Here is a 54495-nt window from a genome sequence, read left to right as displayed (position 1 = left end):
ATACTATCCATAATAATATATGTAAATCGGCAAATTTAAATATATTATTAAATCAATTTATGTAAACAGCATTTTGCTGGGATTTCTATAACGTCCTTTTAGTTGAGGGCTATTTTTATTTTTTGTACATGTTTCCATGATATTCCTTAACATCCATTGAAGGAAGCCTCCTTTTTCTTTTTATCATTTCTTTTTTTATTACTTCTAATTCTGGAAAATCTTTCAATTTATTTTCATAAGCATTACAAAGAACTTCCATTGTTGTTATATTTTTTATCTCATCTTGTTGTACAAAATATGCAATATCACTTAAGTTATTACTGGCAGTATTTACAGTGAAAATAGCTTTTTGATGAATTGCTAATGCTACCATTTGTAATTCTCCTTCACCTATTTCTTTTCTAAATTGCCCTCTAAAATCTTTCCTTATTTTTTCCATTAATTTAGCTTCTTCTGAATCAACATTTATTGTAAGAATTTTTAAATGACCATTATCAATCATTTCATTGAATTTGTTATATACGTGATTTCCTAGTCTTGTTCCTTTTAATGCTTCAAATTCTACTCTTACTGCATCGGGTACATGCATTCTTTTTCCATACATTGCTACCAATAACTGTTCTTCCCCCACCCATAGAAAAGAAGATAAAAAATCATTATCACATATAATCTTCGATTCTTCCATCAACTACCACCCCATAATCATTTTCATCTAAACCAAAAACAACATCTTCAAATCCTCCTTCTAAAAGTAAAGCCTCATATTTCCCAACTGTTATTTTTTCATTTTCTAATGCTTTTTTTACCTCTTCAACATAATCTGTTTTTGCACTAAATTCTTCTTCTGTAACATCATATAAATCAGTAAATATTCCATTAGAAACGGCTAACTCTTTTGCATTTAATCCTATATATTCATTAGCTTTTTCTTTTGATAGCAATTTTTCATTTTTTTCTAGACGTACAATTGTAGCCAAATAACTCATTTTAAAATGTGCAGAAATTTCTATCACATCATCTGGAGTTAAACTATCTTTTTTTCTAGATATTTTCTTTTTTTCTAAATAATAATCAAGCGCTGCTTCAGGCATTATAAAGTATGATGCGAATGTATTAGCTCTAGCTTCTTTTTCTTTTTCATATTTATCCAAATCTTTGTCGTACATCAAGTGATAGTATTCATGAGCTATTGTAAAATTTTGTCTTCCTATACTAAAGCTTGTATTTACCAAAATCGCCATAATTCCATCTGAAATTCTACTACAAATTCCAGATATATCGACTGGAATTCTTTTTTTTATAATTGAAATTCCAGTTTTTTTAAAAATTAAGTTCTCTATACTTTCTATCGGATCCAATAAACCTATTCCAAGATTTATTCTAGCTTCAACAGCTAGAAGTTTTTCATTTCTATTCATCATTACCTCCTCTTCATTCATTTATCTTTTTTATTTCTGAAAGATTCATAACAAATCTATTTAGCCAAATTACCTGATTGAAATTTTCTTCTGAAATATTATGCTTTCTATAAGCTACTTGAATTTTTCTTTCATAGCTACCTTTTTTTAAATCCTCTGACTTGATTCCTAAAAAATTAAGTAACTTTTGTAAATTTGTTACAGGAATTTCTCTTGTATTTGATTCATAGTATGATACCATCTCTCTTTTTACACCCATAATTTTTGCTACCTTTTCCTGTGTTAATCCATTACTTTCTCTTATTTTTTTTACACTGTTCATTACTGTTCTCCTCCTAGTTAACAATATTATTAACATATTATTATTATACTTCCCTGTTACTAAAAAATCAAGTTTTTTTTATTTTTAAACATTTTTACGTAACATTTTAATAATATATGTGAGTCTTTCTTTTAAATTATTCTCAAAAATATACTTTTTAAAATTAAAATATCTAAAGTGTCATCTTTTATATAAAAAAAAGCTCTTTAGCCATAGACTAAAAAACTTCTGAAATATAGATAATAAAAAAATTATAAATCAATGTTTATTTTACTGACTTTTTAACCAATCCTTTTTCTGCTTTAAATTTAACTCCTTTTTTCTCAACCTCTTCTGTTTTTAGATTTCTATAAGTTCTTGTTGCTTGAATTACAACTTCAAGTTCTCCAAATCCTCTTATTGACAATTCTTCTCCCGTTTCTAAAATATCTTCTAATGTTGAGAATAGTTCACTCATTAATTTTTCAAATTCTTTCTTTCTATCTATCCCCATGTTCTCTTGATGTAAATTAATAAATTCTTGTTTTGTCATTTTACATCACTCCCATTTTTAAGGCTATTTTACATTTTCTGTAGCCAAATAATTTATATATCTACCTTTTTATTTTTTCAATATTATTATTGGTGAATTCTTTTTAATCAACTCCATATAATTTACTGACTTTTTTTCATATCTTTTAATTTTTTCTCAAAATCTAATAAATCTTTATTTTCCTTAATATTAAAATCAATTCCATCAATACATTTATTATAAATCATTTCTTTTATTCCAGTCATATCATTACTTTCGTAGAACTTTACCAGTTCATTTCTAAAATTCTTTTGCTCTTCAAGAGGGATAGAAATAATTCCTGCTCCATTATGTATCATTACTTGATTTGCTGCTAACATAGCAGTTCTTTTATTTCCATCATAGAAAATTTGACTTCTCATAAGGTAAAGCATTAAGGTAATAGCTTGATCTGTTGCATTTTCTATTTTTTTTATTTCTTCTAAATCTTGTTTAATCTTAACTTCATTTGGTATTTCTGGAATCCACTCTGTTCCACCCATCTTCACTTCAGATGTTCTCATATATCCTGGATAGGGAGTAACATTATCAGATCCTACAATTTTATTAATCATACAAATATATCCAAAGTCTATCGGATAATCTGCATAATCTATTATAAACTCCCATGCTTTCTTTAAATTAATAATTACATTAACATCTTTTATAATCATATCTTTTGCTACTAAACCATCAAAAATCATTTCTGTTTCTGGAAAAGTAACTGCTATTCCTTCCAAATTTGCACTTTTCCATATTGAATCAACAATATTTCTTTTAGCTAACATAATATTATCTTTTCTTGACATAATATATTTATTTTTCATTTTTTCTCCTCTGAGTCTAATCTTTTTCTAATATTTTTTCTCCAATTTCTATATCACTAGATACTTTTAACAATCAAATTTATTTATCTTCGTATAATAAATATCCATTTTCTAATATTTCACTCTCTATCGTATAATTTTTCTTAGAATTTTCTATAAATTCTAACTCATTATTTATAATTACATCTTTAGGAAATCTAATTCCTCTTAGGGCTTTTAATCCTCTTCTTATTTCACTCATTTTGTTATTATACTTATCTAAAATGACCATAATATCCAAGTCACTATCTTCGTTTGGAACTCCCCAAGCATAGGATCCAAAGATATATATTTTTTTAGGATGAAATTCTGCAACTAATCTATTTTTTACTTCTTCTATTTCCTTTAGATTTATCATGGAATTCCTCCTAATTAATTTCAACTTAAATATATATAACACTCGCCATTATTTTTTTTTGAATTATTTCATTATGTTTTTTTGCTAATTCTGTTTTGTAATTTCTTCTAAAATGGCTCGTTGTTAACAAATCAACTTTTTTATTATACAGTTCTTCTAAGAAATATTTTACGTTACAATAATTTCCATAAATATCTCCTTCTGGATTTAATTCTAAAAGTATATCTATGTCGCTATCCTCTGTTGCCGTTCCTTTAGCATAGCTTCCAAAAATGCCTATTTTAAAGGCTCCTAACATTTCTAATTTTTCTTTATTATCTTTTAAACTTTTTAAAAGTTCTTCTCTTGTTAACATTAGCCCTCCTTATTCTAACCTACCAAATAATTTCATTAATTTTATCCTTTAGGTGAAACACCGTTAATAGTTTTTGTTACTAAATCATAAATTTTATTTAATTTTCCATCTACTTTATAATATTCAATTAAACACAGTTTATTTTTAAAAAAGATGAATGAAGGATTTGGTTTTTCTGTATTATAGATTTCATATCCAGAATATTTTTTCTTAAACTTTCCGTTAAAAATTGCAGCCCTTTCTTCAGGAGATCTTTGTATATGATTTGCATACATGGGCTTAATTATTATTTTATCCTTAGACAATTCATTTGTTATCCTAATTCCCTCTTCTTCAGTATCTCTATCATAGAATAAAGTTGATTTATTTTCTAATTCATTTGTTATTTTGTATTTAATATTAAAATTTTTGTTATCTACTTTACTTCTCCACTTAAAAACTTTTTCTTTATCGTTTAAAGTATTTTTACTTACTTCCGTTATTTCTATTCTTTCAACTTCTTTATTTTCACTTTTATTTGATACCATTAAAGCTATAGATATACAAATAATAGCAGTCGAAATAATTTTGCTGATAGCTTCTAACTTTCCCATTTTTCTCTCCCAAAAATTATGATTTAAAAACAACCTAATTCAATATTTTATCTATTTTATCCAAATATTTCTGTAGATCTCTTTTTTTCTTTTCATCTAAAGTTTCTATTTTTCTATTTATCTCTTTTGAAAAATTTAAATACTTAGGAATATGATTAAATATCTCATCTCTTTCCTCTATTAAATTAACTGTTTTGAGTTCAACAATACCTTGTGAATCTATATACTCTATAATTTCTTTTGATGTCGCACCTTTTTCAATCAGCTCTATATATTTAGTTTTATCTTCTTCAGAATAAAGTATATCTATATATTTTTGTGGCATTATTGCTATTGTTTCTTTATTATTAATCATTGAATATAATTCATATCTTTTTCTATATCTTAAAGCCGTCTTTTTATTTATATCATTCAACTGAAGCCATTTTTCATATAACCCCTCATATTTACTTCCAGATTTAGATAGTTTATCAAAAACAGATGTAAAAATCTCTCCTAACGAAATGGCATTTTTTATTTGTAAGTTAATTAAAGATTTAGTCTTATCTACCAATAATTTACTTATTTCATTATCATCTGACAATTCTCTAATTAAATCTAAATTTATAATAGAGTCTACTTCATAAGTATATTCTTCTTCTTTTTTTACGTTAGGCTTATCAATGGAATTTTGAAGCATATTTTTTATATCTAATCTAACTTTACTCACCGAATTTCACTCTCCCCAAAAGCAAGGGACAAGTTGTCCCTTGCTTTTAAATTTTCATTAAATTACTTTAAGTATTTCTAAAAATATCTTTTGCACTTTAGTCGCAAAAGTATTATTATATTCCCAAATAGTTTTTTTATTTTGAATCATCAATTCTATAAAAGATAAGTTTTCAATAGGATCAGTAAACAATATAGAACTCCCTTCTAAATCACTTTTTAAAGCTGTATAATTAGCCTTCTGAACCGCTGATGTTGATTTATACCTATTAGTTACTATTGCTTTAACTTTACTTACGTCTATAGTCTTTAGAAGCTCTAAAATACTTTCTGTTGTTAGTTCGTCAGCATAACTTGGGATTATAATATAATCAGATAAATTAAGGAATATTTCATCAATTTTTAATGTTGGAATACTATCTATCAATATATAGTCAAATTCATTTTTTATTCTTTTTATAAACTCCACCACTTCTTTTAAAAACTGATTAGAGAATTTAACATCTTCTAAGGGAAGAAAATATAAATTACTTCTCAATCTAAAATATTCTCCATCTTTTTTTAAAACCTCTGCTTTAAGTCCTTTCTTAAAAGTTTTATCTCCTTTAAATAAAAAATTGAATACATTATTTTGTGGATCAGATGTTAGTATCAGAACTCTTTTGTCTGCATAAGCTAATCCCGCCGCTAATTGGGTAGTAATAAAAGTTTTTCCAACTCCACCTTTATTATTTTTTATGGATATTATTTTCAAAATTATTCACTCTCCCTAATTACTTTTAATATTAATTTTTTTTCAGAAGCACTAAAAAACTTTTCATACATAGAATTCATTTTATCTGCTCCAATTTCTTTTAAAAATAAATCTTTAGCTTTCTCCATTATTGAAGTTTTAATCTCATCTGGCATATTTAAAAACATTTTATATATTAAATCTGATTCTTGTTCTTCAGACTTTAGCGTTTCTACTACATTTTCAAGTTTATCTTCAATTTTTAATATTTCAATCTCTTCTTTATTTATTTTTATTTTTATTTGAGTTTCTTTTGTCCCTGATTCAATTATTTTTAAAAAATAACTGAAATTTGGCACTTCTTGTTTTACTGTTTTATAGGCGTAATGTAAAGCTTTAATTAAATTATCTTCTTTAAATTTTTCTGATAATTTATGGATGTTTTTTTCTGTAAAAATATCTTTTAAATACCTATTCTGTTTAGCTTTATCTATGGCTTTATTTAGTTTAGAAGATATTTCAATTTCTACAATCTCCGCTATTTCTTTTTCTTTATTTCTCTCCCAACTAAAATTTATATTAGTTATTTTTCTGCCCGTTCTAATTTTTTCTATTTTTAAGTTTTTAAAACAGTGTGGTAACTCTTCTTCCAAAGGTTTTAAAACTCTTTTATTAAAATTATCCATATTATAACTTATTGGAACTCCTAGAATTTCTCTTAAGTTTTCTATTTGAAAATCTATGCTTTTAGTTCCTTCCCATTGTTTCAATAATTTAAAAGTATTTTTTGAATAAACACTTTTTAAATTTACAAAATCTAATAAATCAAACTTTGTATACATTTTGGTCAAATCATTTAATATATTTTTAAAATCTTCATTTACTTTTACAGATACAACTTTATTTTTTTTATTTATTTCATATCTATTAAATAAAACAAATCTAATAATTTTTTCATCATCTTCATATTTAAAATTCAATTCAATTAACTTTCTATAAACTTGATCTAAATCTTTATAAAACCTTTCTAATCCTCTATGTTGATAATTAGAAAGCTCTCTTAATTCATCAAATTCTAATGTTAATTCATCTGTTCCATATTCTTTTAATTTAAAGCAAATACTAAAAAAAAGATCTAATTCTTTTTCTTTAAATCCTGCAAAAGAAACATTATTCATTACATTACTATACTTAACTTCTAAGCTTTTCATCAACACTCCTTTTCTAAATTTTCATATTCAATATTAAATATACCACAGTGAAACGTACTTGTAAATATATCGGTACGCTTTAATTGTTACAAAATGTACGTACATTTTGTATAGTGAAAACTTAAAATACAAATTAATGCCTGAAAACATTATGTTTATTAACTTATTTTTAATTCAACTATATAATTATTTCTATTTAAAGATATTTGTTACAAGACGTACGCTATATGTTACAAGATGTATGGGTATTTGTTACAAGATGTACGCTTCATTGTTACAAGATGTACGCTTCATTGTTACAAGATGTACGTTTTATTGTTACAAGATGTACGCTATACCCCACTTTTAAGCATTGATTTTACTGGCCTAGATGAATCCTAAAGTATTTAAAGTTATTAAAGTTATAAAATTTATATTTAAAGAGTTTTATTTTTTTATTTCTATAAAAACTAAAAATAATTGGTTTGTTTATTTCAAAGAAAACTTCTCTATCAGAATTAATCATTTAATTAAATCAGAGAATTAGTTTTTTAATTATGTTTGTTAACTTTTCATTTATTGTCAAAATAATTTCAAGTTGATTTACCCTTAAATTATTCAATGTTATTAATTGCTCCATATTTTTTCCAATAATCTCAAACATTGATTAAAAACGTTTTTAACGTCATCTAAACACATTTAACAATAAAACATCCATTAAACATCTATGAAGTTTATTAAAAACGATTTTAAAGCGTTTTAGACACCTATTCAAGTAACTTTTGAATCACTTCTTTCGATATGTTTTCAATATTTTCAGATTTTTTTATAATTTCATTCACATTAACAATAGTTTTAACATTGCTTAATCCACGCACTTCTTTTTGGTAATATTCCCAATATGTTGTGCTTTTAAGTTCAGCCAAGGTTTCAACTCTCGCAATTTTCATATAGTCTTTAGCTATAATTTCAATATTAGTTTGTATTTTAAGGTTTCTTTTAGGCATTAATACTCCCTTGAGATTTTTGTAAGTTATAAAATTCTGCTCCAGCTTTCATAGTTGCAGAACCTAATCCTAATCCCATATCTTTATATTTTTGAATAAGTGTTTCTAATAAAGGATCCATTTTTGAATTTGAAGTTCCATTTAAAATTTCAACTTTTACTTTATTTTGTTCAGATAAATATTTTTTAGTTTTTTCAATTGATATATTTTTAGCTGCTATAAGTTCTTTAGTCTCGATAGTATTTTGTTTATTAACTTTCTTTTCAGGATATTTATTTTCTCTAATTCTTTTACCATTAGCAATTAACTTAGCTATAAGTCCTAAAGATAAATTTTGTTTAATTCCGCTAGCATATGTTTCTAGTAAATAATCTTGTATTTGTTTTTCAGACCAATTCTTTTCTAGTTTTCTAATTTGCTTTTGAATATTTGTTTGATAATCAATTCCAGAAATATTATCAATTAAAAATTTCTCCCATTTGTCTTTGATGGGAAACCCTTTTTTATTTGTTCCAAGGTTGTTTTTGGAAATAGACATGTTACATGTCTTATTTACATAAGTATTTTTACATGTATAAGTATTTATATATGACCCCATTTTGCGACGGTCGCTAATTGGGGTTGTCGTTGGCAACGATGATGTCATTTTCGCATTGTCGTTGGAACCCTTATTTTTCAAGTATTCCTCTTCAATTTCTTTGATATCTAAATCAGAAAATGGAACTTCATTTAAGAAATATAACCATTCAAAAGTTGATTTTTTACCAGGAACACCTCTTTTAATTCTAAATAAATATTTGTTTGTTTCTAGCTCTTTAATTAATTTTTGAACAGCATAATAACTTTCTTTTGTATTACTTGCTATTTCGTCCATATTGAACTCCCATTCCTCTGGTCTAGAAAGCATAAGTCCAATAAGTCCCCTAGCTCCAAAAGTTAAATCAGAGTTTGTCAGGAGTTGATTGTTAATTTGCGTAAACTCTTTTTTAGTCTTGTTAAATATTTTAGCCATTTGATCCCTCCTGATTGATTTTAATTTTTCAAATAAACTCTTAAAAAATTAAGAACTTATTAAAAAAATCTAAGTTATTTGAAGCATATTTTTGAATTTGACAATATAAATTAAAAAATTTATAATAATGGTGTTAAAAGCAGTGATGACCTGGTAAGTCGGAGCGATTAACAAAACTCGGTTAAAAGTGTGTTTATATAAAAGAAGTCATCTTTTAATATAAGGTGACTTCTTTTATGTTAGGGATTTACCACCCCTTTCATAAAATACACTTTTTAACCGAGGAGGCTCTCTTTTTGTTTAGTTTCGGATTGAAGATAAATAAGGTGTATGGTATATTAAACATGAGTTTCTTTTGATAAACATATCTCAAAATATGGATTTTTTAAGTTATTGTGAAGTGGGTAGTCCTAGCTACTCACTTTCTATTTTTTGGACATTTTGTTTCTCGAAGTTCATTTCTGGATTGTAAATCAAAATAATATATAGTATACTAGGGACAAGCTTGTTTATAAATGTGTTGAAATAGGGTGTTGTAAAATTGTAAGAATGGGTAGTTTTAGCTACCCATTTTTCTATTTTTTGGATACAGAAACTATTGTAAAAAACACTATGGCCCCGTAAATTAAATCAGCTATTATAATATTCATTATTCGTTGAATCCTAGCTTTTTAAAATCAAAGTTCAAGTTTGTTACTGTATTTGGAAATTGTAAGTGACAAACTTCAATAGAATAATTTGAATCACAACATGTCTCGCTTTTTCTTTCTTCCAGCTCTTTTAAAGCTAATTCTTCAGAAATGGAAGCTATAATATTTTGTCCCAAAAATTTTAGTATATATATTTCTTTAGCGATTATTTTCATTATTTATCAACTACCATTGCTAGAAACTCCTTAATTGAAATATTAAGTGTCCCAAGCTTTTTCTCAATAGTTTTACAGTCTTTTAAAAATTGTTCTAATTTCATTTAAATTCCTCCTTGTGTTTTGGAGAAACCTATAGTAATATATAAGTATTATTTTTTATTTTGTTATTATGACTATAATAATTATAATAACTACAGGTTTCAGGTTAAATGGGCAGTTCCGAGCTGCCCATTTTTCATTTTTTGTAAAATTCATTTTAAATGTCCTTTTTCGCCAAGTAATCATAAAGCTACTCTCAATCTTTCAATTAAGTTAAATTCTCCGTTTCAAAAGTAATGAATTCATCAATTTTATGTAGAGTTAATATACACGATATTTAATTTGTTGTAGTTAAACATTTTAAGACCTCCTATATTTTATAATTATTTCTAAAAAGAAATTATTATATTTTTATTTTTAAACATAAAACCTTTATTTAATTGGGTTTATACGCAATTATATTTCTTTATAGAAATAAAGTCAACAAAAATTTCTTTGAAGAAATATTTTTATATTGATTATTCCTATAAACCCTTATAAAATAAAGGAATGTGGAGTGTTATAATTTTTAAAAATTTCTTAAAAGAAAAGGAGAATAGGATATGACAAAAATAGGTTTAGCTATAGAAAAAGTTTTGGTAGGAAAAAAGATAACTCAAACTGAGATATGCTCAAAAGTTGGGATAACACAAGGGTTTTTTAGTGGAATAAAAACAGGTAAAAAAATAGGAAGTGAAGAGACTATTCAAGCGATTATTGATGTCTTAGTACTTACTAAAGAAGAGGAAAAAGACATATGGAAAGCTTGGAGTTATGATAGAGGTCATAGAGAAACTATGGAGTATTTTTTTAAATTAGAACAAGAAAATTTAAAATTGAAAAAAATTTTAAAAGAGATAAAAGATATATAAAATAAAGGATTTTATATGCTTGGAATAAAAATTTAATATTTTTATATTGACAAAACTCACTATTAATTATATCTTTATAGTAAATATATTATCTTTAAAGAAATATTTTTTATGGAGGGGATTTTTTTGAATGTAAATATAAATTCAATTATATATAAAAATATAAATTTATTTATGAAAAGTAAAGGAATTAAACAAAAAGAACTGAGTGATAAATTAGAAATTAATCAATCTGTTTTGTCTAATAAATTTAGAAGATTAAAAAATTATGATTCAACAATAACTTTAAAAACTATATCGGAAATAGCTAGAGCCTTAGAGGTTGAACCATGGGAATTATTAAAATAGGGAAGCAAGGGAATGGCTAACTCAAAATGGTGGGTTTTTGGGAGGTGATTAAGTGAGAAGTGAGATTTATTATTGCCCTAGGAAAGAAATAACGGCTCCTAATGGAAGAAGTTATATTTTTAGTGAAACAGAATATTTAATAGTGGTGAAAGAATTTAATGCCACTCTAGAGGTGTTTCCTAAATATGATCCAATAGGAAAAGAAATTTACAGTCCTTGCATTAGAAAGGAACTTGCAGACAAAAAAATAATTGAAGATAGAAAAAGTAAAATTAAAAAATTAGAAAAAATTATAGAAAAAATAAAAAAGAAAAGAAACAATATATTAGAAATATTTCCGCTTGAAATTTTACATGGAGGAGAATATTTTGAAATGGACAGATGGGATTATTATCTAAGAGGAAGAGAAATTAGAGCAGAAATACTTTTAAAAAGCATTTCCAGCTCTACAATAATTTAGCTTTGTTTATTTAGTATTTTCAACCTATTTTCTTGATTATTGTAACTTCGAGACTTGCAGTTATCAAAATTAAAACCATGAACTTTTTTAAAGTTATCGAAAGTTAAATTTGCAAAGCAATGAGGACATAAAATATGGTCTGTTCCTAAGTAATAGTTTAGTAGATCGACATAGCTACTAAAAACAACAGAAGGTTTAAGAGGTGGGAGGACACAATTTTCTCCATTCCTATCTTTTAAATGAATAATTTTATTTATCCCATCTACATATATAGCATCGTTAGCATTATAATATTTTTTAGGCATTTAATATCTCCTTGAAAGTTATAGTTTTATTCCTTGTCGGGTAATTTAATTATAATTTCTTGTAGGAGCATCCGCAATAGTTTTAGCGGATGGAAAGTTAGAAAAGATAGATAAAATATATTATATAATAATGGAATTTACAGATGGATTAAGGATGGCAATAGGATCAGGGAAGATACAGTATTTATTAGAAGGTTTGAATGAACTTATGAAAAAACCTTTTTAAAAGTTAAGGTTGAAATATTGAGGGGTAATAGCTCTACTATCTTCTGTGGAACCGTTGAGAAAAGCTGTGCAGTTGGAGTTCTATTTAAAGAATTAGAGTAAATTATAATTATTTAGCATGGAGGTGTTGTAAATGAATAAATTTTTAAACGATTTAGAAAAATTTACATTGAAAATAAGAGAATTACAATTAAAAAATGAAACAGAATTGGTGATAGAATTTATGAAAAATTATAACTGGGAAAGAATAACTTTAGAAAAAAGAACCGATATATAAAAGGGCTAGATTCTATAAAATCTAGTTTATGTTTTTAAAATTTAGAATCGTAGTTTTTAAATGCGTTTATAGTTGCCTCACAAGCATATATGTTAACATCTGCAAAAGCTTGTAAATGAGCAAATCCTGAAGATAAAGGAAGTTCTTTTGTCAAAGAAATTGTAGCTTTGATAATATTGTTTTCAATAGTGTGCTCAATTATTGGATAACATTCAAATTTTTTTATAAAATTTTCGATACATTTGTTTAGTATTTCTTGATTAGTTTCGATAATAATTCCTCCTTAAAAATCTAGCCCAATATATTATAACGTTAAAACAAATAAAGAACAAGCTTAAAGAGACAATTTAAGAAAAAGTCTCTTAGTTAAAAGCTTATCAATTTATCAAAAAAAATTTAGGAAATTTTTTTAAAGATTTAAAATAGATTACAAATAATATTTTTCTAGCGGAATAGAAGCTAGAGTGACTGTTGGATAGGAGGTCAAATTGTGAGCTGGGTTTCATTTTACTTATTATGTAGTGGAACGGGTTATATAAGTCGGGAGATTCTGGGTAAAAATGCACCAGATAGATATAAAGACGTTAGCGTTAAGGAAGCTATTAAAGATATGATATCACGGTTATTTACGGGAGCATTAGCTAATTATGTAGCTTGGCTTTGCCTGAAGTACTCGTTGCCAGAATTTATCAAAATAGTACAAGTTTTTTATTGTTAAAATGATGAAAAAAGAACCTGTGTACATACAGGTTCTCGAAGAGAAAATTATTATTTAAACGCTGATCCAAACATCAACTCACGATTTTTTAACATAGCTTCAATATCATTACCTCTTTGTCTTAAATAAGAAAGAATAGTTGGTGTTTCAGCAATAAGTTCTTTCAAACCGTAAGTTTTTACTTTGTTATTAACTTTAAAATGAATCTTCCAATTTTCAAAATTTGTATTTTCAGGAATATCTTTAAAAACAATTGAAAATTTATTGGTAAAATCAAAGTTTAAGTTAATAACCCTACCGAAATAATCAGTGAAAGAAGATAGATAATTATTTTCAGAGGATGCATCAACAAAAAGATAATCATTCATCCCAAATGCTTTGGGTGGTTGTGAAAAAGTCCTTTGAGAAGCGTAAAAAATTATAGAGTCTGGTGACTCAATAAAAATTTCATTAATTATCATAGGAGCTCTATCGGTTTGTAGTTCGAGTTTCAAAATAAAAAAATTATTTTTTAAGTTCCAAGTAGGAATATTGACGATTAATTCGTTGTTAGCTAAAAAAAGTTCAACAACTTTTGTCACAGCTTTGTCTCCAATAATAGGAGTGACCATGCTAAGGAACGGTTGTAAAATATCAACCATGTTCATATGACCTCCAAAATTTTATTTTTTATTCCTTGTCGGGTAATTTAATTATAAATTTTTGGGAGTATATATAAAATCCGTTTATGGATAAAAAAGGCTTAGAAGCTAAATTATGAGAATTATTTAAATATTATCAATAAATTTGATGAAAAAACCTTTTTAAAAGTTAAGGTTGAAATATTGAGGGGTAACAGCTCTACTATCCTCTGTGGAGCCGTTGGGAAAAGTTGTCTGGTTGTTTATTTAAAATCAAAAGAGGAGAACTTTAGTTCCCCTCTTCATTGGATGCTCTTACAGTAATAACAATAACCGTCAGCATTAATAATCCGATGGTTTTTAGTTATAAGTTTTTTTACGAAAAAAAATTAATATAAAATTATATAATAACCCCCCGGCTATCGAGTCTTAATAAGACGATATGACTATACCTCACTAATTTGAGAAAAGCAAGTTAAAAAATAGCAAAAAATAAATAAAAGTATTAAATAAATAATATTTTACTGAAAATTGTGTGAAATTAATATTTAATAGAAATATTTAAATGCCAAACAACAACTGGGGTTCTACCTAGTCATAGGATAAATTAGAATCACAATATAGACTAGCATTACAGAAAAATTTATTTTTCTCTTCTGAGTATCTGAATTCAAAAGTTGCAGAAAAAATATTGTTATGAATTTTAAATTCAGTTTTTCTTATTTGATATGGAAATTCAATTTTTTCTAAGGTTCCAATTTGGATGAAGAACTGTTCGTAGATTTCTTGAGGCACGCTGATTAAATGGGCACCAGCTACAAATTTAGTTCCTTTATAGATAACTTCTGTATATAAAGGTTCATCTTCTTTCAACCATGCAGTAAAAGTGTATATATCATACATAGTAACAACCTCCCAATCAAATGAGTTTGTTGTTTGGCAATCACATTATATCTTTTTGGGAGTGCATACACAATACTAGAGAGATTAGATCTCTTACAAAGATTATCAATGTCTCCTTTTCAGAAGAAGAACATGCAATTGGTAGTCTTTGTTGGAGAAATCCAAAAAAAAATTAAGAAAATTGTAGCTTATACTAATTTCGAGACGTTCCCTCACATGAGGGTCATATGCGAAACTAGGAAGGTGTATATTTTTTTATACATGTTAGTTCGAGTCTAATATTTCGTATCCCCATAGTGCTACTTAATTGTAGCACCACCCCTAACTTTAGAAGGATGGTGATTGGAATTGTTAGAAATTTATTATTGGAAGAGATAATAGAAGAATTGAAAAGACTAAGAGATAATAATATGAAGATAAGTATGAAGCAACTTCAAACTTATTGTAATGAAAAAAAAGTACCATATCCAGTACTTTTTAGACAGATTAATATAGAAAATTTATGGAAAGTGATTGTTAAGTGAGTTTATATTCCAAGTTTTCTAGAAATAGATTTTACAGTTTCTAAAAAAATTGAATTTAAAGAATGAAAAAATTCTTCGAATGAATTCAGGATATGAATATCATTATATTTAACAAGTACATAGATAATGAGTAGTAAAAAAATAATTAAATAATTGCGCATATTAGTCACCTCGGTGGATTTATTTGTTTTAGAATATTTATATATTACTTTAATAACTCAAAATCTACAAATTTTATCGAACGAGAATAGGAGAATAATGAAGATGGAAAAGGAATTGAGATGTGAAAAATGTTTGAAGCTTCTTGGAAAATTCAATGAAAAAGGAGAACTTGTGATAACTAAACCGAAAGGGATAGTTAAACTTGGAAAAGAAGGACAAAACATACTTGAATGCTTATGTGGAAAAAAAATGAATATAAAACTTTGAGACTCAAGAAGTCCTGGATGGTAGAGATACTATTCAGGACTTTTATTTATATATAGGGAGGTGGATATGGATGAATGATTGGGTTAGATAGAGTAGTAATGAAAACTGGAGTAGTTAGAATGGATGCAGATAGATTAAAAGTAAATATCTTAAAGAAATTTAACTTAAAAGATGATATCCATGCCAACAATATAGAAAAAATATATATTGGAAGAGAGAACTCTAATCCAATTTTTAGATATATAAATTGGGTCAAAGTTGTAAAAAAACTTGGAGATAAAATAAGTGATCGTTGCTACTTAGAGGTAGAAATAAATTACCCTAAATATTTTGAAAAAACAAATTTTCATCTTGTAACTAATCAATTATATAAGAAGAAGGTTGATTTTGATATAAAGCTTCTTCTTGCGGATTTACTTGAAACGGAAGCAGAAACTGTAATATTGGATTATTTAGAAATTGAAGTGGCAGAGCAGCTTCGAGTTAAGATATTTTCGGATTTTAACAATGCAATCTACTTCATATTTAAAGCTTTATGTAACGGAGGGTTTAAAACTGATTCAAAATGTCTCTATGGAGATTATTCCAGAGCGTTGGATAGATTTTATTTAACAGGATTTAGTTTTAAACTTTCTAAGGGACTAAATTTGAAAGTATACAACAAGACAATAGAAAACAATAAGAATAATACAGATTCTAAAGTTTTAGGTGGAGAGTTAAAAACTGAGCTGACTGTAACAGCAACGGTATTGAAGACAATGTTGGCAACTACAAACGTAGAGGAAATTACTCTTGAACGCTTAAGAATCGGGATTAGTAAAAAATTAGAAATATCCATAAAACAATCAGTAATAGATCAATTCAAAAATGATGAAAAAGAGTTGATAAAAAGGTTGAGAAGCCTAGAAAGAATAACACCTAAAAATATGGAATTATTTGTAACAGAGAATAATGAGTGGATTTTTGATGCTGATACATTTAATTGCATTCTGCACAAAGAAGTAATAAAGAATAAAGCGGAGTCAACATCGAAAAGATGTCAAGCTGCATCAAAACGTAAATTAACATTGCTAGGATTATCAAATAGCCCCAAAAGAAATAATATTAAAAATGTAGAGAGATTAGAGATTTTTCTTAAAAATTTGTTTGGAATAACTTTGAAAATCAAACAAAGTAGAAAGGAAAGAATTCTAATTTCTTAACGTCTAAAAGTATCATAAAAGTGACACTTTTGAGGGGGGTGAAGTTTAACAACCTTCAATAGAATCAAGGGGTTATATGTAATTTGCTCGCGCGTAATAAGTGTGAGGCTAAAGAGTCCTAAAAGTGAAATTGAATAACTTTAAATCAGAGACGAAAATAGACGAAGTTTAAACAAGGAGACGAGATGGAAAAAATAAATATACAAGCTCTTAAGATTAGTCCTGAAAGTCCAATTATAAATAATCCAGAGCAAATAGAGATTTATAAAAAATTAATATTGGAAACGGATAGGACAACACCAATAATAGTTAACGAAAATAATGAGATAATTCTGGGAGAAGCTAAATACCTGGCTTTAAAAGAACTAGGAAAAGAAATAGTTGAAGTTCAAAGAATGGAAAAATTATCTTTAGAACAAGTGAGATTGTTAAGAATAGTTGAAACTAGAGCGATTCAATTAGGTGAATGGGACGATGAAAAGTTATTGAAAGAACTTGAAGGGTTGGGAGAATTAGTAAATATAAGTGGGTTTGATATAGATGCTCTTAAAGAAACTTTAGAGAAGTATGGTGATTCGATTGACGAAATAGAGGAAATTTCAATCCCTGAAGTTGAAGAAGTGTTCTTTTCGAGAAAAGCAGACTTATATATTTTAGGTGAACATAAGCTGCTATGTGGAGATTCAACAAATCAAGAAGATGTAAAAAGATTATTAGGAGATGAAAAAATAGATTTGTTGCTAACAGATCCTCCATACAATGTCAACTATGAAGCTAGTAATGGTTTAAAGATTCAAAATGATAAATTATCCTCAGAAAAATTTTATGAGTTTTTAGTGGAGTTTTATAAGAATTCTTTTAATTTTATGAAAGATGGAGCTGCATTTTATATATTTTATGCAGATATGGAAACAGTATCATTTAGGAGAGCTTTAAAAGAGTCAGGATTCAAGCTATCACAGAACCTGATTTGGGCAAAAAACGCTTTCAACCTATCCAGACAAGATTATAACTGGAGACATGAACCAATCCTTTATGGATGGAAACCAGGAGCCACACACTTCTTTATAAAAGATTATACCCAGGATACTGTTTTGGAAGAAAATATAAATTATAAGAAAATGTCTAAAACTGAATTGATAGAACATATTTATTCTATAAATAAACACTTGGAAGAATCAAGTACGGTAGTGAGAGAGGAGAAACAAATAATAAATGATGTTCATCCAACAATGAAGCCAATTAAGCTATTAGCAAGATTAATGGCAAATAGTTCAAAAAAAGGGTGGATAGTGGGAGATTTATTTGGAGGAAGTGGAAGTACGTTAATAACAGCGGAACAATTACAAAGAAAAGCAAGAATGATGGAATATGATCCAAGGTATGTTGATGTAATAGTTAAGAGATATATGAGGCTAGGTAAAACAGATATTAAACTAATAAGAGATGGATTGGAAATAAATTATCAAGAGATTGCAGAATTTATAGGTGATTAAATGAGTAACATAGAGAACTTAACAAATAATCAAATAAAAGCGTTAATTCTTTATGAGGAGATGTTTTTAAATAAAGTTGGTAAAACCAAGTTGAATAAATATAAGGCTATAGGAGAGCAACTAGAGACTCCTACAACAACGGTTAAAACGTGGATAACTAGATATTACGAGAATTATATAGAGTTTAAAAAAGAACTTCCCAAAAAGACTCAAAAAAAAGACTCAAAAAGACTCAATTTAGAGGGCTTGACAGGATTAGAGTTAAGATACATAAAGGCTAGACTGTCTGGATTTGGAAAAGAAGAAGCTAAAGAACACGCAGGATATAGTGAGAATACAAAAGCAGTAGATATAGAAAAACAACCAAATGTAGCAAGAACCCTGGAAGAGATAAGAAAAGATTTTTTAACGGATGAGAAACATGGGGTAGAGGCAGTAATTAAAGCGATAGATAAAGTGCAGCTAAAAGCAGAAGAATATAAGACAGAGGATATGCTTACAACAAGATTTACAACAACAGATGGAAAAGATATTACCAGAACTATAAAGAAAACAAATGCTTTTGGAGTAGAGCTAGCGGCACTAAAGATGAAAATGTCTATCCTTGGATATGATCCTAAGTCATTAAACATTAAACAACAAAGTACAGATGAAGAAGGAAATGAAAGGGTAGAGATAATTCCGAGGAGGAAAACTAGATGAAGAAAGAACCAGCGAAGAAACCCCCACAAGTAGACGATCCTAATAAGTATCAAGGATAAAAAATAAAAACCACCTCAGTAGTAGAGGTGGCTTTCATTTACAATAGTTTATATATTCCATACAGTAAGGAATCACAATTCATGTTATATAATTTTTACAACAAAAAGTCAAGTTTATAACAAAATAAAGACTCCTCTATTGGAATGAAACACATCAACCTGTTCTAAAGATTAATAAAAACGAAAAGAAAAATGCCTAAGGTGATAAATTCCATCGTTAATATTCAATAAAGAAAAAGGTTGAGCTAATAATTCCCTAAGGGTATTTAATAAAACGCGAGGCCGGGGGGGCTTCAAGCTTAATTCAATAACAATATATATCAAGTTTCCAACAGAGGAGTTGGTACGAGTATATTACGTTTGTACCAAAAAGTCAAACAAAAGAAAAAAGGTACTGTGGAGGGGACATCCCCAGCTTGAGGGTCGAAACGAGTCGCGACGCTTTCAAAATTTTATTTATTTTTTTCGGTTCCTTCCATTTGCCAGGGGAATAGAATTCGGGGTGAGAGTATGAAATCAAAGTATTATATTGGTGAGGATAATCTAGCAGAAATGACAGGATTAAGTCCTAGATCTATTAGGAATAAATTTAAGAATTTTAAAATAAAAGAAAAAGAATATGACTATTTAGCAATAGCTGAAGATGCAATAGAAGAAAAATATTCTCTAAAGAAAAAGCAAATTTTTGTAGATGTAGAAACTTTTTCAAGAATTTTGGGAGTAACAGAAAAAACAATCCAAAACTATAAAACTAAAAAAATATTATTAGCAGAAATCGATGGGACCTTTGATTTACTAATGAATTTAGAAAAGTACAATCAAGAATCAAACGAATACAACAAAATTTTAAGAGTAAAAAGAGAAAGAGAAGAAGTTAGAAAAGAAAGAGAACTATTACTTTTAGATATTGAAGAGAGGAAGTATATTCCAGTGGATCTTTATGGGAGCATATTAAGAGACCTTTCGACTACATTCAAGCAAGAATTACTAAGAACAGCAACCACAATTACAGTAAATTTAAAGAACCAACCTCATACAAAATGGAAAAAAAATATTCAAGAAATTTTAGATGGTACATTAGTAAATTTAAATAAATTATCTGAAGAAATAGGAGAGAAAGTTATTGAAATATATAAAAAAGAAGAAGAAGCAAACACTCAATAAAAACTCTTTAAAAAATTTAACAAAAAGTAAAGATATTATTTTATCGAACTTTCTTAAAGGTTTAATTGGAATATCAAGGATGAATCCTTTGAATTGGGGGGAAGAATTTAGATATTTATCTAACGAAGGATCTGCTGAACCTGGAAAATTTGGGATAAAAAGAACTCCATACATGAAGGAAGTTTTAGAAAAATTTTCACAAGAAGAGGTTAAAGGAGTAGTTTTGATGTTAGCCTCACAACTTGGTAAATCTGAAACAATGAATAATATAATAGGTTGGATAATACATATGTACCAATGTCCAACTTTGATAGTATTTCCAACAGAGACAGCTGCAGAAGAATATTCAAAAGAAAGAGTAGCTCCTATGTTAAGAGATACACCAGTTTTAAAAGAAATCATGGGAGAAGTATCTGGCACTACAATTAAATATAAACCTTTCCCGGGAGGATTTTTATCATTTAGAGGAACTGGAGCAGCTCATAAATTAGCAAGTAAACCTATTTGTATAGCTTTGTGTGATGAAATTGATAGATTTCTAAGTACTAAAGAAGGAGATCCGATAACATTAATACAAAAAAGATTAACCACATTTAAAGAAGATGCAAGGTTATTTTTATCAGGAACCCCAACCATAAAAAATCATTCAGCTATAGAAAAACACTATCTGGAATCAACACAAGGAGAATGGTATATTCCTTGTCCAGAATGCGGAGAATACGTAACTTTTTCATGGGAAAGAATGAGGTTCTCAGAAGATGGAAAAGGGGAACCAACAATGATTTGTCCAATATGTGAAATAGAAAACAAAGAAGATGAATGGAAAGCTAATGAACAATCAGAAGGAAAATGGATACATAAAGATTCAGATATAAAAACGTATGGATATAAGTTATCGTCCTTAGCAAGCCCTTGGATGTCATGGAGAAATATTGTAGAGGAATACCTAAAGAAAAGAAATGATTTACAAGAATTAAAAGCTTTTTATAATACCGTATTAGCTGAAACGTGGGATGAGGAAGTAAAACAGACTGTAGGCTATGAAGGGTTGTTTAATAGAAGGGAAGAATATGATGAATTACCAGATGAGGTAGCAGTTATAGTATTAGCAATAGATACTCAAGATACTTGGTTCCAACTTGAATATGTAGGTTATGGTGAAAAAATGGAAAGTTGGGGACTAGGAACACATAGAGTGGTAGGGAATGTGAGTGAAACTTCAACATGGGAAAAGTTAGATGATTATATAAATAAAAAATTTGTAAATAGTAAAACAGGAAGAACTTTGAGTGTGGAAGTAACGGTAATAGACACCGGAGGTCATTATACAGATGAGGCTTATAACTTCATATTTCCAAGACAAGGAGATGCAGTTTATGGAATAAAAGGAATAGGTGGAAGTAGACCAGGATTTAACGGAAGTAAAATTACTAACTGTGGAAGAGTCAATTTAATATCTTTAGGAGTAAATAATTTAAAAAGTACAGTATATGCAAGATTATTGTTAAACAATCCTGGCGAAGGTTATTGTCATTTTAGTCTTAATCCAAAACATGGGTATGATATAGAGTATTTTAAATCTTTGACTGCAGAAATAAAAAAAATAAATAAAAATGGAAATGTTGTTTGGGAAAAAATAAGACCAAGAAACGAATCTTTGGATATAAGGGCTTATATACTAGGAGCTCTATTATCGGTTGGAATAGACATAGATGAAATAAATAGAAGATTGAAAATTGTATCAATAAACTTAAATCCAATACTATCAAAAGAACAAGAAGTTGAAATATACAAAGGGGAAATAGACATATGAGTGCAACTGGTTTAACGTTAGAAGAAGCAAGAGTTAGATACAGAGGGTATTTGGCCGCAGAAGAATCTGTGCTCCTGGGACAGGAATATGAACTTTCAACTGGAGAAAAATTAACAAGAGCAGATTTAAATAAAATTAGAGCGGGATTAAAATACTGGGAAGAGAAATGTATTGAGTTATCAGACAAAGAATTATGTGGGATAGGAATTTATCCAATCGGCTTAAGGTAAGGAGCTAAAATGAGAAGAAATAAAAAAAGAAATAGGACTAATAAAATGGATCCTGTAAATTATGCAGAATCAGGAGCCAGTCTTGTAAGTACTGCATTATCTGATTTAATACATACCTTAAATTCTACAGAAGAGGATATCGAAGATAATAAAGATGTACTCATGGGAAGGTCAAGACAACTAGCTATGGGAAATGCTTTAGCTATCTCAGCTCTTAAAAAGTTTAGGACAAATGTTGTTGGAACAGGATTGAAATTAAAATCAACAATAGATGCTGATATTCTTGGAATCTCAGAAGAAGAAGCTGAAAAATTAGAAGATAAGTTGGAGTCTTTGTGGGAATATTGGGCCGAAACTACTGAATGTGATTTTGAAGGGCAATGTAATTTTTATCAACTTCAATCTCTTTCAATGTTAACAAAACTGAGAGATGGAGAGTGTTTTGTAGCATTACCTTTTAGAAGAGGACCTGGAGAAGTATTTGATCTAAAGATAAGGATATTAGATTCAGCTTTATGTTCATCCCCGACAGGGACCCTTAAAAAGATAGTCAACGGGATAGAGAGTGACGAGCAAGGAGTACCGGTAGCTTATCACTTTAAAAAAAGCTATAGTTCATTTGATTTTGTAAGAATTTCTAAATTTGGAAGTGAAACAGGAAGAAGAAACATATTAATGCTTATGGAAAAAGAGCGCCCAGGTCAAAAAAGAGGAGTCCCGATTCTAGCTCCAGTTTTTGAAGAATTGCATCAAATAACTAAAGTAAGAAGGGCTGAACTAAAAAATATAGCAGTTTCAACAATATTTACAGGATTTATAACTAGCGAAGGTGGAAGCCAACATATGGCAACAAAATCAAGCTTAGAAAAGATTGTTAAAGAAGATGGAAAAGAGATAAAACTAGGAGCAGGGAACATATGGGCCTTGCCACCCGGTCAGAAGTTAGAGTTTGCAAATCCAAATAGACAGTGTGCTTCTTTAGAAGTTTTTATTTCTTCAGTAGCCAAAAATATAGGAGCCTGTATAGAAATTCCTTATGAGGTTTTAATGAGTTCTTTTAATTCTAGTTATTCAGCTTCTAGAGCCTCATTAAATGAAGCTTGGAGGACCTATATGCTTCATAGAGAGTGGCATATAACAGAATTCTGTAAGCCTATTTATGCTGAATTTCTTGATTACATAGTAGATAAAAAAATAATAGAACTTCCAGGATATAGAGAAAATTTACTAATGAGAAGAGCATATCAGAGTAGTGAGTGGTTTGGAAATAGTGCGGGTCAAATAGATCCATTAAAAGAAGTAAAAGCAAGTGTGGAAAAAGTAAGAAGTGGATTATCTACATTAGCAAGGGAAAGCAAAATACTAACAGGAACTGATTATGAAAAAACATATAAGCAGAGAAAAAGAGAAATAAAACTGGAAGGAGAACTAGAAAAATTGAAAAAAGAGTTTAGAGGAGGAGAAGGAAATGTCCTGGTGGCGAGCGGTCAAAAAAAAGGGGAATAAAGCGGAGATCCTCATTCTGGGAGAAATAGGAAATTCTTGGTGGAGCAAAGTAGATACAAATAAAATAAGAGAAGAATTGTCAGAGTATGATGACGTTGAAGAAATAACTTTGAGGATAGATTCACCTGGAGGATCAGTATTTGCAGGAATAGGATTATATAGTTATTTAAAGGACCATAAAGCAAAAGTAAAAGTATATATTGATGGAATGTGTGCTTCGATAGCGACAGTGATTGCAATGGCTGGAGATGAGATATATATGAATAATGCATCTCAATTTATGATTCATAATCCATGGACAGTCGCAATGGGAGAAGCTAATGAATTAAGGCATGATGCAGAGGTATTAGATGGGATTAGAGATTCTATTTTAAATGCTTATATGACAAAATGCAAAATAACAAAAGAAGAATTAATAGTAGCAATGGATAAAGCAACTTACTATAAAGCTGATAGAGCTTTAGCGGCTGGTTTTATAACAGAGATTACACATGCAACAACATTTAAAAATTATATGGAAGATTGGGATTTGACATATTCTAAATATGAAAATAAATTTAAAAATCCAATTGTTATAGAGAATAAAACAGAAATGTCGGAGGAGAAAAATATGACTTTGAAAGAATTGCAGGATAATCACCCTGAGTTGTATAACCAGATTTTGGAATCAGGAAGAAATTGTGAAAGAGAAAGAATTAAAGCTTTAGATGGATTCAAAGACAAAATTAACAAAGCAGGTCAAGAATTATTAAATAAAGCTAAGTACGAAACTTTTGATACAGCTGAAAAGCTAGCTTTTAGCTTAATACAGAATGGAGGAATTATTTCTACTGAAACTCCGAAAGCTGAAGATGAAAAGTTAGATCCTTTTGCAACAAGAGTAAACGATGCTAAAGATCTGAATGGAATTGAAGGAACAGAAGTTGTGAAGACAAGTGCTCAAAGTCAAGAAACAGTTTTAAATTATATAGATGAGATTGGAGGAATGAAATAATGGGAAAAGTCGAAAAGATAGGTGGAAGAAATTTAAAAATAGATACAAGTTTTCCTTTTATTAAAGAAAGTTATATTTTAAAGCAGGGAGATTATGAACAAGGAACTATTTTACAGTTAGAAGAAGTAACGGGCAAGTTGGAGAAATTATCGGGGGATGGATCACCTCATAGTATTTTAAGTGAAGATTATTCAAATGAAACAGCTGAGATTAAAGCTGTTGTATATTTAACAGGATGTTTTAACAATGGAGATTTAGTATATCCAGAAGGCAAATCATTAGCAGATTTTAAAGAAAAATTAAGAGAAAAAACAATATTCGTAAGATAAGGAGAGAATAAATATGCCAAAAGGAACAATATATAGCACAACATCATTAATGAAAGCGAAGGAAAAAGTTAAATTACCAGTTTTATTTCTTTGGAACATGTTAATTTCTAAAGAAAAAGCACATAGGGCAGTTGAATTAGAAATTCATAGCAAAGTTGGAAATAGAACTATAGTTCCACTCGTTGGAAGAAGAGAGAATGGAACTTTTATAAAAAGGGAAGCTTTTCAAAAAAGAACTTATGCACCCAAAATGTTAAAACCTTACAAAATGATAGATATAGATTTATTAACTCAGCAACAATATGGGGAGACAATTTATGGAGATCCAATGAGAAATCTTGTAAAAATTATGATGGAAGATGTTGAGGAATTAAAAACTATAGCAATTAGAACAAAACAGTATCTATTGTCACAATTATTGACAACTGGGGTATTACCAGCTAATGAAGGAGATGAGGCGATAGACTTTGGAGAGTTTAAAAAAGTAATTTTATCAGGACATTCTTTATGGACAGATCTTAAATCATCTCCAATTAATTTTTTAAAAGAACAAAGAAAAAAAATTCAAAAAGAAATGGGGGTTGTTCCTGATACTTTAATTCTTTCAGCTGAAGTTGGAGCAGCATTCCAAGAGAACCCTGAAATAAGAGAGTTGTTAAAATTAAATCAGGGAGTAATGATTTCTATGGCTCCAAGGGAAGTTCAAGAGGGAGTGGCATATTTAGGATATATTCCAGAAATAAATACAACAGTATATACATTTACAGATTTTGTAGATGATTTAAAAGGTATAACAACAGAACTGATTCCTAGTAATGGAGGAATCTACATAAAGAAAAAATCATTCGTGTGTGATTACGCCTTGATAACAGCAAGACTAAAACAAGGACAAGATGCACAAACTTTTGTAGTTGATGAACTAATTAGAAAAGTAGAAAAAGATGATATTGATAAAGTTGAGTTATTATCATCACCATTTATAAGACCAGAAACTCCAGGGTCGTGGGTATATTTTGAAGCTATATAAAATTTAAAAGAGAGGGGAAAGATGAAAACAACAATAAAAGTTAGAGTAACTAATTGTACGGTTTATTATAATAATAACGAATATAAACCAAGTGAGATTTTAGAAATAGAAGAAAGATTTTTTAGAGATGATTGTATGGAGAAAATCATAACAACACTCTCGAAAGTTGAAGATAAAACAGAAGAACAAAATGAAGTTAAAGAAATTGAATTTCCTTTAACAGTAAAGGAGTTAAAAGATTTTAGTAAAGATAGATTTGGGATTATTTTAACCAAAGCAAAAAAAGGTGAAGTCATAGAGGAAGCTGTAGATAAATTTAATGAAAAAGGTCTAGAGTTAGAACATGAAGTAAAGAACTATTTAGATCAAAGTAAGTCGAAAGTTGATGAAAATGAAGAAAACACTGAAGGATCAATTTAAGCAAGATGTAGTTAATGTATTTTTAAATAAAGATGAATTTGCTCAAATTTTAAAAGTACAGTTCCCACCGATGGAAGAGATGGAATTAGTAGGGGTATTATCAACAATAAGTGACTCTTGGAAACATCCAAGAGTCGCTCCCATCAATGAACAGAAAATAGAAGAAACAATCCTTATAATAGATTCAGAGCCTTTTAAAGAATATAACTTTAAACAGGGAGCGGAAATATATGTAAACGATATTAAATACCTTGTAAGTAAAATTAGAGACAATGGTTATATGAAAGAGTTCACTCTAAGGAGAAAAGAAAAATGATGTATGTTGAAATAGATAAAGATTTAAGCGAGCAGTTAAAGATATTTTTTAATAACAAATCAGGAATAATTAATAGGTTACTAAATAAAGCTTTAGCTAAAACAACAACATATATAAAAAAAGCAACAAATAAAGAAGTGAAAGAAGAATATGATATTTATGAAGGTTTGATTAATCCAGGGATAAAAATAGTAACAAAAAATGGGGAAAGTCAATTGTTAGCTAGTGTAAAAAGAAGGGACATTAGTGATTTTTACGTATCTTTGATGACACCAGGAAAGAGTAAAAGTAAACTTTTAGCAAGAGTTAAAAAGAAAAATGGAGAAACAGAAATGAAAACTATGTTCTGGGCTTTCCACAAAGAAAATACAAGTAAATTAGGTTTATATATGAGACTCTCAAACAGAAAACATATAACAAGAGTAAAATCACCATCTTTATTTCAGATGGTAACCACTATAGAGGTATCAGAAGAAGTAATGAGTGGTGCAAATAAAGTTTTTAATGAAACTTTAGAAAAGTTATTTCAAAAGGAGTTAGAGAATGTCTAAAACAATAACCATTCAAAATAATATTTTAGAACATTTAAAAGAAAATTTAGACATTCTAAGATTGAAGTATTTTAGGATGTTTTTACCAAAAGAAAATGCAATAGAAGAAAAAGGAAAAAATGAAAGTGGTTATTATCCATTTTTACTAATAAGACCGCGGAAAGAATTGAAAGATGGGGTATTTAAGAAAAGAATTTTTGAAATAATAATTGGATTAGAAGAAGAAAATGATGACAAAGCGCAGGAAAATCTTTTTGACATAGTCGAAAAAGTTATAGAAATAATAGAAAAAAATAGTATTGTTCCTGGGAAATTTGCAATCAATCCTGCAACTATAGTAGGTGATTTTAATCCAGAAGTATGTGGAGAAGACTTTTGGGGTTATACAATAACTTTTGAAGCTGATATTCCTGCAGTTAAATCAAAAATATTAGAGGAGATGGATTTTTAATGAGTGAAAAATATATTTATTTAGGAGAGGACCTACAACTAAAAAATATTTTTCTAAAGAAGAATATGGTTATATCATTTTCTGACTTGAAAGAAATTGAAAAAATAAATACAAAAGCTAAAGATTTATTTATTAATACAAAAGAATTTCCAAAGTTCAAATCGAATTTAGCTTTTTATTCTAAAAAAATAGAAAAAACCTTCCAGGAGGTACTAAATGGAATTTAGACATGGATTGAGAACTAATGAGATTGAAAGTGGGGAAAAAGTCTATTTATCTGCTAAAACACCAATAGTGGTATTTGGAGCTGCTCCAATCAATATGGGAGATATGAGTTGTGTTAATCAACCAACTCTAATTCAAAATGTGTCTGAAGCTACAAAATACTTTGGTGGAGTAAATAAGGTAGAAGGCTTTAATATATCTGAAGTTTTATATTCTGCATTTCAATTATTTGGAGTAGCTCCAGTGATTTGTATAAATGTATTAAATCCTAAAAAACACAGTGAAGTAGAAGTGTTAACGGGAATTATAGTAAAAAATGGTATGGCTAAAATAGAAAAGGTTGGAATAATTCCAAGTGAACTTATATTAAAAAAAGGTGGAACTGAAGAATCTATAGATGTATTAAACTATCAAACTTCTTTTGATTCTAATGGATATCTAGAAATTTATTTTGAGGATTTAGAAATAACATTAATAGATGGAAGTGTAAAAAGACTAAATCCGAAATTAGTTACTCCCGAAGATATAATAGGGCAAATAGACATTAAAGCTCTTAAAAAAGAAGGTTTGGAATTAGTTGATGATATTTTTACTAAGTATAGTGTAATTCCAGGAGCGGGGATAGCTCCAGGATACACGCACGATAATGAACTTAGAACTATCATGAATACTAAATTTCAATCTGTAAATGGTGGAAAGTGGAAAAGTATTATAATTACCGATATTCCAGAAAATGTAAAATATGGTGATGCCATAAAGTGGAAAAAAGATAATAACGCAATAGATCCCGAACAAATATTGTGCTATGGAAAAGGAGTTCTTGGAGATAAAAGATTACATCTTTCAACATTAGTTGCTTGTGAATTACTAAGAGGTAATGCAGAAAATGGTGGAGTTCCATGCGACTCTCCATCAAATAAACAAGCAAAAGTATCAAAAGTAGTTTACAAAAATGAGGATACAGATTCATATGAAGAAATGGGATTAGATGAAAGACAAGCAGAGCTCTTAAATGAAAACGGGATAGTTACAGCAATTCAAACTCCTGGAGGATTTATGTTTTGGGGAAACAGAACTTCAGCTTTTCAGCCAGGGGGAACAACAGAAAAAAAAGACATATGGATTCATGCTAAAAGAATGATTCAATTTATCTGTAATACGATAGCTCTTAATAACCAAAATGAGGTCGATAAAACAATGTCCAAGATGAAAGCGTCAGCAATAAGAGATGACATCAACCAATGGTTATCAGCACTCAAATCAGAAGAAAAAATATCAGGAGCAAGAGTTGCATTTAGACAAGAGGATAATCCAGAACAGAATGTAGCGAATGGAAAGTTTGTGTGGGCAGTTGCTTTTGGGGATGTACCTATTGGGGAAGACTTGCTATTTAATGTAAAGAATACTTCAGAATTTGCTGTAGAAATGTACAAAAATTAGGAGGATAGAAAATGGGAATAATTCCAAGTTTAATAGCCGATGCACTAGTTAAAGTAAACGGCAGCCAAACAGTAGGTTTAGCGAGTTATAACTTGCCTGAAATAAGTTATAAAGAAGAAGAAATAACAGGTTTAGGAACAGGATCCAGAAAAGAGATTTTAAAAAATAGTATTGAATCATTAAGTATGAGTTTAAAAATACGTGGTGTAGATAAAGAAGCTATATCAATTTTGAAAAAAAATAAAGTTACTTTAGTTTTAGCAGCAGCGGTGCAAGTAGATGGAGATGATTTAAGTTATCTTACTATTGTTGCAACAGTAAAAGGAAGTGTAAAAAGTTTTAAAATGGGAGAAATAAGTAAGGCCGGGAAATTAGAACCTGAAATGGAGCTAAATTTGGATTACTACAAGCTTGAAATAAATGATGAAGTTATTCACGAAATAGATCAAATTAACAATACACTTGTGATAGATGGTAGAGATATTTATGACGGAATTAAAGCAGCTTTAGGAGGATAAGATTATGAAAGAAAAATTAACAGCAGAAGAAATACTAAAAGAAACAGAGAGGGTAAAAGGAGCTATTAATACTAATAGTAAAAAAATAGATGTTGACACTTTAGGAACAGATGAAGAAGTAGATTACTCAAGCTTAAAATTAAAAAACGAATTTAAGGGAAGCTACTTTATAGAATTTAACACTGAACTAACAGGAAAACAGATTCTTCTAGTTAAATCGAAGTATGAAAGAGAGAGAAAGAAAAAAGCTAAATTCATGGCAGAGATGGATGATTTCTTTTACTTAATGATGGCAGAACTAATGACTGGAATAAATTATAGCGAATTTTTAGAACTTCCAGTACAAGACTATACAAGACTTAAAAATCATGTAGCAGCTTTCTTGGGGGAAGAATAGGCCTTACGTTAGAAGAGGCCTGCAATACATTTAGAGAGCTCTGTACAGAGCTCTCTATTGTTCTAAATAACCCGATGGGAATGAGTATGAGAATAGATTATTCAAGACTTGAAGAAATGACATTGAATGAACTTCAAGATTATATAAATTTATATAATCGGTGGATAGAAAAAATAAACAAAAAATAACAGAGCTCCTACTTTTGTAGGGGCTCATTAAAAATTCAACTATATAACCAAAGGAGGTGATTATGGCTAGAGGAAAAGTAATGGAGATGGTTATGAAATTAACTACTCAAATGGATAAAGCATTGCCTGGAAATATTGAAAAAATATCAAAAGAATTTAATAATTTAAAGAATAGACAAAAACAACTTAATGATATATCAAAAATGATGCCTAAAAATCTCTCTAAAAATATTCTTGAATATCAAAAGATGAGTTCCAAACTTCAAATGTTGAATAAAATAAAAACCACGAATGGAAGTTTGACTAAAGAGCAAGAAAAAGAATACAAGAAACTAACTTCATCACAAGAAAAATTAGGAAAAGTTGTAGATAAAGAAAGAAAAGCTTATCAAAGATATTCCATGGAGCTAACAAAATTAAAAATACCTCACAATCAACTCCAAAAAGAAATAAAGGAAACAGCAAAAGAATTAAGCAATGCTACGGCTAAACAAAAACTATTTAATAGAGCTTCAGAATTTAAGAAAAAAGCTGGAAGCTTTGCTAAAAAAGCATTAATAACAGGTGGAAAAGCAGCTGCTGGTGCTGCTATAGCTGGAACAATGGCCGCAGGATATTTCACAGCAACTTCAGCAAGTCAATATGCTGATTTTGAAGGACAAATGAAAAGAGTACAAGCTATTAGTGGGGCTACAAAACAAGAGTTCAATCTTCTTGAAAAAGAAGCTTTAAGACTCGGAGCTACAACTTCTTTTACTTCAAAAGAAGCTGCTCAAGGAATGGAAAAATTTGCTTTAGCAGGTTTCAAAGTTAGTGATATTATTTCCGCTATGCCTGGAATGCTAAATTTAGCAGCAGCTTCAGGAGAAAATCTAACACTGGTATCAGATATAGTATCAGATAATATGACAGCTTTTGGACTGGAAGCAAAAGACGCAGGAAGGGTAGCTGATATATTTGCATATACGATGTCTAGAACTAATACTGGAGTTGAACAACTAGGAGAATCTTTTAAATATGTAGCTACTCAATCAGAGGGATTAAATGTTTCTATAGAAGAATCTTCAGCTATTTTAGGCCTGCTTGCTGACAAAGCAATGAAAGGATCTCAAGCCGGAACAGGATTAGGAGCTGTCTACACAGGAATATTAAAAGATGCTAAGGAATTCGAAAATTTAGGAATAAAATTAACAGACAAAAAAGGTGAGTTTGTAGGAACTGAGAATTTCTTAAAACAACTTGAATTATTCTTTAAGAAACAAAATATTGCTGGTTTCAAAAGACAACAAATGATTTCTAAAATGTTTGACGCAAGAGCAGCGAGAGTTGTAAATGCTTTGCTCGATGGAGAAAAAGAAATAAATGGACAAGTGTATAAAGGTGTCGAAAGAATTTCAGCTCAAATAAATGCAACTAAAACAGAAAGTGTTGGAGCTGCTGAAAGAATGAAAGAAATAATGCTAGAAGGTGCAAATGGAGCAAGAACTTTATTTTTCTCTGCAGTAGATGGCCTTAAAATGGCTATCGGAAAAACTGTTTTCACAGAAAATACATTAGAAAAAATAAAAATAGCAACAAAATATGTGTCTGAATTTGGACTTGTTTTAAGGGGTCAATTATCTGACGATCCAGTTAATAAATTCTGGCAAAATATGTTTCAAAAGATTGATAAAATTAGAACAAAGTTTAAAGAAATTTTAGGGCCAGGTTTCGAAGCTTTAAAAAGTATTTTAATGGATCCAACATTAACAAAGTTTTTTAAAGATATAGGAATGATTCTTCTAAAAGTTGCTTATATAGCAGCTTGTGCATTTTCTGCAATAGCAAAAGGTCTAAAATGGATAAATGATGCTATAGGTATCGATAATATACTTGTATTTGCTACTGCTTTTGCAACTCTCTCAGGAATACCACTTATACTTGGAGCTATTACTTCTGGAATAGCTACCATGATAGCTACAATTGTAACTTTAGGTGGTCCTGTACTTTGGATAGGAGCAGCCATAGCTTTAATAGGATACTTAATGTATAAGAATTGGGATAGTGTAAAACCTATACTTGTAGAAGTTTGGAATAATATAGTAGCTATTTGGGAATCTTGTAAAAATTGGTTCCGTATGATTTCTGAAATATTTAAAGCGTTGAATCCTCTTAGAACAATAGTTGATTTAGTCAAAGCTTTTACAGATAACTGGAATAGTTCTTTATCAATAGTAGACAATTTAAAAAAAGGCTTCGGCGTATTCTTTGATGGAATTTTAGAGAAAATTAGCATGGTTAAAACTGCCTTCCAAGTTTGGACCAGTTCTATTGCAGATGTCCCTATAGTTGGAAGCTTATTAAAAAAATTAAGCATAGAAACAAAAGCAGATGGAAGTCATAAAAACGGACTGTCATATGTGCCATATGACGGATATGTGGCTGAACTTCACAAAGGTGAAAGAGTATTAACTGCAGAAGAAAATGAATCTTTTGGAAAAAGAATTTTAAATAACTTAAGAAGTACAAGAGAAAGTGAAAATAGTAGCGATAGTTATACGAACAGTAATAAAGAAATTAATATTGCTATTGAGGGAGGAAATTATCAATTTAATTTTCCGGATACAGCATCAATGATCCCAGGAGAAATCTTAAAAGAAATGTATGATAATTTCAAAAAAATGCTAGAAGAGAATAATAAAGAGCTAGAAAGGAGAGTAAAAGATGCGGTCAGAACAGCTATCTAGCTACATCACACAAAAAGGTGATACATGGGATTTGATATCCTTTAAGGTTTATGGTTCAGTCCAGTATGTAGAGGAGCTAAAAAAAGCAAATTACGACTTTATAAAATTAATTTGTTTTCCAGAAGAGGTTGCTCTTATTATTCCTGTTGTAAAAGTTAGTGAAGAGGGGGAAAACCCTGAATGGTTTTAACAAGAAGGGCAGGAATAAAGGCATTTTATAATAAAAAAGAAGTGGAGCTGAGCACAGAACTCAGCTCCTTAACAATAACTGATAATATCTCCTCAGCAATTGATAGCATAGATTTCGTTTTGAAAAATAACAAAAATAGACTTTTAAATAAAGATAATGAATTATGCATAGGAGAAAAAATTCAATTCGAATTATGGACTCAAAATTGGAACTCAGTATCAGAAGGCATCAAAACATATAACTTAGGAATTTACTATATAGATACAAGAAGTTTTAGCAACGATACAGGAATCTTTAAAGCCTTATCAATACCTGGTGGAAATAGTCAAGATGAAGTCAATACAAAAACATGGGGAGAAATATCTCTAAAAAGCTTAAATAAAGAATTTGCAGATAAATTTAAAATATCTTCATATTTCAGTTCTAAGAGTAATCCTATTTTGAAAGATATAAAACAAGAAAATGAATCTGACTTATCTTTTTTAGGAAAAATAGCAATAGAAGAAGGAATGAATTTTAAAATAAATGTAGATAAATTAATAATGTTTGATATTGAAGAGTATGAAAAAAGAGAAATAAAACACACCATCGATTTAAATAGTTTGCCTTATTCAATAGATGAAGAAACAAAGAATATCTATACAAAGGTTGAAATAAAATATAGAAGAAGTAAATTTTTAGATGAAGAAAAAGTTGTTTATTCTGTAGAAGATTTTGGAATTAAATTGCCTGGGAAATTAAGAGATAAAATTTTAAAAATAAATGCAAGAAGTAAAAGTTCAGACTTAAAAAAATTAGCGAGAGTCAGACTATTTAAAGAAAATAGAGATAGAGTTACTTTAAATACAACTATTATAGATAAAATTGATCTATACTCCGGAGATGTAATAAATGTTACAAATGCCGGGATTTTTAGTGGAAAATATATGATTAGAAAGACTACCAAAAAATTACCTGAACTAAATGTCAAAATATTAGCATATAAAATATGGGAGAGAAATAAAAATGTTTAGTTTTTTAAAAGGTGCAATAGGAGAAATCCACAGTATTAATGAGAGTGACTATACGGTCAGGGTTAAACTTTTAGAATATGAGGAAGTAATAACAGAAGATTTACAAGTAACTACACTACTCAGTTTTGGGAAAACATCTTATCTTCTCCCTGACGTGAATACTCCAGTATTAGTTATATTTTTTGATGATAATACTGATAAGGGTTTTGTAATAGCGGGGTTTTATTCAGCAAAAAACAAAGCGGATGGAGACAAAGATAAAATAATATTTGACTGCGAAGGAAATTATTTTTGTTTAAATAGAAAGGACAATAGTATCACAATAATATCGAAAGAAAAGATTGAAATAAAATCGAAAAATATAAGTATATCATGTGATTCTTTTTCTGTTAAAGCTAAAGATATTAATTTGAAAGGAAAAACTATTTCACTTGAGGCTAATGAGAGTATATCAATCAAATCAGCTTTAATAGAAGTTTTAGGCCTTATTAAATCAAAGTTTGTAATCTATGCAAAAGATTTCTTGAAACAATAAGAGAGGACAATAATGATTAATGGAATTTTAACAGATATAGCAAAGGATGAGCTTGGAAATTATCTCGATTCGGTAGATTGGTACACCAAGTTAAGTAGTGTAGGTTCTTTCGGAAAAGTGATTTTTAAAGTTTCATCACTGGGCACGCTATCTCCTAACAACTACAAAATAGATAGAGCCCCAAAAACAAAAAAACATCAAATAATAAATAATCCAGATATAACAGAATTTCAAGGTAGACAGCTTATCAGAGTTTCACTTGGAATAAAACTAATATATAGTTTAACAAATATAGAAAGAGCAAGAGGAAGATTAACAGAATATATTAATGAAGGTCATCACTTTCCACTTGTACTAAGTGGAAAGAAAATAGGAAATAACACATTTATATTGACTAAATACAGTGAAAAGGTCACAAAAACCGATAGAATAGGAACTCCTTTAGTAGTGGAGTTAGATGTATCTTTTGAAGAATATATCGAAAAAATAAATAATCCAAAAGAAATTAAAGTGCAGCAAAAAGGAGTAAAAACTTTAGAGAAAAAAGTTGTTTCAATAATTAATGAACAAGTTTTACAACAGTTATCAAAGGTGAGATTATGGTAGTTAAAAGTAATATAGAGCCAAAAGATACATACTTAAGACAATTATGGGTAATTTTAAATACATGCAAAGGGACTGTTCCTTTATTTAGAGATTTGGGATTAAGCTCTTCAATAATAGATATGCAAATAAATAAAATTCCATCAGTATTATCGCAAGATCTAGACTTACAAATAAAAAAATATATTCCAGGGTTAAAGTTAAAAAGTGTTGGTATAGAACTTGAAGAAGAGAAAACAATATTGAAAGTAGAGGTGGAAAAAACTGCTTAAACTAATAGAGGGAGATGCGCAACAAATATACAATGAAGCTGTCAAGCTACACGAAGATATTACAGGTAAAAAACTTTCTCCAGCGGATGAAAAAGCACATATTTATTCAACCATATCAATGATCCTTGGAGATATTCTTTATGGTATTAATGATATAGCCATACAAAATTACTTAGCTTATGCACGAGGAGATAGACTAGACTTAAAAGCAACAATTTTTGGAGAGCGTGCTAAAAGAAACAAAGCTTCTCATGCAAAAGTAATTATGGAATGTCATATCTCTCAACCTGTCGAAAGAATCGTATTCATACAAAAAGGAACAAGATTTTTACATGGAGAAAATATCTTCCACTCCCTAGAAGAAGGAGCAATATATCCAGGTAAAACTAAAACAACTATCTTAGCGCAAGCTGAGAATCCAGGAGATATAGGTGAAATACTCGCAGGGGAAATTACTCAAATAATTGATAGATATGACTATTATCAATCTTGTACAAATCCTCAAAACGTATCAAAAGGTGGAAACGAAGAGGATGATGAGCAATACAGAAAAAGAATGGAAGAAATTCCAGAATCATTTACAAGTGCAGGAAGCGAAGGCTCCTATAAATTTTGGACTAAGAAAGTTAGTCAGTTAGTAAATCAAGTTATAGTTAAAACTCCAAGACCAAACGAAATAGATATTTATGTTTATGGATTTAACGAACAAATCACCACTGAAGAAAAAGAAGCAATAAAAGACTTCTTAACAAATTTAGATAGATTACCACTAAATGATTTAGTAACTATAAAAGATCCAGAAATAATAAATATAGACTTAAACATTGATTACTATCTTTATGATAATGAAATAAGAAATGTTGAAACAATCAAGTCCAGTCTCTTAAAAAAATTGAACTTACATTTCAAAAAAATACAAATAGGAGATAACCTAAATACTCAAGATATTATAAGAATAATTAAAAATGAAGATATAAAAAAATGTGAAATTACATCTCCTGAAGAATTAGAAATAACGGAAACTTCATTAATCAAATGTAATTCAATAACTCTTAATTATAGGGGTGTTGAATGAGAACTATATTTGAAGAAAATATTTTAAAATTATCTCCCAAATTAGCTAAAGATAAATACGAAGATATTTTTAAAGTTTGTGAACTACTAATACAAAATTTTTTAATCTCTCAAATAAAAAGATTAGTCCACTTCGATAGAATTGACGAGATGGAAGAATTTGAATTAGACCTTTTAAGTAAAGAGCTTCATATAGACTACTATAATCCTAAATACACATTAGAAGAAAAAAGAAAAGTATGCAATGATTCACTTCAAACCCACATGAAAAAAGGTACAGTGGGAGCAATAAATACGCTGTTAGGAACTTTTTTCAAAGGAGCTAAGGTAAATCAATGGCACGAAGTTGGACTTAATCCAGGATATTTTAATATTAATATTTCAGATGCAAGCATAAATGAATCAATCGAAGATATCTTAAAAATGATTGAAACAACAAAAAAGAAAAGCCAACACATCAGTCAACTTACAAAAAATGGAAAAGTAGAATTAAACCTTAATTTTGCAACTGGAATATATACACATAAAGAAAAAACAATAATAGGAGACTTTAATATATGAGTTACTTTAATAATTTAATTTTAACAACAAAAGGACAAGAAATGCTCCTTTCATCAAATACAAATGTTGATAAAGTCATAACATTTACTAATGCAGGCCTGGGAAGTGGAAAGTTATTATCAGAAGAAATAAAAAAAGCTATAGATATTAAAAACTCTTGGATTAAATTCCCTCTTAATAGCGTAAGAATTATTAATGACAAGGATAATTATCTACTGAGAGTAGAAATAGCATTTACAAATTCTGGATTAACAGAAAATAAAATAATGAAAGAACTTGGAATTTATGCAAAGTTTCAAGATACAGATGAAGTCCTATTTGCTTATTCAACTACAGATGATGATGGAGAAACTATCCCTAGTGAATCTATCGTTCCTGCAACATATAAATTTACAATAGATTCAAATATAAGCACAGAAAGTAAAATAGAGCAACTAATCAATCCTGAAGGCTTTTTAACTAAAGAAATAATCGAACTATTGAAAGAGAATATTAGAAATATTGGATTTAGAAAAATTAAAGGAACTTTAGTAGAAGGACAAAAAGTTATACAAGTACCTACAGGCGCTGAGTTAGTTCCTCTTTCAAATAGAGCAATTCTAAATATTGAAGGCGATATATATTTCTTAGAAAGAGATTATACAATAGACACTCATGCTAATACAATTACTTTGAATAATATATATAACTTTAAAGCTGGAACTCTATACGAGGTTATAGACCCGTTGCCAGCTTCATACGTCAGAGAACAGATACAAACTTTTATAAATGATTTTAAAGAGCTTGTGGTAGATTCTAAAGTAGACTTTGAAAAGTTAAGAGATGAAATATATATCGAATTTGAAGATAAGCTTAAGAATTTCTACAGTGATTTAGATACATATATAGAGGAACACAAAGAAGAATTAAAAGGAAATACAGGACTTAGCGCTTCTGAAGACTGGTTGCAAAAAAATCCTGGGAAAACATACGAAGATTACCTCTTATCTATAAAAGGAGATAGGGGTAATGGAATAGCAAATTCCGAGTATGTGGGAACAACAGAAAACGGAGATGCTAAATATGTTTTAGTATTAGAGGATGGAACAAAAACAACAGAAACATTTACATCTCCACGTGGGCAAAAAGGAGATTCTTTCTACATAGCTAAAACTTACTCATCTATTGTAGAAATGGAATCTGATTTTATAAATGAAGATATTAACTTTGGGGAATATGTAGTAATAAGTTCTAATGATAAGGACAATGGAAAACTATTTGAAAAAAGAAATACTAGTTTCGAGTTTGTCGTTAATATGGGAGGTTTGAATCTAAATTTAACCCCAGCTACAAAAACCTCTTTGGGTAGTGTTATTATAGGGGATAATATCACTGTAGATAAAGAAGGGAAAATATCTGTTGAAATTCCAGACATAGCTGAGCTGCCAATAGCATCAAAAACAGGTATTGGTGGAGTGAGAGTTGGTGTAAATATGCAGATTAATCCAGATGGAGTAATTAACCCAATATATCCAATTTCAACAAAAAATGGAAGAGGTATAGTTCAAATAGGAGAAGGAATTAATATTGATAATGGAAAAATATCAGTTGGTGGTTCATTTAGATACAACAGTTCTTCAGTAATTTTCAATAAAGTTGATGGTGAAGAGATGCTTGAAAGAAATAATACAGCGGTAGGAAATGAAGCTCTCTTCAAAACAAGCTCAGGCACTGATAATACAGCATTTGGAAGTGAGGCTTTATGCGACAGAAGATACAGTGCAAGTGGGAATACAGCTTTAGGATCAGGGTCTCTTCGTAATTTACAATATGGAGATTTCAATACAGCGGTAGGATTTCAGAGTGGAGAAGGTATTAATGATTTTTCATTCACAACATGTTTAGGATACAGGTCAACTGTAACTGGAGATCATCAACTACAACTTGGTGATAGATCTACAACAGCTTATTGTTATGGGAGTGTTCAGAATCGTTCGGACGAAAGAGATAAAACTGATATAAAAGATACAAGACTAGGACTAGGGTTCATTATGAAATTAAAGCCTAGGGAATACAGATTTGACTATAGAGAATCTTACAGAAACTATCAAGAAATTGATAAAATTAGAAAAAAAATAGAAAAATTAAATAAAAAAGGTAGAAAGATAAATCGTGCAGAAGCATTGAAAATATTTGATATTGAAAGTATAAAAAAAGATGGAAGTAAAAAAGGATGGAGACTTCATCAAGGATTTATAGCGCAAGAAGTATTTCAAACTATGAGAGAACTGGGAGTTGATTTTGGTGGCTATCAAGACCATTCTATAAATGGTGGAAAAGAAGTTTTAAGTATTGGTTATACTGAGTTTATCCCAGTTCTAACAAAAGCAATACAAGAACAGCAAAAACAAATAAATGAATTAGTAAAAGAGATGCAACAAATTAAAAAACACATGGAGAAAACTAATGAATAAATTTATTACTATAACAAAAGTTATTTGGAATAGTGTAAAAATATTTTTACACATAACTGGAGAGAAAGACAAAATTAAAAAAATGACCAAAATTGAAGCAGACTTCAAAAGGTAAGAAAGGAGGATCAATTGAACTCAAAAGAAAAGTTTTTGGACAGAAAAGGATTTAAAAGAGAATGTACTGTAGAATCAATGAAAAATAATCAAACTTTACAAAATGGGAATATTATAAAAGTCGCAGAAACTGGGTATTTTTATAACATAAAAAATACATCTACATCAATACCTTTAAATAATGGTTTATTTGCAGAAGTTAAGCAAACTATATTTTTACAAATAGTTACAAATTGTATAAATAACTTAACTAATTTAACTAGCTTATTTAATACACATAAAGGCACTATTGCCACTTCTTCTAAAGACGGTCATATGTCTAAAGAAGATAAAGTTGAAGTTGATAAAATAAAAGATAAATTCGGTAAATCTGGGGAAATGGTTCTAAATTTAAATGGATATGAAATCAGGGTGATTGAGTAATGCCTAAACTTCAATTAAAAAAAGATGGGATAATAAGACAAATAGAAGGAAGAAATTATGGTGCTAAAAATCAATTATCTATAAATGGAGATAGGTTTGATTTAACAGATAATATAGCACTTACAAATGGAAAACCAACATTAGAATTCAAAAAGAATGGAAAAGTATTTTATATAAGAGAAAAATTCAACAAAACTGACACTATCACAATATGCGCTAAAACACATAATCCAAGAGATAGCTCAAGAGTCTATAGAGTGGATAGCTTTTTAATCCCTTCAAGAGCTGCCAGTTTATCTAAATTAAAAATAGATGTAACTGTTTCTGATAGAAGATCACATCGAAATGATGGAGACAGAATAGCAAAGGGATATGTAGTTTTAGAAGCATTTTCTAATGGGAATAGAGTATTCAGCAAAGAGATCTGGAGAGATCAAACAAATGGCGGAGATGGTGCAAGTGGATTTGAAGCAGGAACAATATACAACAAAAATCTTTCAGATATCATAAATGATTATAGTCTTAACATTTATGACTTGTACATTAGTATCTACCTGTCAACTGGAGACTATCAAGCTCACGTTGATGGTGGAAAGCATAGATATCAAAGAGTTCATGGAATATGTGTAACAACTTATGATTAGAGAAAAAGGAGCCTATAATGAAATTTCCAATTGCAACAATAATTGAAAGAGTTTTAACAATTTTTGACAAGACTACTAAAAATGCAGAAAAAGACCAAGATTTTAAACAGTCAAAACATAAAGAATATGCCCCTGTTATTTCTCTAATTTCTTTAATAGTTTTAATTGTTTGTATCCTTAACTCCGTTTTTCCACAAATCTTCAATATTGATTCCTGGATTTATGATTTAAATGAAAAATTAATTAATTATATTTTATCATAGAGCTGATGATGATGAAAAAATATACTAGAAAATTTAATAATAGACACGGTGAACCTTTTTAAATACCTTTGTTTAGGCTTTATTATTCCGCTTATAGGAGGTTTTGATAACGCTTTAGAATCTCTGTTTATTCTAACAGTGTTAGATGTCATAACGGGTATTTTAAAAGGAGTTAAAAATGGAAATGTTTTCTCTCATACCATGTATAAAGGATTTATTTTTAAGAAACCTTCAATATATATTGCAATAACTGTAATGTATCAAATTGACAAATCAGGAGCATTAAAAGACCTCGGATTTTCCCTGAGAGAAATGTTAATAAATGCGTGCATCATAATGGAGGGTATTTCAATCTTGGAAAACTTAGAAAATCTAGGTTTTCCTATCCCTACTCCAATTAAAAATATTTTAGCTTCAGTAAAACATAAAGAAAGTGTAGAAGGAGATTAGGTATGTACAAAAGTAAATATTTTAAAGTTAAAGAATTAGTATCTCCACAAGTATATGAAAAACTTGGAGACGATGCTAGGAAATATATAAGCGACAATATCTGGTTGTTCCTGGATACCTTAAGAGAAGATTTAGGGGTTCCTGTATTAGTTAATAGACCAAGTCATGGGATAACACAAAGAGGGCTTAGAACAACTTTAGATAGCATTGTAATAGATAAAGTAAAATCAAACAAATTATATTTAAGTGCCCATGTACTGGGGAGAGGTGTAGACTTTGAAGTTCCTGGAATGGATATAAAAAAGGTTTACGAGAAAATTATTAACAATCAAGAAAAGTATTATATGATTACAAGAATCGAGGATCCAGAAGTGACTCTAAAAAAAGGATATATCCATGTAGATGATATACACACAGACAAAAATGGAATATATATTTTTAAACCTTAAAAAAAATAAAAGGCTCCTCAAAATAAAACTGAGGAGCCTTTTTATATTATGAAAATTTACAATTATTATTTATATTCTTCCGTTGATTCTATAGATATAAAATAACCCTAAAGCTACTATAATAAAAATTATTCTACTTACCCATGTTTCAGCCATCAATATACCTGTAACATGTTGAAAATAATCTAGTAAAGCCCAAAATGCAAACATAAATAATAAAGCTACAAAAAATAATCCTATATCTGGTGTTGAAAATGGAGCCATATAGCCAGTTGTTAAATATGTATATACAACAAATCCTAAAACTAAAAGGAAAGCTGGTATAATGTATTTTATAAATATTTTTTTGAAATCAATTTTCATCAAATCCCCCTTACTTTATATCTGTATTTTTCGGCATTATTATATTATTTATTGTAGGATAGATTTTTTCTCTTTTTTCTAATTCAGATTTGAATCCCTCTTTTGTTGCATATATATCAAGCCCCATATCTTTAGTAAATTGCACTGTTGATTTCAATGGTGTTAATCCTATATATTTTGTTGGTTGCAACTCTCTACCAAAACGACTAACTTTTACATTTTTATTTTAATCGTAAATAAAATTCCTTCGCCTTTTATATTTTTTAATGCTTTATATCCGTTTATAACTTTTCCACCTAAATCAAAAATAGAAAATGCAAGATTTCCAATGTTATATATATCTTCTCCTAAATTATTGCTTATTTCTATAGATGGATTTCTATATTCAATCCAATCTTTTATAATATTCCCTAGAGGCTTATAAAACCAATCTCTAGTTATATTAAAACTTCCCATCTTATCTGGGGTGCCTTTAGCTACAAAATAAACATCTGCTACAAATTCAGTTATCATCCCTGTCGTATGTGCTATCAGTATAAACGATACTGATAGAGGATTATGTTTTATAGTTTGACTAATTCCAATTGTTGCCGCTAAGTTACTGGTACTCATTAGAGTTTTACTCCAGTCCATAGGTAAAATAATTAATTCGTTAGATACATCTTTAATTTCAATATTTCCAACATAAGAACTTAAACTATCGGCTCCTGTTTCTCCTCTGCCATCTAAAGGTTGTAATTTATATTGTCTTATAACTACATAGAACATATGTTTTCCCTTATTAAAAAACTCTATATAATCAGCTACAAATCCATTAAATACATATTCTCTAATGACATAGCCGCTTCTGACAATTTTTATATTAATTCTTTTTAACCATTCTATTTTATCCCCATTCGTTCTGCACCATTTATTTAATTTTAATATATTTTCACCGTTTATATCATCCCCGTGTCGAATATATCCTTTTATAGCAAAAATTCCATGCTTTAAAAATATCTTAATATCTTCTATATCTATTTGTTCAAATAAAATTGTATCATTTTTAAAAAGTGAATTGATTGTTATTTGTGTTTTTGCGGTCTCATCTTCATAATTATAAATTTCAATAGTCTTATTTTTCATACCGAGACTCCTAAGTTTGTTTTTCTATATTTTATCTAAAAAAATATAGAATCGGCAATATAAATTTTAAACAATAATTTTGGGGTCGTAAAATCGATTTTAAGGTCTTTGCAAAAATATTTTCAACCAAATATATATAGGCAATGAAAAAATAGGACTAATAATCCCCTTTTTAATTTAAAATTCTATAATTTCTCTACTTCTATAAACTTCTTTTCCATCATTAACGGCTGTTATTGTTTTCACTTTGTAATTACGTGTCTCTTTGTTATTACAGCCAGTTAATAATAATATAAATGCTAAAGCTACAAAAAATGTTAATTTCATATCTTCCTCCTATTTGGATATAAATAAAATGTCAAAAAAATTCTCTTCTTCTACTAATTCCTCTCTACTGTTTATATTTATATCGGTATATTTATACTCTATTAATAATCTAAATTCAACTAACGATATTTATACAACTCATAATAGTGTACTATGGTGATTTTTATTTCCTATATTCAACTTTACATTCAACAACATATCCATAATGATTTTGAACTTAAAATCATTATATCTATAAATAAAGTCCTGTCGACCTTAGATAACGACAAAAGTGCCCGTCATCGACAGGACCCTATAATAGCCTATATTTAATACTTTCATGAAAATAACAACTAAAAAATGTTGATAATCTGTTTAAAATATTATATATCGACAAAAAGGGGGCTTCTATGCTAATATAATCATAGATAAATAGAAGCACCCATTTTAATCTGACCATAGTGGAATCTAAATTTGATTATCTTCATAATATCCGCAGGAGAATATTTAATTTTAATCTGACCATAGTGGAATCTAAATTCAAGTAAAAATTCATAATCTAAACCTTGGGCTATGTCATTTTAATCTGACCATAGTGGAATCTAAATAGAAGTATTATGATTCTATCTCTTACATAATTTATAGATTTTAATCTGACCATAGTGGAATCTAAATACCACGATATGGGAGCATATATTCAATCGTTTAAATTTTAATCTGACCATAGTGGAATCTAAATTTGTCAGATATACGCGTTGTCTCTCCTCTGAAATATCATTTTAATCTGACCATAGTGGAATCTAAATAACAAATGATGTAACAGCCTTAGCTATTTCTACAATTTTAATCTGACCATAGTGGAATCTAAATATGCGAAATAGGTGGAAATTCACTGAGATAATTTCAATTTTAATCTGACCATAGTGGAATCTAAATTTTTTAGTTAGCATAAATTCTCCTCAAAAGTTTTAACATTTTAATCTGATCATAGTGGAATCTATAATTTTGGGATCCTAATATCAATTTTAAGGTCCTTGTAAAAAATATTTACAATAAATATATAGCCAATGTCGAAGAGGATTTTTTAATCCTCTTTTTTAGTTTCACAAAATATAATTATTACAGATTAAAATATTTAAGCAGTATCAAGCCCGGCTAAAAAAACATAGTAAAAGTAATATTTAAAAGTGGAAATAACGGGACTAAATATGAAGGATCAGAAAAGGATCAGAAAAAAATTAATATAAATTTATTTATAAATGATATAATGAATACGATAGGAGCAGGGCAGTCAGTATATGATAAAATTTCAGATAGGTAAATTAACTTTTAAAAAATTTTTATTACATTGGATGGTTTCAATTATTCTAGTTGTAATTAGTTTTTTTTATATTCGTAAAGAAAGTAACTTGAAAGAAATACTGGTAATAATAAGTATCTTTTCAATCTTCCTAGGAATGTTAGGTTCTATCCTATTAATAGCATTTGTAAAAGAGGTTATAGAAGATATTAATAATAAAGATTATAAGGTTGTAATAGCTACAATTATATTTGCAAAATACTTTTTTAAATTATAAATGAAATTAATAGGGCCAACAAAAGAAGTTTGAATTCCTCTTTTGTTGACCCTTCCTTATTACATTTCCTCAATAGTTGTTTTATTAATCATGAACTTTATTAGTGAAATATAAAGAATGGTGAAGCTAATCCAAACGTTATTATAATCAATAATGTCCAACCTAATATAAACAATAAACTATCTCCAAAACTCACATCACATTTTAATCTTTTAGACATATTCAACTCTCCTTTTATGTATCTAGTTACTAGATATATACTGTAATATATCAAAAGCTCCATCTGCAATAGTTTTGTTTTTAATTTATTTCTTTAAACTAAGTACTCGTCTTAATTTCCATTCATTGTTTATTTTTTCAAATACTTTTACTTCTCTATTTTTGTTTAATTTGTCTATTAACTCCTCTACTATTATATCTTCATCCTGTAAAGAATTTACTATTTTTTCAAATATTATCGTACCTTTATTTTCTAGTAACAAAATTCTATATTGAATCTCTTCCATATTAATCAACCTCTTTTTTTTGTAAGTTTAACCATTTGTCTAATGTTGGTCTTGAAATATTATAAAATTTTGCTACCTTTACTTTTTTAAATTCAAAATTTATCATTGTTTCTTTTAAATCTTTTGGTATCTCTTTTTTAGGTTTTTTATATTTACCTTTCTCTTTTGCTATAGCAATTCCTTCTCGCTGTCTCTCCAAAAGAATCTCTCTCTCAAATGTAGCTATCCCACCAATCACTGTCAACATAAGTTTGCCAGCAGGTGAAGATGTATCTATACTTTCTTTCAAACTTTTAAAAGTTGCTCCTTTAGCTGTTATAGATTCTGTTATTTCTAATAAATCTTTTGTATTCCTAGCCAATCTAGAAAATTCAGATACAATTACGACATCTCCTTTTCTTATAAAATTAAGCATTTCTTTAAGTTTTATTCTATCTGTATTTTTTCCAGATTTTTTATCTATAAAAATTTCTTCGGCTCCATTTTCTTGAAGCGATCTAATTTGTCTTTCTTCATTTTGATCTATTGTTGAAACTCTTGCATATCCAACTTTCACATTTTCTCCTTTTTATTTTCATTTTACATTTTTTGTAATAAATAGTCAATGACTTAAGTTACAAAGAGTAAATTTATACAAATTACAAAGTTAGTTTACATAACAACTATGTTTGTTTGATATGAGCAAAATAGGGTCTACCTTATTTTACAGTTTTCAATAAATTTAAAATTCAAAAAATAAAAAAGCGGACTAACGTCCGCTAAATTTTTTATCCCACACTTCTATAATCTGTAGTTTTTTTATAATATAAAGCTATATAACCTAATGTAAACATTATTTCATCAGTAGTATAATTATGATTTCTGTTATTTTTAGTATATCCTATTATATTCATAGCTTTAAGATATATGTCTTCAGACATAGTAGGATGGTATGTAATATTATTTATCACTGTTAATCCAGAAGCTAACACGGATGAAATAATGCTAGATTTTTTTCTTTATCCATTAAATCTCTACAATGCTCTTCTTTTTTCCCCAATTTAGAACTGTAACTTCTTAAAAATATAATTATTTCTTCTAGTGATTTGCTCTCTAATTTTGTAACAACATTTTTATATTTATTCAATAAATTCTCCTTCGGCGTCTTGCCAAATAAATGAGAATATGGTATTATAATACTAGTTAAAAATCATAATACTATATTCCATAAAAATAAAAAGGTATAAATCGGCAAATTTATACTATCCATAATAATATATGTAAATCGGCAAATTTAATAATATATTTAAATTTGCCGATTTACATATATTATTATGGATAGTATAAATTTGCCGATTTATACCTTTTTATTTTTATGGAATATAGTATTATGATTTTTAACTAGTATTATAATACCATATTCTCATTTATTTGGCAAGACGCCGAAGGAGAATTTATTGAATAAATATAAAAATGTTGTTACAAAATTAGAGAGCAAATCACTAGAAGAAATAATTATATTTTTAAGAAGTTACAGTTCTAAATTGGGGAAAAAAGAAGAGCATTGTAGAGATTTAATGGATAAAGAAAAAATCTAGCATTTATTTCATCCGTGTTAGCTTCTGGATTAACAGTGATAAATAATATTACATACCATCCTACTATGTCTGAAGACATATATCTTAAAGCTATGAATATAATAGGATATACTAAAAATAACAGAAATCATAATTATACTACTGATGAAATAATGTTTACATTAGGTTATATAGCTTTATATTATAAAAAAACTACAGATTATAGAAGTGTGGGATAAAAAATTTAGCGGACGTTAGTCCGCTTTTTTATTTTTTGAATTTTAAATTTATTGAAAACTGTAAAATAAGGTAGACCCTATTTTGCTCATATCAAACAAACATAGTTGTTATGTAAACTAACTTTGTAATTTGTATAAATTTACTCTTTGTAACTTAAGTCATTGACTATTTATTACAAAAAATGTAAAATGAAAATAAAAAGGAGAAAATGTGAAAGTTGGATATGCAAGAGTTTCAACAATAGATCAAAATGAAGAAAGACAAATTAGATCGCTTCAAGAAAATGGAGCCGAAGAAATTTTTATAGATAAAAAATCTGGAAAAAATACAGATAGAATAAAACTTAAAGAAATGCTTAATTTTATAAGAAAAGGAGATGTCGTAATTGTATCTGAATTTTCTAGATTGGCTAGGAATACAAAAGATTTATTAGAAATAACAGAATCTATAACAGCTAAAGGAGCAACTTTTAAAAGTTTGAAAGAAAGTATAGATACATCTTCACCTGCTGGCAAACTTATGTTGACAGTGATTGGTGGGATAGCTACATTTGAGAGAGAGATTCTTTTGGAGAGACAGCGAGAAGGAATTGCTATAGCAAAAGAGAAAGGTAAATATAAAAACCTAAAAAAGAGATACCAAAAGATTTAAAAGAAACAATGATAAATTTTGAATTTAAAAAAGTAAAGGTAGCAAAATTTTATAATATTTCAAGACCAACATTAGACAAATGGTTAAACTTACAAAAAAAAGAGGTTGATTAATATGGAAGAGATTCAATATAGAATTTTGTTACTAGAAAATAAAGGTACGATAATATTTGAAAAAATAGTAAATTCTTTACAGGATGAAGATATAATAGTAGAGGAGTTAATAGACAAATTAAACAAAAATAGAGAAGTAAAAGTATTTGAAAAAATAAACAATGAATGGAAATTAAGACGAGTACTTAGTTTAAAGAAATAAATTAAAAACAAAACTATTGCAGATGGAGCTTTTGATATATTACAGTATATATCTAGTAACTAGATACATAAAGGAGAGTTGAATATGTCTAAAAGATTAAAATGTGATGTGAGTTTTGGAGATAGTTTATTGTTTATATTAGGTTGGACATTATTGATTATAATAACGTTTGGATTAGCTTCACCATTCTTTATATTTTCACTAATAAAGTTCATGATTAATAAAACAACTATTGAGGAAATGTAATAAGGAAGGGTCAACAAAAGAGGAATTCAAACTTCTTTTGTTGGCCCTATTAATTTCATTTATAATTTAAAAAAGTATTTTGCAAATATAATTGTAGCTATTACAACCTTATAATCTTTATTATTAATATCTTCTATAACCTCTTTTACAAATGCTATTAATAGGATAGAACCTAACATTCCTAGGAAGATTGAAAAGATACTTATTATTACCAGTATTTCTTTCAAGTTACTTTCTTTAAGAATAAAAAAAACTAATTACAACTAGAATAATTGAAACCATCCAATGTAATAAAAATTTTTTAAAAGTTAATTTACCTATCTGAAATTTTATCATATACTGACTGCCCTGCTCCTATCGTATTCATTATATCATTTATAAATAAATTTATATTAATTTTTTTCTGATCCTTTTCTGATCCTTCATATTTAGTCCCGTTATTTCCACTTTTAAATATTACTTTTACTATGTTTTTTTAGCCGGGCTTGATACTGCTTAAATATTTTAATCTGTAATAATTATATTTTGTGAAACTAAAAAAGGATTAAAAAAATCCTCTTCGACATTGGCTATATATTTATTGTAAATATTTTTACAAGGACCTTAAAATTGATATTAGGATCCCAAAATTATAGATTCCACTATGATCAGATTAAAATGTTAAAACTTTTGAGGAGAATTTATGCTAACTAAAAAATTTAGATTCCACTATGGTCAGATTAAAATTGAAATTATCTCAGTGAATTTCCACCTATTTCGCATATTTAGATTCCACTATGGTCAGATTAAAATTGTAGAAATAGCTAAGGCTGTTACATCATTTGTTATTTAGATTCCACTATGGTCAGATTAAAATGATATTTCAGAGGAGAGACAACGCGTATATCTGACAAATTTAGATTCCACTATGGTCAGATTAAAATTTAAACGATTGAATATATGCTCCCATATCGTGGTATTTAGATTCCACTATGGTCAGATTAAAATCTATAAATTATGTAAGAGATAGAATCATAATACTTCTATTTAGATTCCACTATGGTCAGATTAAAATGACATAGCCCAAGGTTTAGATTATGAATTTTTACTTGAATTTAGATTCCACTATGGTCAGATTAAAATTAAATATTCTCCTGCGGATATTATGAAGATAATCAAATTTAGATTCCACTATGGTCAGATTAAAATGGGTGCTTCTATTTATCTATGATTATATTAGCATAGAAGCCCCCTTTTTGTCGATATATAATATTTTAAACAGATTATCAACATTTTTTAGTTGTTATTTTCATGAAAGTATTAAATATAGGCTATTATAGGGTCCTGTCGATGACGGGCACTTTTGTCGTTATCTAAGGTCGACAGGACTTTATTTATAGATATAATGATTTTAAGTTCAAAATCATTATGGATATGTTGTTGAATGTAAAGTTGAATATAGGAAATAAAAATCACCATAGTACACTATTATGAGTTGTATAAATATCGTTAGTTGAATTTAGATTATTAATAGAGTATAAATATACCGATATAAATATAAACAGTAGAGAGGAATTAGTAGAAGAAGAGAATTTTTTGACATTTTATTTATATCCAAATAGGAGGAAGATATGAAATTAACATTTTTTGTAGCTTTAGCATTTATATTATTATTAACTGGCTGTAATAACAAAGAGACACGTAATTACAAAGTGAAAACAATAACAGCCGTTAATGATGGAAAGAAGTTTATAGAAGTAGAGAAATTATAGAATTTTAAATTAAAAAGGGGATTATTAGTCCTATTTTTTCATTGCCTATATATATTTGGTTGAAAATATTTTTGCAAAGACCTTAAAATCGATTTTACGACCCCAAAATTATTGTTTAAAATTTATATTGCCGATTCTATATTTTTTTAGATAAAATATAGAAAAACAAACTTAGGAGTCTCGGTATGAAAAATAAGACTATTGAAATTTATAATTATGAAGATGAGACCGCAAAAACACAAATAACAATCAATTCACTTTTTAAAAATGATACAATTTTATTTGAACAAATAGATATAGAAGATATTAAGATATTTTTAAAGCATGGAATTTTTGCTATAAAAGGATATATTCGACACGGGATGATATAAACGGTGAAAATATATTAAAATTAAATAAATGGTGCAGAACGAATGGGGATAAAATAGAATGGTTAAAAAGAATTAATATAAAAATTGTCAGAAGCGGCTATGTCATTAGAGAATATGTATTTAATGGATTTGTAGCTGATTATATAGAGTTTTTTAATAAGGGAAAACATATGTTCTATGTAGTTATAAGACAATATAAATTACAACCTTTAGATGGCAGAGGAGAAACAGGAGCCGATAGTTTAAGTTCTTATGTTGGAAATATTGAAATTAAAGATGTATCTAACGAATTAATTATTTTACCTATGGACTGGAGTAAAACTCTAATGAGTACCAGTAACTTAGCGGCAACAATTGGAATTAGTCAAACTATAAAACATAATCCTCTATCAGTATCGTTTATACTGATAGCACATACGACAGGTATGATAACTGAGTTTGTAGCAGATGTTTATTTTGTAGCTAAAGGCACCCCAGATAAGATGGGAAGTTTTAATATACTAGAGATTGGTTTTATAAGCCTCTAGGAAATTATAAAAGATTGGATTGAATATAGAAATCCATCTATAGAAAAAGCAATAATTTAGGAGAAGATATATATAACATTGGAAATCTTGCATTTTCTATTTTTGATTTAGGTGGAAAAGTTATAAACGGATATAAAGCATTAAAAAATATAAAAGGCGAAGGAATTTTATTTACGATTAAAATAAAAATGTAAAAGTTAGTCGTTTTGGTAGAGAGTTGCAACCAACAAAATATATAGGATTAACACCATTGAAATCAACAGTGCAATTTACTAAAGATATGGGGCTTGATATATATGCAACAAAAGAGGGATTCAAATCTGAATTAGAAAAAAGAGAAAAAATCTATCCTACAATAAATAATATAATAATGCCGAAAAATACAGATATAAAGTAAGGGGGATTTGATGAAAATTGATTTCAAAAAAATATTTATAAAATACATTATACCAGCTTTCCTTTTAGTTTTAGGATTTGTTGTATATACATATTTAACAACTGGCTATATGGCTCCATTTTCAACACCAGATATAGGATTATTTTTTGTAGCTTTATTATTTATGTTTGCATTTTGGGCTTTACTAGATTATTTTCAACATGTTACAGGTATATTGATGGCTGAAACATGGGTAAGTAGAATAATTTTTATTATAGTAGCTTTAGCATTATTTTATATCTATAGAATCAACGGAAGAATATAAATATAATTGTAATTTTCATATATAAAAAGGCTCCTCAGTTTTATTTTGAGGAGCCTTTTATTTTTTTAAGGTTTAAAAATATATATTCCATTTTTGTCTGTGTGTATATCATCTACATGGATATATCCTTTTTTTAGAGTCACTTCTGGATCCTCGATTCTTGTAATCATATATACTTTTCTTGATTGTTAATAATTTCTCGTAAACCTTTTTTATATCCATTTTGGAACTTCAAAGTCTACACCTCTCCCCAGTACATGGGCACTTAAATATAATTTGTTTGATTTTACTTTATCTATTACAATGCTATCTAAAGTTGTTCTAAGCCCTCTTTGTGTTATCCCATGACTTGGTCTATTAACTAATACAGGAACCCCTAAATCTTCTCTTAAGGTATCCAGGAACAACCAGATATTGTCGCTTATATATTTCCTAGCATCGTCTCCAAGTTTTCATATACTTGTGGAGATACTAATTCTTTAACTTTAAAATATTTACTTTGTACATACCTAATCTCCTTCTACACTTTCTTTATGTTTTACTGAAGCTAAAATATTTTTAATTGGAGTAGGGATAGGAAAACCTAGATTTTCTAAGTTTTCCAAGATTGAAATACCCTCCATTATGATGCACGCATTTATTAACATTTCTCTCAGGGAAAATCCGAGGTCTTTTAATGCTCCTGATTTGTCAATTTGATACATTACAGTTATTGCAATATATATTGAAGGTTTCTTAAAAATAAATCCTTTATACATGGTATGAGAGAAAACATTTCCATTTTTAATCCTTTTAAAATACCCGTTATGACATCTAACACTGTTAGAATAAACAGAGATTCTAAAGCGTTATCAAAACCTCCTATAAGCGGAATAATAAGCCTAAACAAAGGTATTTAAAAAGGTTCACCGTGTCTATTATTAAATTTTCTAGTATATTTTTCATCATCATCAGCTCTATGATAAAATATAATTAATTAATTTTTCATTTAAATCATAAATCCAGGAATCAATATTGAAGATTTGTGGAAAAACGGAGTTAAGGATACAAACAATTAAAACTATTAAAGAAATTAGAGAAATAACAGGGGCATATTCTTTATGTTTTGACTGTTTAAAATCTTGGTCTTTTTCTGCATTTTTAGTAGTCTTGTCAAAAATTGTTAAAACTCTTTCAATTATTGTTGCAATTGGAAATTTCATTATAGGCTCCTTTTTCTCTAATCATAAGTTGTTACACATATTCCATGAACTCTTTGATATCTATGCTTTCCACCATCAACGTGAGCTTGATAGTCTCCAGTTGACAGGTAGATACTAATGTACAAGTCATAAATGTTAAGACTATAATCATTTATGATATCTGAAAGATTTTTGTTGTATATTGTTCCTGCTTCAAATCCACTTGCACCATCTCCGCCATTTGTTTGATCTCTCCAGATCTCTTTGCTGAATACTCTATTCCCATTAGAAAATGCTTCTAAAACTACATATCCCTTTGCTATTCTGTCTCCATCATTTCGATGTGATCTTCTATCAGAAACAGTTACATCTATTTTTAATTTAGATAAACTGGCAGCTCTTGAAGGGATTAAAAAGCTATCCACTCTATAGACTCTTGAGCTATCTCTTGGATTATGTGTTTTAGCGCATATTGTGATAGTGTCAGTTTTGTTGAATTTTTCTCTTATATAAAATACTTTTCCATTCTTTTTGAATTCTAA

General features: G+C 28.5%; 80 protein-coding genes and 2 CRISPR repeat arrays. Of the genes, 50 read left to right on the top strand and 30 right to left on the bottom strand.

Going from position 1 to position 54495, the window contains the following annotated elements; translation table 11 throughout:
* Nucleotides 1-115: 115 nt before the first annotated feature.
* The 14 genes from H3N56_RS02675 to H3N56_RS02610 form a co-directional block, all read right to left on the bottom strand.
* A complete protein-coding gene (locus H3N56_RS02675) occupies nucleotides 116-685 on the bottom strand; it encodes a hypothetical protein (protein ID WP_185879777.1) in 570 nt (189 codons plus the stop codon).
* Nucleotides 660-1418, bottom strand: a complete 759-nt coding sequence (locus tag H3N56_RS02670) for an ImmA/IrrE family metallo-endopeptidase (RefSeq protein WP_185879776.1) — start codon at nucleotides 1416-1418, stop codon at nucleotides 660-662. Before H3N56_RS02670 ends, H3N56_RS02675 begins: the two co-directional genes overlap by 26 nt.
* A gap of 13 nt (nucleotides 1419-1431) precedes the next feature.
* Nucleotides 1432-1740, bottom strand: coding sequence for a helix-turn-helix transcriptional regulator (locus tag H3N56_RS02665; protein ID WP_185879775.1), 309 nt, complete (start codon nucleotides 1738-1740; stop codon nucleotides 1432-1434).
* A gap of 265 nt (nucleotides 1741-2005) precedes the next feature.
* Nucleotides 2006-2272, bottom strand: coding sequence for an HU family DNA-binding protein (locus H3N56_RS02660; RefSeq protein WP_185879774.1), 267 nt, complete (start codon nucleotides 2270-2272; stop codon nucleotides 2006-2008).
* Between the two features lie 122 nt (nucleotides 2273-2394).
* On the bottom strand, nucleotides 2395-3117 hold the full coding sequence (locus tag H3N56_RS02655) for a Fic family protein (RefSeq protein WP_185879773.1): 723 nt from the start codon (nucleotides 3115-3117) through the stop codon (nucleotides 2395-2397).
* A 79-nt stretch (nucleotides 3118-3196) separates the two neighbouring features.
* A complete protein-coding gene (locus H3N56_RS02650; RefSeq protein ID WP_185879772.1) occupies nucleotides 3197-3514 on the bottom strand; it encodes a nucleotidyltransferase domain-containing protein in 318 nt (105 codons plus the stop codon).
* 25 nt (nucleotides 3515-3539) lie between these two features.
* Nucleotides 3540-3869, bottom strand: a complete 330-nt coding sequence (locus H3N56_RS02645) for a nucleotidyltransferase family protein (RefSeq protein ID WP_185879771.1) — start codon at nucleotides 3867-3869, stop codon at nucleotides 3540-3542.
* 41 nt (nucleotides 3870-3910) lie between these two features.
* Entirely contained in the window at nucleotides 3911-4462 is a 552-nt protein-coding gene (locus H3N56_RS02640) for a hypothetical protein (RefSeq protein WP_185879770.1), read from the bottom strand.
* Between the two features lie 34 nt (nucleotides 4463-4496).
* Complete coding sequence (locus H3N56_RS02635) at nucleotides 4497-5171, bottom strand: hypothetical protein (RefSeq protein WP_185879769.1); 675 nt, start codon at nucleotides 5169-5171, stop codon at nucleotides 4497-4499.
* A 57-nt stretch (nucleotides 5172-5228) separates the two neighbouring features.
* Nucleotides 5229-5924, bottom strand: a complete 696-nt coding sequence (locus tag H3N56_RS02630) for a ParA family protein (protein ID WP_185879768.1) — start codon at nucleotides 5922-5924, stop codon at nucleotides 5229-5231.
* Nucleotides 5925-5926: 2 nt separating this feature from the next.
* Complete coding sequence (locus H3N56_RS02625) at nucleotides 5927-7114, bottom strand: replication initiation protein (RefSeq protein ID WP_185879767.1); 1188 nt, start codon at nucleotides 7112-7114, stop codon at nucleotides 5927-5929.
* Between the two features lie 746 nt (nucleotides 7115-7860).
* Nucleotides 7861-8100 carry a hypothetical protein gene (locus H3N56_RS02620; RefSeq protein WP_185879766.1) on the bottom strand — a complete coding sequence of 80 codons (240 nt, stop codon included), beginning with the start codon at nucleotides 8098-8100 and terminating at the stop codon, nucleotides 7861-7863.
* Entirely contained in the window at nucleotides 8093-9112 is a 1020-nt protein-coding gene (locus tag H3N56_RS02615) for a hypothetical protein (RefSeq protein ID WP_185879765.1), read from the bottom strand. Before H3N56_RS02615 ends, H3N56_RS02620 begins: the two co-directional genes overlap by 8 nt.
* A gap of 649 nt (nucleotides 9113-9761) precedes the next feature.
* Complete coding sequence (locus H3N56_RS02610) at nucleotides 9762-9977, bottom strand: hypothetical protein (protein ID WP_185879764.1); 216 nt, start codon at nucleotides 9975-9977, stop codon at nucleotides 9762-9764.
* A 644-nt stretch (nucleotides 9978-10621) separates the two neighbouring features.
* Between H3N56_RS02610 and H3N56_RS02605 the strand changes: the two genes are divergently transcribed.
* The 3 genes from H3N56_RS02605 (at nucleotide 10622) to H3N56_RS02595 (ending at nucleotide 11738) form a co-directional block, all read left to right on the top strand.
* Nucleotides 10622-10930: a helix-turn-helix transcriptional regulator gene (locus H3N56_RS02605; protein ID WP_185879763.1), complete on the top strand. Its 309-nt coding sequence runs from the start codon at nucleotides 10622-10624 to the stop codon at nucleotides 10928-10930.
* Between the two features lie 126 nt (nucleotides 10931-11056).
* Nucleotides 11057-11278: a helix-turn-helix domain-containing protein gene (locus H3N56_RS02600; RefSeq protein ID WP_185879762.1), complete on the top strand. Its 222-nt coding sequence runs from the start codon at nucleotides 11057-11059 to the stop codon at nucleotides 11276-11278.
* A gap of 52 nt (nucleotides 11279-11330) precedes the next feature.
* Nucleotides 11331-11738 carry a hypothetical protein gene (locus tag H3N56_RS02595; RefSeq protein ID WP_185879761.1) on the top strand — a complete coding sequence of 136 codons (408 nt, stop codon included), beginning with the start codon at nucleotides 11331-11333 and terminating at the stop codon, nucleotides 11736-11738.
* On the opposite strand, the gene H3N56_RS02590 is transcribed toward H3N56_RS02595, so the two are convergent.
* Entirely contained in the window at nucleotides 11735-12043 is a 309-nt protein-coding gene (locus H3N56_RS02590) for a hypothetical protein (RefSeq protein WP_185879760.1), read from the bottom strand. The two genes, H3N56_RS02595 and H3N56_RS02590, sit on opposite strands and share 4 nt — an antisense overlap.
* 358 nt (nucleotides 12044-12401) lie before the next feature.
* Here H3N56_RS02590 and H3N56_RS02585 point away from each other — a divergent pair, with 358 nt between their 5' ends.
* A complete protein-coding gene (locus H3N56_RS02585; RefSeq protein WP_185879759.1) occupies nucleotides 12402-12545 on the top strand; it encodes a hypothetical protein in 144 nt (47 codons plus the stop codon).
* A gap of 768 nt (nucleotides 12546-13313) precedes the next feature.
* Here H3N56_RS02585 and H3N56_RS02580 read toward each other — a convergent pair.
* Together H3N56_RS02580 and H3N56_RS02575 are read right to left on the bottom strand one after the other, a co-directional pair.
* Complete coding sequence (locus H3N56_RS02580; protein WP_185879758.1) at nucleotides 13314-13910, bottom strand: hypothetical protein; 597 nt, start codon at nucleotides 13908-13910, stop codon at nucleotides 13314-13316.
* 564 nt (nucleotides 13911-14474) lie between these two features.
* Nucleotides 14475-14786 (bottom strand): hypothetical protein, encoded by a 312-nt coding sequence (locus tag H3N56_RS02575; RefSeq protein WP_185879757.1) that lies wholly within the window; start codon nucleotides 14784-14786, stop codon nucleotides 14475-14477.
* Nucleotides 14787-15121: 335 nt separating this feature from the next.
* Here H3N56_RS02575 and H3N56_RS02570 point away from each other — a divergent pair, with 335 nt between their 5' ends.
* From H3N56_RS02570 to H3N56_RS02405, 35 genes are all read left to right on the top strand, one after another.
* Nucleotides 15122-15310, top strand: a complete 189-nt coding sequence (locus H3N56_RS02570) for a hypothetical protein (RefSeq protein WP_185879756.1) — start codon at nucleotides 15122-15124, stop codon at nucleotides 15308-15310.
* A gap of 264 nt (nucleotides 15311-15574) precedes the next feature.
* On the top strand, nucleotides 15575-15739 hold the full coding sequence (locus tag H3N56_RS02565) for a hypothetical protein (RefSeq protein ID WP_185879755.1): 165 nt from the start codon (nucleotides 15575-15577) through the stop codon (nucleotides 15737-15739).
* Nucleotides 15740-15813: 74 nt separating this feature from the next.
* Nucleotides 15814-16941 (top strand): hypothetical protein, encoded by a 1128-nt coding sequence (locus H3N56_RS02560; RefSeq protein ID WP_185879754.1) that lies wholly within the window; start codon nucleotides 15814-15816, stop codon nucleotides 16939-16941.
* Between the two features lie 185 nt (nucleotides 16942-17126).
* Nucleotides 17127-18437 carry a DNA modification methylase gene (locus H3N56_RS02555; protein WP_185879753.1) on the top strand — a complete coding sequence of 437 codons (1311 nt, stop codon included), beginning with the start codon at nucleotides 17127-17129 and terminating at the stop codon, nucleotides 18435-18437.
* Entirely contained in the window at nucleotides 18438-19139 is a 702-nt protein-coding gene (locus tag H3N56_RS02550; RefSeq protein ID WP_185879752.1) for a hypothetical protein, read from the top strand.
* A gap of 569 nt (nucleotides 19140-19708) precedes the next feature.
* The gene (locus H3N56_RS02545) at nucleotides 19709-20362 is read left to right on the top strand and encodes a hypothetical protein (protein ID WP_185879751.1); all 654 of its coding nucleotides are present in this window, start codon (nucleotides 19709-19711) and stop codon (nucleotides 20360-20362) included.
* Entirely contained in the window at nucleotides 20322-22175 is a 1854-nt protein-coding gene (locus H3N56_RS02540) for a phage terminase large subunit family protein (RefSeq protein ID WP_185879750.1), read from the top strand. Before H3N56_RS02545 ends, H3N56_RS02540 begins: the two co-directional genes overlap by 41 nt.
* The gene (locus H3N56_RS02535; RefSeq protein ID WP_185879749.1) at nucleotides 22172-22405 is read left to right on the top strand and encodes a hypothetical protein; all 234 of its coding nucleotides are present in this window, start codon (nucleotides 22172-22174) and stop codon (nucleotides 22403-22405) included. The genes H3N56_RS02540 and H3N56_RS02535 overlap by 4 nt, the downstream gene beginning before the upstream one ends.
* Before the next feature lie 9 nt (nucleotides 22406-22414).
* On the top strand, nucleotides 22415-23911 hold the full coding sequence (locus H3N56_RS02530; RefSeq protein ID WP_185879748.1) for a phage portal protein: 1497 nt from the start codon (nucleotides 22415-22417) through the stop codon (nucleotides 23909-23911).
* The gene (locus H3N56_RS02525; RefSeq protein ID WP_185879747.1) at nucleotides 23874-24905 is read left to right on the top strand and encodes a head maturation protease, ClpP-related; all 1032 of its coding nucleotides are present in this window, start codon (nucleotides 23874-23876) and stop codon (nucleotides 24903-24905) included. The genes H3N56_RS02530 and H3N56_RS02525 overlap by 38 nt, the downstream gene beginning before the upstream one ends.
* Nucleotides 24905-25234 (top strand): hypothetical protein, encoded by a 330-nt coding sequence (locus H3N56_RS02520; protein ID WP_185879746.1) that lies wholly within the window; start codon nucleotides 24905-24907, stop codon nucleotides 25232-25234. Before H3N56_RS02525 ends, H3N56_RS02520 begins: the two co-directional genes overlap by 1 nt.
* A 13-nt stretch (nucleotides 25235-25247) precedes the next feature.
* Nucleotides 25248-26261: a major capsid protein gene (locus H3N56_RS02515; protein ID WP_185879745.1), complete on the top strand. Its 1014-nt coding sequence runs from the start codon at nucleotides 25248-25250 to the stop codon at nucleotides 26259-26261.
* Between the two features lie 21 nt (nucleotides 26262-26282).
* On the top strand, nucleotides 26283-26681 hold the full coding sequence (locus H3N56_RS02510; RefSeq protein WP_185879744.1) for a hypothetical protein: 399 nt from the start codon (nucleotides 26283-26285) through the stop codon (nucleotides 26679-26681).
* Nucleotides 26653-26997, top strand: a complete 345-nt coding sequence (locus H3N56_RS02505) for a hypothetical protein (RefSeq protein WP_185879743.1) — start codon at nucleotides 26653-26655, stop codon at nucleotides 26995-26997. Before H3N56_RS02510 ends, H3N56_RS02505 begins: the two co-directional genes overlap by 29 nt.
* Nucleotides 26994-27548 (top strand): hypothetical protein, encoded by a 555-nt coding sequence (locus H3N56_RS02500; RefSeq protein WP_185879742.1) that lies wholly within the window; start codon nucleotides 26994-26996, stop codon nucleotides 27546-27548. The genes H3N56_RS02505 and H3N56_RS02500 overlap by 4 nt, the downstream gene beginning before the upstream one ends.
* Nucleotides 27541-27999, top strand: coding sequence for a hypothetical protein (locus H3N56_RS02495; RefSeq protein ID WP_185879741.1), 459 nt, complete (start codon nucleotides 27541-27543; stop codon nucleotides 27997-27999). The genes H3N56_RS02500 and H3N56_RS02495 overlap by 8 nt, the downstream gene beginning before the upstream one ends.
* Nucleotides 27999-28226, top strand: coding sequence for a hypothetical protein (locus tag H3N56_RS02490; protein WP_185879740.1), 228 nt, complete (start codon nucleotides 27999-28001; stop codon nucleotides 28224-28226). Before H3N56_RS02495 ends, H3N56_RS02490 begins: the two co-directional genes overlap by 1 nt.
* Complete coding sequence (locus H3N56_RS02485) at nucleotides 28216-29664, top strand: phage tail protein (protein ID WP_185879739.1); 1449 nt, start codon at nucleotides 28216-28218, stop codon at nucleotides 29662-29664. The genes H3N56_RS02490 and H3N56_RS02485 overlap by 11 nt, the downstream gene beginning before the upstream one ends.
* A gap of 11 nt (nucleotides 29665-29675) precedes the next feature.
* Complete coding sequence (locus tag H3N56_RS02480; RefSeq protein WP_185879738.1) at nucleotides 29676-30182, top strand: phage major tail tube protein; 507 nt, start codon at nucleotides 29676-29678, stop codon at nucleotides 30180-30182.
* Between the two features lie 4 nt (nucleotides 30183-30186).
* Nucleotides 30187-30579: a hypothetical protein gene (locus tag H3N56_RS02475; protein ID WP_185879737.1), complete on the top strand. Its 393-nt coding sequence runs from the start codon at nucleotides 30187-30189 to the stop codon at nucleotides 30577-30579.
* Nucleotides 30580-30829: 250 nt separating this feature from the next.
* A complete protein-coding gene (locus tag H3N56_RS02470) occupies nucleotides 30830-33493 on the top strand; it encodes a phage tail tape measure protein (RefSeq protein ID WP_185879736.1) in 2664 nt (887 codons plus the stop codon).
* Complete coding sequence (locus H3N56_RS02465) at nucleotides 33471-33683, top strand: tail protein X (protein WP_185879735.1); 213 nt, start codon at nucleotides 33471-33473, stop codon at nucleotides 33681-33683. Before H3N56_RS02470 ends, H3N56_RS02465 begins: the two co-directional genes overlap by 23 nt.
* Nucleotides 33674-34696 (top strand): hypothetical protein, encoded by a 1023-nt coding sequence (locus H3N56_RS02460; protein ID WP_185879734.1) that lies wholly within the window; start codon nucleotides 33674-33676, stop codon nucleotides 34694-34696. The genes H3N56_RS02465 and H3N56_RS02460 overlap by 10 nt, the downstream gene beginning before the upstream one ends.
* Entirely contained in the window at nucleotides 34689-35231 is a 543-nt protein-coding gene (locus H3N56_RS02455; protein WP_185879733.1) for a hypothetical protein, read from the top strand. Before H3N56_RS02460 ends, H3N56_RS02455 begins: the two co-directional genes overlap by 8 nt.
* Nucleotides 35232-35243: 12 nt before the next feature.
* Nucleotides 35244-35837, top strand: coding sequence for a phage tail protein (locus H3N56_RS02450; protein WP_185879732.1), 594 nt, complete (start codon nucleotides 35244-35246; stop codon nucleotides 35835-35837).
* Nucleotides 35831-36106, top strand: a complete 276-nt coding sequence (locus H3N56_RS02445; protein WP_185879731.1) for a hypothetical protein — start codon at nucleotides 35831-35833, stop codon at nucleotides 36104-36106. The genes H3N56_RS02450 and H3N56_RS02445 overlap by 7 nt, the downstream gene beginning before the upstream one ends.
* Before the next feature lie 118 nt (nucleotides 36107-36224).
* Nucleotides 36225-37181 (top strand): baseplate J/gp47 family protein, encoded by a 957-nt coding sequence (locus H3N56_RS02440; protein ID WP_185879730.1) that lies wholly within the window; start codon nucleotides 36225-36227, stop codon nucleotides 37179-37181.
* On the top strand, nucleotides 37178-37741 hold the full coding sequence (locus tag H3N56_RS02435) for a phage tail protein (RefSeq protein WP_185879729.1): 564 nt from the start codon (nucleotides 37178-37180) through the stop codon (nucleotides 37739-37741). The genes H3N56_RS02440 and H3N56_RS02435 overlap by 4 nt, the downstream gene beginning before the upstream one ends.
* Entirely contained in the window at nucleotides 37738-40194 is a 2457-nt protein-coding gene (locus H3N56_RS02430; protein ID WP_185879728.1) for a tail fiber domain-containing protein, read from the top strand. Before H3N56_RS02435 ends, H3N56_RS02430 begins: the two co-directional genes overlap by 4 nt.
* Nucleotides 40187-40309, top strand: coding sequence for a hypothetical protein (locus H3N56_RS13310; RefSeq protein ID WP_255492137.1), 123 nt, complete (start codon nucleotides 40187-40189; stop codon nucleotides 40307-40309). The genes H3N56_RS02430 and H3N56_RS13310 overlap by 8 nt, the downstream gene beginning before the upstream one ends.
* Nucleotides 40310-40323: 14 nt before the next feature.
* Complete coding sequence (locus tag H3N56_RS02425; RefSeq protein WP_185879727.1) at nucleotides 40324-40731, top strand: hypothetical protein; 408 nt, start codon at nucleotides 40324-40326, stop codon at nucleotides 40729-40731.
* Nucleotides 40731-41375, top strand: coding sequence for a hypothetical protein (locus H3N56_RS02420; protein WP_185879726.1), 645 nt, complete (start codon nucleotides 40731-40733; stop codon nucleotides 41373-41375). The genes H3N56_RS02425 and H3N56_RS02420 overlap by 1 nt, the downstream gene beginning before the upstream one ends.
* Before the next feature lie 17 nt (nucleotides 41376-41392).
* Nucleotides 41393-41638: a hypothetical protein gene (locus H3N56_RS02415; protein ID WP_185879706.1), complete on the top strand. Its 246-nt coding sequence runs from the start codon at nucleotides 41393-41395 to the stop codon at nucleotides 41636-41638.
* A 48-nt stretch (nucleotides 41639-41686) separates the two neighbouring features.
* Nucleotides 41687-42088, top strand: coding sequence for a phage holin family protein (locus H3N56_RS02410; RefSeq protein WP_185879725.1), 402 nt, complete (start codon nucleotides 41687-41689; stop codon nucleotides 42086-42088).
* A gap of 2 nt (nucleotides 42089-42090) precedes the next feature.
* Nucleotides 42091-42537, top strand: coding sequence for a hypothetical protein (locus tag H3N56_RS02405; RefSeq protein ID WP_185879724.1), 447 nt, complete (start codon nucleotides 42091-42093; stop codon nucleotides 42535-42537).
* Nucleotides 42538-42606: 69 nt separating this feature from the next.
* Here H3N56_RS02405 and H3N56_RS02400 read toward each other — a convergent pair whose 3' ends face one another.
* From H3N56_RS02400 to H3N56_RS02385, 4 genes are all read right to left on the bottom strand, one after another.
* Entirely contained in the window at nucleotides 42607-42900 is a 294-nt protein-coding gene (locus H3N56_RS02400; RefSeq protein WP_185879723.1) for a hypothetical protein, read from the bottom strand.
* Between the two features lie 10 nt (nucleotides 42901-42910).
* A complete protein-coding gene (locus tag H3N56_RS02395; protein ID WP_185879709.1) occupies nucleotides 42911-43057 on the bottom strand; it encodes a hypothetical protein in 147 nt (48 codons plus the stop codon).
* Nucleotides 43058-43113: 56 nt separating this feature from the next.
* Nucleotides 43114-44025: a hypothetical protein gene (locus H3N56_RS02390; protein WP_185879722.1), complete on the bottom strand. Its 912-nt coding sequence runs from the start codon at nucleotides 44023-44025 to the stop codon at nucleotides 43114-43116.
* A 177-nt stretch (nucleotides 44026-44202) separates the two neighbouring features.
* Complete coding sequence (locus H3N56_RS02385) at nucleotides 44203-44352, bottom strand: hypothetical protein (RefSeq protein ID WP_185879721.1); 150 nt, start codon at nucleotides 44350-44352, stop codon at nucleotides 44203-44205.
* A 423-nt stretch (nucleotides 44353-44775) separates the two neighbouring features.
* Nucleotides 44776-45334: direct repeats of the CRISPR family, unit length 30 nt; unit sequence ATTTTAATCTGACCATAGTGGAATCTAAAT.
* A 295-nt stretch (nucleotides 45335-45629) separates the two neighbouring features.
* Here H3N56_RS02385 and H3N56_RS02380 point away from each other — a divergent pair.
* Nucleotides 45630-45908, top strand: coding sequence for a hypothetical protein (locus tag H3N56_RS02380; RefSeq protein ID WP_185879720.1), 279 nt, complete (start codon nucleotides 45630-45632; stop codon nucleotides 45906-45908).
* A gap of 305 nt (nucleotides 45909-46213) precedes the next feature.
* Here H3N56_RS02380 and H3N56_RS02375 read toward each other — a convergent pair whose 3' ends face one another.
* The 4 genes from H3N56_RS02375 to H3N56_RS02360 form a co-directional block, all read right to left on the bottom strand.
* Complete coding sequence (locus H3N56_RS02375) at nucleotides 46214-46414, bottom strand: hypothetical protein (protein ID WP_185879715.1); 201 nt, start codon at nucleotides 46412-46414, stop codon at nucleotides 46214-46216.
* A gap of 1 nt (nucleotide 46415) precedes the next feature.
* Nucleotides 46416-46970 (bottom strand): recombinase family protein, encoded by a 555-nt coding sequence (locus H3N56_RS02370; protein ID WP_185879719.1) that lies wholly within the window; start codon nucleotides 46968-46970, stop codon nucleotides 46416-46418.
* A 211-nt stretch (nucleotides 46971-47181) separates the two neighbouring features.
* Nucleotides 47182-47364: a hypothetical protein gene (locus H3N56_RS02365; RefSeq protein ID WP_185879716.1), complete on the bottom strand. Its 183-nt coding sequence runs from the start codon at nucleotides 47362-47364 to the stop codon at nucleotides 47182-47184.
* A 14-nt stretch (nucleotides 47365-47378) separates the two neighbouring features.
* Nucleotides 47379-47540, bottom strand: coding sequence for a hypothetical protein (locus tag H3N56_RS02360; RefSeq protein WP_185879718.1), 162 nt, complete (start codon nucleotides 47538-47540; stop codon nucleotides 47379-47381).
* Between the two features lie 310 nt (nucleotides 47541-47850).
* Here H3N56_RS02360 and H3N56_RS02355 point away from each other — a divergent pair, with 310 nt between their 5' ends.
* The 5 genes from H3N56_RS02355 (at nucleotide 47851) to H3N56_RS02335 (ending at nucleotide 49422) form a co-directional block, all read left to right on the top strand.
* Nucleotides 47851-47991 (top strand): hypothetical protein, encoded by a 141-nt coding sequence (locus H3N56_RS02355; protein WP_185879717.1) that lies wholly within the window; start codon nucleotides 47851-47853, stop codon nucleotides 47989-47991.
* A gap of 35 nt (nucleotides 47992-48026) precedes the next feature.
* Nucleotides 48027-48209: a hypothetical protein gene (locus tag H3N56_RS02350; protein ID WP_185879716.1), complete on the top strand. Its 183-nt coding sequence runs from the start codon at nucleotides 48027-48029 to the stop codon at nucleotides 48207-48209.
* Between the two features lie 211 nt (nucleotides 48210-48420).
* The gene (locus H3N56_RS02345) at nucleotides 48421-48861 is read left to right on the top strand and encodes a recombinase family protein (protein ID WP_221893423.1); all 441 of its coding nucleotides are present in this window, start codon (nucleotides 48421-48423) and stop codon (nucleotides 48859-48861) included.
* Nucleotides 48862-48975: 114 nt separating this feature from the next.
* Nucleotides 48976-49176 (top strand): hypothetical protein, encoded by a 201-nt coding sequence (locus H3N56_RS02340; protein WP_185879715.1) that lies wholly within the window; start codon nucleotides 48976-48978, stop codon nucleotides 49174-49176.
* Between the two features lie 84 nt (nucleotides 49177-49260).
* On the top strand, nucleotides 49261-49422 hold the full coding sequence (locus tag H3N56_RS02335; RefSeq protein ID WP_185879714.1) for a DUF898 family protein: 162 nt from the start codon (nucleotides 49261-49263) through the stop codon (nucleotides 49420-49422).
* A gap of 59 nt (nucleotides 49423-49481) precedes the next feature.
* On the opposite strand, the gene H3N56_RS02330 is transcribed toward H3N56_RS02335, so the two are convergent.
* Nucleotides 49482-49649 carry a hypothetical protein gene (locus tag H3N56_RS02330; protein WP_185879713.1) on the bottom strand — a complete coding sequence of 56 codons (168 nt, stop codon included), beginning with the start codon at nucleotides 49647-49649 and terminating at the stop codon, nucleotides 49482-49484.
* Between the two features lie 402 nt (nucleotides 49650-50051).
* Nucleotides 50052-50610: a CRISPR direct-repeat array (repeat unit 30 nt; unit sequence ATTTAGATTCCACTATGGTCAGATTAAAAT).
* Between the two features lie 422 nt (nucleotides 50611-51032).
* On the opposite strand from H3N56_RS02330, the gene H3N56_RS02325 reads away from it, so the two are divergent.
* From H3N56_RS02325 to H3N56_RS02305, 5 genes are all read left to right on the top strand, one after another.
* Nucleotides 51033-51173, top strand: a complete 141-nt coding sequence (locus H3N56_RS02325) for a hypothetical protein (RefSeq protein ID WP_185879712.1) — start codon at nucleotides 51033-51035, stop codon at nucleotides 51171-51173.
* A 185-nt stretch (nucleotides 51174-51358) separates the two neighbouring features.
* Nucleotides 51359-51544 carry a hypothetical protein gene (locus H3N56_RS02320; RefSeq protein WP_185879711.1) on the top strand — a complete coding sequence of 62 codons (186 nt, stop codon included), beginning with the start codon at nucleotides 51359-51361 and terminating at the stop codon, nucleotides 51542-51544.
* 170 nt (nucleotides 51545-51714) lie between these two features.
* A complete protein-coding gene (locus H3N56_RS02315) occupies nucleotides 51715-52071 on the top strand; it encodes a hypothetical protein (protein ID WP_185879710.1) in 357 nt (118 codons plus the stop codon).
* Between the two features lie 250 nt (nucleotides 52072-52321).
* Nucleotides 52322-52468, top strand: a complete 147-nt coding sequence (locus H3N56_RS02310) for a hypothetical protein (RefSeq protein WP_185879709.1) — start codon at nucleotides 52322-52324, stop codon at nucleotides 52466-52468.
* 10 nt (nucleotides 52469-52478) lie between these two features.
* Nucleotides 52479-52772, top strand: a complete 294-nt coding sequence (locus tag H3N56_RS02305) for a hypothetical protein (RefSeq protein WP_185879708.1) — start codon at nucleotides 52479-52481, stop codon at nucleotides 52770-52772.
* 212 nt (nucleotides 52773-52984) lie between these two features.
* On the opposite strand, the gene H3N56_RS02300 is transcribed toward H3N56_RS02305, so the two are convergent.
* The 4 genes from H3N56_RS02300 to H3N56_RS02285 form a co-directional block, all read right to left on the bottom strand.
* Nucleotides 52985-53179 (bottom strand): hypothetical protein, encoded by a 195-nt coding sequence (locus H3N56_RS02300; RefSeq protein ID WP_185879707.1) that lies wholly within the window; start codon nucleotides 53177-53179, stop codon nucleotides 52985-52987.
* Between the two features lie 102 nt (nucleotides 53180-53281).
* A complete protein-coding gene (locus H3N56_RS02295) occupies nucleotides 53282-53611 on the bottom strand; it encodes a phage holin family protein (RefSeq protein ID WP_185879787.1) in 330 nt (109 codons plus the stop codon).
* A gap of 117 nt (nucleotides 53612-53728) precedes the next feature.
* Nucleotides 53729-53974, bottom strand: a complete 246-nt coding sequence (locus tag H3N56_RS02290) for a hypothetical protein (protein WP_185879706.1) — start codon at nucleotides 53972-53974, stop codon at nucleotides 53729-53731.
* A 17-nt stretch (nucleotides 53975-53991) separates the two neighbouring features.
* On the bottom strand, nucleotides 53992-54495 hold a 504-nt coding region (locus H3N56_RS02285; protein WP_185879705.1), incomplete at its 5' end, for a hypothetical protein.

The sequence above is a fragment of the Cetobacterium sp. 2A genome (assembly GCF_014250685.1).
Taxonomy (GTDB): domain Bacteria; phylum Fusobacteriota; class Fusobacteriia; order Fusobacteriales; family Fusobacteriaceae; genus Cetobacterium.
This window is presented reverse-complemented; position numbering and strand designations above follow the sequence as displayed.

What these genes read in the sequence shown, in the direction of transcription:
- H3N56_RS02605 (WP_185879763.1), top strand. Translation starts at nt 10,622, where the DNA reads ATGACAAAAATAGGTTTAGCTATAGAAAAAGTTTTGGTAGGAAAAAAG.
- H3N56_RS02610 (WP_185879764.1), bottom strand. Translation starts at nt 9,977, where the DNA reads ATGAAAATAATCGCTAAAGAAATATATATACTAAAATTTTTGGGACAA.
- H3N56_RS02420 (WP_185879726.1), top strand. Translation starts at nt 40,731, where the DNA reads ATGCCTAAACTTCAATTAAAAAAAGATGGGATAATAAGACAAATAGAA.
- H3N56_RS02315 (WP_185879710.1), top strand. Translation starts at nt 51,715, where the DNA reads ATGTTCTATGTAGTTATAAGACAATATAAATTACAACCTTTAGATGGC.
- H3N56_RS02655 (WP_185879773.1), bottom strand. Translation starts at nt 3,117, where the DNA reads ATGAAAAATAAATATATTATGTCAAGAAAAGATAATATTATGTTAGCT.
- H3N56_RS02375 (WP_185879715.1), bottom strand. Translation starts at nt 46,414, where the DNA reads ATGGAAGAGATTCAATATAGAATTTTGTTACTAGAAAATAAAGGTACG.
- H3N56_RS02660 (WP_185879774.1), bottom strand. Translation starts at nt 2,272, where the DNA reads ATGACAAAACAAGAATTTATTAATTTACATCAAGAGAACATGGGGATA.
- H3N56_RS02555 (WP_185879753.1), top strand. Translation starts at nt 17,127, where the DNA reads ATGGAAAAAATAAATATACAAGCTCTTAAGATTAGTCCTGAAAGTCCA.
- H3N56_RS02570 (WP_185879756.1), top strand. Translation starts at nt 15,122, where the DNA reads ATGGTGATTGGAATTGTTAGAAATTTATTATTGGAAGAGATAATAGAA.
- H3N56_RS02380 (WP_185879720.1), top strand. Translation starts at nt 45,630, where the DNA reads ATGATAAAATTTCAGATAGGTAAATTAACTTTTAAAAAATTTTTATTA.
- H3N56_RS02335 (WP_185879714.1), top strand. Translation starts at nt 49,261, where the DNA reads ATGTCTAAAAGATTAAAATGTGATGTGAGTTTTGGAGATAGTTTATTG.
- H3N56_RS02640 (WP_185879770.1), bottom strand. Translation starts at nt 4,462, where the DNA reads ATGGGAAAGTTAGAAGCTATCAGCAAAATTATTTCGACTGCTATTATT.
- H3N56_RS02650 (WP_185879772.1), bottom strand. Translation starts at nt 3,514, where the DNA reads ATGATAAATCTAAAGGAAATAGAAGAAGTAAAAAATAGATTAGTTGCA.
- H3N56_RS02445 (WP_185879731.1), top strand. Translation starts at nt 35,831, where the DNA reads ATGGTAGTTAAAAGTAATATAGAGCCAAAAGATACATACTTAAGACAA.
- H3N56_RS02590 (WP_185879760.1), bottom strand. Translation starts at nt 12,043, where the DNA reads ATGCCTAAAAAATATTATAATGCTAACGATGCTATATATGTAGATGGG.
- H3N56_RS02560 (WP_185879754.1), top strand. Translation starts at nt 15,814, where the DNA reads ATGATTGGGTTAGATAGAGTAGTAATGAAAACTGGAGTAGTTAGAATG.
- H3N56_RS02405 (WP_185879724.1), top strand. Translation starts at nt 42,091, where the DNA reads ATGTACAAAAGTAAATATTTTAAAGTTAAAGAATTAGTATCTCCACAA.
- H3N56_RS02580 (WP_185879758.1), bottom strand. Translation starts at nt 13,910, where the DNA reads ATGAACATGGTTGATATTTTACAACCGTTCCTTAGCATGGTCACTCCT.
- H3N56_RS02475 (WP_185879737.1), top strand. Translation starts at nt 30,187, where the DNA reads ATGAAAGAAAAATTAACAGCAGAAGAAATACTAAAAGAAACAGAGAGG.
- H3N56_RS02550 (WP_185879752.1), top strand. Translation starts at nt 18,438, where the DNA reads ATGAGTAACATAGAGAACTTAACAAATAATCAAATAAAAGCGTTAATT.
- H3N56_RS02485 (WP_185879739.1), top strand. Translation starts at nt 28,216, where the DNA reads ATGGAATTTAGACATGGATTGAGAACTAATGAGATTGAAAGTGGGGAA.
- H3N56_RS02460 (WP_185879734.1), top strand. Translation starts at nt 33,674, where the DNA reads ATGGTTTTAACAAGAAGGGCAGGAATAAAGGCATTTTATAATAAAAAA.
- H3N56_RS02415 (WP_185879706.1), top strand. Translation starts at nt 41,393, where the DNA reads ATGAAATTTCCAATTGCAACAATAATTGAAAGAGTTTTAACAATTTTT.
- H3N56_RS02525 (WP_185879747.1), top strand. Translation starts at nt 23,874, where the DNA reads ATGTCCTGGTGGCGAGCGGTCAAAAAAAAGGGGAATAAAGCGGAGATC.
- H3N56_RS02520 (WP_185879746.1), top strand. Translation starts at nt 24,905, where the DNA reads ATGGGAAAAGTCGAAAAGATAGGTGGAAGAAATTTAAAAATAGATACA.
- H3N56_RS02470 (WP_185879736.1), top strand. Translation starts at nt 30,830, where the DNA reads ATGGCTAGAGGAAAAGTAATGGAGATGGTTATGAAATTAACTACTCAA.
- H3N56_RS02325 (WP_185879712.1), top strand. Translation starts at nt 51,033, where the DNA reads ATGAAATTAACATTTTTTGTAGCTTTAGCATTTATATTATTATTAACT.
- H3N56_RS02385 (WP_185879721.1), bottom strand. Translation starts at nt 44,352, where the DNA reads ATGAAATTAACATTTTTTGTAGCTTTAGCATTTATATTATTATTAACT.
- H3N56_RS02620 (WP_185879766.1), bottom strand. Translation starts at nt 8,100, where the DNA reads ATGCCTAAAAGAAACCTTAAAATACAAACTAATATTGAAATTATAGCT.
- H3N56_RS02625 (WP_185879767.1), bottom strand. Translation starts at nt 7,114, where the DNA reads ATGAAAAGCTTAGAAGTTAAGTATAGTAATGTAATGAATAATGTTTCT.
- H3N56_RS02400 (WP_185879723.1), bottom strand. Translation starts at nt 42,900, where the DNA reads ATGAAAATTGATTTCAAAAAAATATTTATAAAATACATTATACCAGCT.
- H3N56_RS02450 (WP_185879732.1), top strand. Translation starts at nt 35,244, where the DNA reads ATGATTAATGGAATTTTAACAGATATAGCAAAGGATGAGCTTGGAAAT.
- H3N56_RS13310 (WP_255492137.1), top strand. Translation starts at nt 40,187, where the DNA reads ATGAATAAATTTATTACTATAACAAAAGTTATTTGGAATAGTGTAAAA.
- H3N56_RS02510 (WP_185879744.1), top strand. Translation starts at nt 26,283, where the DNA reads ATGAAAACAACAATAAAAGTTAGAGTAACTAATTGTACGGTTTATTAT.
- H3N56_RS02430 (WP_185879728.1), top strand. Translation starts at nt 37,738, where the DNA reads ATGAGTTACTTTAATAATTTAATTTTAACAACAAAAGGACAAGAAATG.
- H3N56_RS02530 (WP_185879748.1), top strand. Translation starts at nt 22,415, where the DNA reads ATGAGAAGAAATAAAAAAAGAAATAGGACTAATAAAATGGATCCTGTA.
- H3N56_RS02505 (WP_185879743.1), top strand. Translation starts at nt 26,653, where the DNA reads ATGAAGAAAACACTGAAGGATCAATTTAAGCAAGATGTAGTTAATGTA.
- H3N56_RS02500 (WP_185879742.1), top strand. Translation starts at nt 26,994, where the DNA reads ATGATGTATGTTGAAATAGATAAAGATTTAAGCGAGCAGTTAAAGATA.
- H3N56_RS02585 (WP_185879759.1), top strand. Translation starts at nt 12,402, where the DNA reads ATGAATAAATTTTTAAACGATTTAGAAAAATTTACATTGAAAATAAGA.
- H3N56_RS02290 (WP_185879706.1), bottom strand. Translation starts at nt 53,974, where the DNA reads ATGAAATTTCCAATTGCAACAATAATTGAAAGAGTTTTAACAATTTTT.
- H3N56_RS02670 (WP_185879776.1), bottom strand. Translation starts at nt 1,418, where the DNA reads ATGAATAGAAATGAAAAACTTCTAGCTGTTGAAGCTAGAATAAATCTT.
- H3N56_RS02440 (WP_185879730.1), top strand. Translation starts at nt 36,225, where the DNA reads ATGATCCTTGGAGATATTCTTTATGGTATTAATGATATAGCCATACAA.
- H3N56_RS02665 (WP_185879775.1), bottom strand. Translation starts at nt 1,740, where the DNA reads ATGAACAGTGTAAAAAAAATAAGAGAAAGTAATGGATTAACACAGGAA.
- H3N56_RS02645 (WP_185879771.1), bottom strand. Translation starts at nt 3,869, where the DNA reads ATGTTAACAAGAGAAGAACTTTTAAAAAGTTTAAAAGATAATAAAGAA.
- H3N56_RS02575 (WP_185879757.1), bottom strand. Translation starts at nt 14,786, where the DNA reads ATGTATGATATATACACTTTTACTGCATGGTTGAAAGAAGATGAACCT.
- H3N56_RS02675 (WP_185879777.1), bottom strand. Translation starts at nt 685, where the DNA reads ATGGAAGAATCGAAGATTATATGTGATAATGATTTTTTATCTTCTTTT.
- H3N56_RS02340 (WP_185879715.1), top strand. Translation starts at nt 48,976, where the DNA reads ATGGAAGAGATTCAATATAGAATTTTGTTACTAGAAAATAAAGGTACG.
- H3N56_RS02435 (WP_185879729.1), top strand. Translation starts at nt 37,178, where the DNA reads ATGAGAACTATATTTGAAGAAAATATTTTAAAATTATCTCCCAAATTA.
- H3N56_RS02545 (WP_185879751.1), top strand. Translation starts at nt 19,709, where the DNA reads ATGAAATCAAAGTATTATATTGGTGAGGATAATCTAGCAGAAATGACA.
- H3N56_RS02565 (WP_185879755.1), top strand. Translation starts at nt 15,575, where the DNA reads ATGGAAAAGGAATTGAGATGTGAAAAATGTTTGAAGCTTCTTGGAAAA.
- H3N56_RS02615 (WP_185879765.1), bottom strand. Translation starts at nt 9,112, where the DNA reads ATGGCTAAAATATTTAACAAGACTAAAAAAGAGTTTACGCAAATTAAC.
- H3N56_RS02320 (WP_185879711.1), top strand. Translation starts at nt 51,359, where the DNA reads ATGAAAAATAAGACTATTGAAATTTATAATTATGAAGATGAGACCGCA.
- H3N56_RS02455 (WP_185879733.1), top strand. Translation starts at nt 34,689, where the DNA reads ATGTTTAGTTTTTTAAAAGGTGCAATAGGAGAAATCCACAGTATTAAT.
- H3N56_RS02495 (WP_185879741.1), top strand. Translation starts at nt 27,541, where the DNA reads ATGTCTAAAACAATAACCATTCAAAATAATATTTTAGAACATTTAAAA.
- H3N56_RS02390 (WP_185879722.1), bottom strand. Translation starts at nt 44,025, where the DNA reads ATGAAAAATAAGACTATTGAAATTTATAATTATGAAGATGAGACCGCA.
- H3N56_RS02490 (WP_185879740.1), top strand. Translation starts at nt 27,999, where the DNA reads ATGAGTGAAAAATATATTTATTTAGGAGAGGACCTACAACTAAAAAAT.
- H3N56_RS02515 (WP_185879745.1), top strand. Translation starts at nt 25,248, where the DNA reads ATGCCAAAAGGAACAATATATAGCACAACATCATTAATGAAAGCGAAG.
- H3N56_RS02305 (WP_185879708.1), top strand. Translation starts at nt 52,479, where the DNA reads ATGAAAATTGATTTCAAAAAAATATTTATAAAATACATTATACCAGCT.
- H3N56_RS02535 (WP_185879749.1), top strand. Translation starts at nt 22,172, where the DNA reads ATGAGTGCAACTGGTTTAACGTTAGAAGAAGCAAGAGTTAGATACAGA.
- H3N56_RS02480 (WP_185879738.1), top strand. Translation starts at nt 29,676, where the DNA reads ATGGGAATAATTCCAAGTTTAATAGCCGATGCACTAGTTAAAGTAAAC.
- H3N56_RS02465 (WP_185879735.1), top strand. Translation starts at nt 33,471, where the DNA reads ATGCGGTCAGAACAGCTATCTAGCTACATCACACAAAAAGGTGATACA.